Genomic DNA, 56,780 nt, shown 5'->3' with positions numbered 1-56,780 from the left:
GGGCCGCCATCCAGATGGGGCAGGGCAATCTCACCGCTTATGACGAGCCCTACAAGGGCAACTTCGGCAACCTGATGGCACTCAAACAGGCCTATCCTGACCTGAAGATTCTCCCCTCCATCGGCGGCTGGACCCTCTCCGACCCCTTCTTCTTCTTTGGTGACAAGACCAAGCGCGACACCTTCGTCGCCTCGGTGAAAGAGTACCTGCAAACCTGGAAATTCTTCGACGGGGTGGACATCGACTGGGAGTTCCCGGGTGGCCAGGGAGCCAACCCGGATCTTGGCAATGCCTCCGATGGCGAGACCTATGTGCTCTTGATGAAGGAGCTGCGCGCCATGCTCGACGAGCTGAGTGCAGAGACGGGCCGCACCTACGAGCTCACTTCCGCCATCAGCGCCGGCGATGACAAGATTGCCAAGGTGGATTACCGCGCCGCCCAGCAATACATGAATCACATCTTCCTGATGAGCTACGACTTCAACGGCGCCTGGACCAACACCGAGCTGGGGCACCAGACCGCCTTGTATGACGCTAGCTGGGATCCCGATACCCGCTACACCACGGACAAGGGGGTGAAGGCACTGCTGGGTCAGGGCGTCGAACCGGGCAAGGTGGTGGTCGGCGCGGCCATGTATGGCCGTGGCTGGACCGGCGTCAGCGGTTATCAGGGCAACAATCCCTTCACCGGCACCGCCACCGGCCCCATAGCGGGCACCGAAGCGGAAGGGATCTGGGAGAAGGGGGTCATCGACTACCGTGGCATCGCCAAGGGCAAGATGGCCGGTGACTGGCAGTACAGCTATGACGAAGTGGCCGAGGCACCCTATGTGTTCAAGGCATCCACCGGTGAGCTCATCACCTTCGATGACGACCGTTCGGTCAAGGCCAAGGGACAGTATGTGCTGGCCAACCAGCTCGGCGGCCTCTTTGCCTGGGAAATCGACGCCGACAACGGCGACATTCTCAACGCCATGCACGAGGGGCTGGGCAACGGGGAAGGCACAACGCCGCCCACCAACAAGCCGCCCGTTGCCAACGCTGGCAATGACCTCGCGGTGACGGGGCCGGCAGAGCTGGTGCTGGACGGTTCCTCCTCCCGCGATCCGGAAGGGGCAGTGCTGAACTACAGCTGGACTCAGGTATCGGGTCCCAAGGCGACCCTGAGCGATGCCAACCAGGCCAAGGCCAAGGTGAGCGTCGATGCGGTCAGCCAGGACGTGAATCTGGTGTTCGAACTGACGGTGACCGACGATCACAACCTCAGTGCCAAGGATCAGGTTGTAGTGACCAACAAGGCGCCGCAACCCAATCTGCCACCTGTGGTGACGGTGCAGGACAAGATCTCGGTACAGGCAGGCAAGTGAGCATCACTGCCAATGCCACCGATCCCAACGGTGACACCCTCAGCTATCAGTGGAGCGTCCCGGCAGGCCTGACGGCCAGCGGTCAGAACAGCAGCACTTTGGTGGTCACCGGTCCCAACGTGACAGTGGAGACCGGCTATGACCTCACAGTCACGGTGACCGACGGCGCGCTGGATGCCCAGGGCAAGACCCGTCTCACCGTGACCCCGGTCAGCGGTGGCGGCGAGTGCGGGGCGACTGATCCGGATGCGGCCAACTGGCCGGCCTGGAAAGCCGCGACCACCTACAACGGTGGCGAGAAGGTGAGTCACAACCAGCTGGTGTGGCAGGCCAAGTACTGGACCCAGGGCAATGAGCCGAGTCGCAGCGCCGATCAGTGGAAGCTGACAAGCCAGGTGCAGCTGGGCTGGGATGCGGGGGTAGCCTACAACGCCGGTGACCTGACCACCCACAAGGGCCATCAGTGGAAGGCCCAGTACTGGACCCGTGGCAATGAGCCCGGCCAGCACGACGTCTGGCAGGACCTGGGCGCCGCCATCTGTAATTAACTTTTTTGTCAACTAGCCTTTCTGTGAACCAACCGGGGGCATGCTTGGCATGCCCCTTCTTTTTCCCACAACAACAGCGAGCGTCATGATGACCATACACACTACCCGTATTGCCAGCCTGATCACCGCAGTGCTGGCAAGCGGTTCTCTGCTGGCCGCTACTCAGGCTGTCCCTGACCTGGTATTCGACGGCACAACCCCACAGAATGACTTGCAAGGATCCTTGGCGGCCAGGGTGCAGTTTGCCCAGAGCCAGATCCTGCCCGCCCATCCTCGTGAGGGGGACAATCAGCCCCGTCTCACCGCCCTGCGCAAGAGCCTGTTGCTGGTCAGGCCGATGCAAGCCGACAGCACAGCTCCCATGGTGGTGATGGCCTATGATGGGACGGGTAAGTTGCTCGGCTCAATGGGACTCAACCCACCCTCTAAACTACCCAAAACCGCTTACTACCTGGAGGGTTCCCCCGAAGAGGGGGTCGATTTCACCCCAGGCCCCGGCACCACAGGCGTCATCAACAGCAGCAGCGAACTGGCAAAGCTGGGTGATCCGGCCGGCTCCTTCCTGCTGAGCAAGTTGCGAGTCCATGCGCTTGTGTCCATCCAGACCGCAGACGGGCGCTGGGTGCGCAACGTTTATTTGCCGACGGATGCGACGCTGGAAGGCAAGATGGTGCGCCTCGCTTCCAATGCCGGCTACGACTCGACTGTCACTTTCAGTGGCCGTCAGGTGACACTCTCCCGCGGTCAGAGCCAGCAATTCAAATTTGTGCGCGGTCAGTGGATCCGTGACGGTGAGCTGGAAAATAACGGCATCACCTACGCCAGCGATGCCTGGAGCGGGGTATTGCCCTCCAAATGGATAGTACCTGGACTCAGCTTGTGGTTCAGTCATAACCAGCTCCACGGCGAGCTGACGGGCCTCAAGGTGGGGGCACCGGGGGAGCTGCTGATCCACACCATCGACATCGGCATGCTGACCACACCGCGCAACCAGTTTGCCTTTGCCAAGGATCCCGAGGCACATCGGGAGTACTTCCAGACCATACCTGCCAGCCGTCTCATCGTGAGTCAATATGCCCCCCTGTCGCTGCCAGAGGTGATGTTGCCGGATGGAACCCTGCTCACCGACTTTGATCCGAGCGAAGGGGGCTGGCACGACGGCACCATGCGCCAGCGCATCGGCAAGGAGCTCATCTCCCATGGCATCGACAATGCCAACTACGGCATCAACAGCACGGCGGGTGAAGGGGAGAGCAGCCACCCCTATGTGGTGACCCAGCTGGCTGCCCATAACAGTCGCGGCAAGTACGCCAACGGGGTGAAGGTACATGGCGGCTCCGGCGGGGGCGGCATAGTCACCCTGGACGCGTCCCTTGGCAACGAGTTCAGCCACGAGGTGGGTCACAACTACGGCCTTGGTCATTATGTGGGGGGCTTTGCCGGCTCTGTGCATCGCAGCGCCGACCAGAACAATGCCACCTGGGGCTGGGATGGCGACAAGAACCGCTTCATTCCCAACTTCTTCGCAACCCGCAGCGGCCAGAGCACCTGTCTGGATGGCCAGTGTCAGGCGCCCTTCCACAGCCGCTCCTTTGGTCTCGATGCGATGGCTGGCGGTGCGCCGCTCTCCGGTTTCAACCGTTTTACGCTCTATACCGCCAACTCGGCGGCCATCATCCAGCGCTTCCTCGAGAGCAAGGCGGTGTTTGATGCCAGTTCCACCACGGGTTTCAGCAAGTGGAACGAGAGCCGCGCCAAAATGGAGCCCTACCGTCACAAGGTCGACCTTTCCGAGCAGATCACGGCACCCGTGAGTGATCTGGGGGAGGTGAAACTGGCCGCCCTGCTGGCCGAGTACGACCTGGTCAAGGTGGCCATGTGGGATGGCAACTGGACCCGCAACATCCAGCTGCCGCTGGCCTCGGCGGTCAATCGTGGCCGCATCGTCACTGTCGATCACGACGCTGGCTACAACAGTACCCTCTTCATCAACGGTCAGCAGATCACCGTCTCCCGTGGCTTCAAGAAGAGTTACACCTCGGACGGTGCACGCTGGAACGAGGGGCCGCTGGCGGACCTGGCGGTGGAGCGAAAACCTGACGCCTTCGGGGTGCCGGTGACGACCCTGGTCGGTTACTACGATCCGCAGAGGCAGCTGCCCGGCTACCTCTATCCGGCCTTGCACGGTGCTTATGGCTTTACCTATGGCGATGACAGCGAGCGGCTCGGGACGGGGGATTGCCAATTGCAGGTGGAGACCCGTGATGGGCTGCTGCGTTTCAGATTGGCCAACCACCGCCTGAGCGCCAGCGTGATGAACAAGTTCCATGTCAACGTGCCCACTGCCAGCGAGCCGCGCAGCGCCAGTGTGCTGTGCCGCAATCAGGTGCAGAGTGACGCTCTGCTCACGCCGGCACCGGCCGGTCTCGGCTACACGGTCAACGGCATGCCGTTGACGCGCTGAGACGCTTTTTCCTCGCGCAATGCGAGGTACCACAGGCGGGGGCCAAGCCCCGCCTTTTATCTAGCAAGAGGTAAGGATGATGATAAGAAAGTCCTCTGTGGCCAGCCTGCTGGCCGGACTCTGTCTGAGCGGTCAGCTGTGGGCCGCCGCCCTGTATGACATCAATCAGGGTTACAGTGGCGGCAGCCAGGTCAGTTTCAACGGCAAGATCTATGAAGCCAAATGGTACGCCAATCCGGGCCAGAGCCCGGGGGTACAAGTGGCCAATGAATGGGACTCTCCGTGGGCCCTGATGGGGGATGGGGAAGCGACTCCGCCTGATGGTGGCACTGGCATCACGCCTCCGGTGGAGGGGGGCAGCGGCGCCACCGAAGGCACGCCCGTCTACCTGAGCCAGAGCGAGCTGGACGCCAGGGAGCAGGCCCTCACCGACTTCCCGGCCATGGCGGCAGTCAAGGCCTCCATCGCGACCCGCGACAATGCCGTGGTCGAGGCGGTGGCCCCCGGGCTTGCGCTCAACCCAGCCAACGTCAAGCGGGTCGAGGGATTGCTCAGCGAGTCCCAGTTCAACTTCCTGTTCCCGCTGCGGGCCCCGGAATACACCTATCGCGGTTTTTTGCAGGCGGTGGCCAAGTTCCCGGCTTTTTGCGGTGATTACAGCGACGGTCGCAATGCCGAGGCCATCTGCCGCAAGTCGCTGGCCACCATGTTTGCCCACTTCGCCCAGGAGACCGGCGGTCACGAGAGCTGGCGACCCGAGCCCGAGTGGCGTCAGGGGCTTGTCTGGGTGCGGGAGATGGGCTGGACCGAGCAGATGCGCGGCGGCTACAACGCCGAGTGTCGGCCGGATGTGTGGCAGGGTCAGCAGTGGCCATGCGGCAAGTTCGAGAACGGCGAGTTCAAGAGCTACTTCGGTCGTGGCGCCAAGCAGCTCTCTTACAACTACAACTACGGCCCCTTCTCCGAGGCCATGTTCGGCACAGTGCGCACCCTGCTGGACAACCCGGAGAAAGTGGCGGACACCTGGCTCAACCTCGCCAGCGCCGTCTTCTTCTTCGTCTATCCACAGCCGCCCAAGCCCTCCATGCTGCACGTGATCGACGGCACCTGGCAGCCCAATGACTACGACAGGCAGAATGGTCTGGTGCCGGGCTTCGGGGTGACCACCCAGATCATCAACGGCGGCGTGGAGTGCGGCGGTGCGGCCGAGCATGCCCAGTCCCAGAACCGCATCACCTACTACCAGGCCCAGGCCCAGTATCTGGGGGTGCCTGTGCCGGCAGACGAGGTGCTTGGTTGCAAGAGCATGAAGTACTTTGACGAGGCGGGCGCCGGCGCCCTGCCCATCTATTGGGAGAATGACTGGAGCTATGTGCCGGGCAATCCCAATGGCGGCAAGAGCTACGCCTGCAAGCTGGTGGGTTACCAGACCCGCTTCAGCGCGTTCAAGGCGCGGGACTACAGCCAGTGCGTGCAGCACTTCTTCCCCGAGGTGGTGATCGAGGACAACGGCGGCGGCACCAACCTGCCGCCGGTGGCCAACATCAGCGGCCCGAGCGAGGCGCTGGGCGGTGCGACAGTGCTGCTCTCCGGCCAGGGTTCGAGCGATCCGGAAGGCAAGCCGCTCGGCTATGCCTGGACCCTGCCCGCCGGGGCCAGCACCTCGGATCTGTCCCAGTCCACCCTGAGTGCCACCCTGCCTGCCACGCCGGTTAGCGATACTCGCTACGGTTTCGTGCTCAAGGTAACCGACGAGCAGGGGCTCAGTCGCAGTGCGACCCACGAGATCCTGATCAAGGGCAGTGGCGGTACTACGCCGCCGGATGGCAACCCCCCTTACCAAGCAGGGACGGCCAACAAGGCGGGGGACAAGGTAAGCAATCTGGGGGGCAACTACCAGTGCAAGCCCCACCCCTATACCGGTTGGTGTGCGGGCGCGGCCTGGGCCTATGAGCCTGGCAAGGGCACGGCCTGGGGAGATGCCTGGATCAAACTGTGACGTCTGTATTCGCTCAATAAAAAAGGCCCGTCAGGGCCTTTTTTCATGGGAATGAGCGCAATCAGAGCGGCTTTTGCCACAGGCTCAGCAGCAGATCCTGCTCCAGCTCATCCGGTCCCTGCTGGGTAAAGGCGTGACGCTGCTCCGCGCTGGCCCGCCAGCCGAGTCGGCTGGTTTCCAGAATGAAGCTGCGCAGGCTCTGATCCATGGTCATGGTGAACTGACAACGCTCCTGACCCACGGGGTTGAGGCCGCCGAGGACTGGCCAGCTGAGGGGGTGCTCCATGCTGACAGGGTTGAGGCTGACTCTCAGCTGCCACTGGTGGCGCGGGCCTGGCTGCAGGTAAAGCAGGTAACCACCCGGTGCCAGCCAGCTGACCAGCAGCTCTGTCTTGACCTTGAGATCATTGACCAGCAGCACCTGGGCCGTGCCCGGTTGCAGCGGGGCACGAGCCGGATCGGCGATGATGAACTGAGCTTCAGGCTGTACCTTGTTGGCGGCGAAGATGGCGTTCTTGGCCAGATCGAATCCGCCAAATTGCCATTCGGGCAGGCGCTCGGCCAGGGCACGGCAGTAGTAACCTTCGCCGCAGCCGAGGTGGATCAGCTCGCGGGGGCCGAGCGGGGCGAGCAGGGCAGCCATGGCGTCTACCAGCGGCGCCTGATGGCCCTGTTCCAGGAAGTGGCGCTTGGCGCGCATCAGGGCGCGGCTGTCGCTGTCCTTGGGATTCTTCTTGCCGGGAATGAGATCCAGATACCCTTCCGGGGCCGGATCGAAATGGTGCTTGTTGTCGCAATAGACCCCGCGGGATGCTTCATGAAGATGCAGGGGGCTGCGGCAAACGGGACATTGAAGATGCATACACACTCGCTTGATTGAGGCTGAGGAAGGGCGTTCGCGATTATAGGGGAGACGATCAGAAAAGGCTGCCGTGGCAGCCTTTTTTATCCTGAGCCGTCAGGGAACCCTGTCAGCGGGTACCAAACACCACTATGGTCTTGCCGTGGGCGGAGATCAGCTCCTGCTCTTCGAGCATCTTGAGGATCCGGCCAACGGTTTCACGGGAGCAGCCGACGATCTGGCCAATCTCCTGACGGGTGATCTTGATCTGCATGCCATCCGGGTGGGTCATGGCGTCCGGCTGTTTGGCCAGATTGAGCAGGGTCTGGGCGATCCGGCCTGTCACGTCCAGGAAGGCCAGGTTGCCGACTTTCTGACTGGTGTGCTGCAGTCGGGTCGCCATCTGGCCGGAGAGACGCATCAGTATGTCCGGGTTGACCTGGATCAGCTGACGGAACTTCTTGTAAGAGATCTCGGCTACTTCACAGGAGCCCTTGGCGCGCACCCAGGCGGAACGCTCTGGATTCTCGCTCTCCTCGAACATGCCCATCTCGCCCAGGAAGTCGCCCTGGTTCAGATAGGAGAGGATCATCTCCTTGCCTTCATCGTCCTTGATCAAGACGGCCACAGTGCCCTTGACGATGTAGTAGAGGGTCTCCGCTTTCTCACCCGCATGGATCAGGGTGCTCTTGGCGGGATACTTATGAATGTGGCAGTGCGACAAGAACCATTCCAGGGTGGGATCGCTTTGCGGTTTGCCAATGACCATGAGAATTCCTCTGTAGTGTCTTTTTATGGACTCGTGCGTCCGGGCAAGCTGCCAACCTTGCCATTCCTTGTATTAGTCGCAGTAGGATAAGAGCCTTTGTCTGTGCTGACAAGGCTTTGAGGGCTTTTGCCAGATCCCCTTGATGCCTGCTGCGCTATCTGCGCCATTTTAGGGAACTTGGGGGCATCAGATGTTGATTTTGATCTAGTTAGCACCGAAGTTCGCGAAAATGGCTCACATATGCCGATTGGGCGCCGTCTGGGGTATGCTATGTCAGTCAGATATGTCGTCATTAAGAGGAAATGTGAGATGAAAGCCAAGGTCAGTTGGGTGGAAGGCATGAAGTTTGTCGGCGAGAGTGAGTCCGGTCATCAGGTGACCCTGGACGGCGCCAACCCCGGCGAAGGTGCCAGCCCGATGGAGATGATCCTGCTGGCGGTGGGTGGCTGCAGCTCGATCGACGTTGTCTCCATTTTGGAGAAGGCACGTCAATCCGTGACCGCCTGCCATGTGGAACTGGAAGGGCAGCGGGTGGAGTCGGTGCCGCGGGTGTTCGAGAAGATCCACCTCAATTTTGTGGTCACCGGCAAGGGGCTGGCCGAGAAGCAGGTGGCCCGCGCGGTGGACCTGTCGATGGAAAAGTATTGTTCCGTCTCCCTGATGTTGGAAAAAGCGGTAGAAATTACCCATAGTTATCAAATTCTTGAAGCCTGATAGCTGTGATTTGTCCCGTCGATAACGCCATGACATAAGGAAAGTGCAATGAAAAACTTGATAGTGTTACTTCCCCTGCTGGGGCTGGCGGCCTGCAGCATGCCCCAGCCGACCCAGTACCAGTACAGCCAGTACCAGTGCGGGGAAGAGCTGTTGGCCATTACCTATGATGCTCAGGCCGACATGGTGCAGTTCCCGTACGCCGGCGTGTATCACAAGCTGGGCCGGGTTGAAGCGGAGTCTGGCGCCAAGTATTCCGATGGTGCCACCACCTTCTGGAATCAGGAGAAACAGGCCATCCTCAGTCAGAAAGATGTGACCCTGCTGACCTGTCAGCGCAAGTAATCGTCATGGTGTGATCACAACGGCCTGCTCTCGCAGGCCGTTTTGTTTCAAGGGGAAAAGACCCGTGCTAGCGGGCGGGCAGGGAGTCCAGCATCTGGCCGGCCAGTTGCTGGCTCAGCTGGCGGCGTGACTCGTCGGGGATGGCGACGTCACTGGCGAGCTGGATTGCACTGCTCCACACCGCCTGCTGGGTACGCCGGTCGAGCAGGACTATGGCCAGGGTACCCTTGCGTGCCCCCACTTTGGCTTGCAGCCCCGGGGTCATGCCGAGGCGGGCGAAGATCTCGCCATCGCTCAAGTCCTTGCTGCCTGCGACACCGATGGCGACCCAGAGATCCGCTTCATCGAGGGGCACGCTCTGCCAGCCCTTGCTGCCCAGCTCCTGATTGACCGCCTGCTGAACCGGCACCAGCCAGCCCTCGGCACTCTCACCCGCATACTGGAACTGCTCGGCCAGCGCGTAGCGCGGCGTCGCACCAAACGGCCAGCTCGCAGCCGGTCGCACCACCATGGTGCCCGACTCCAGGGTCGGAGCGGCCGGGCCGCTGCTGCAACCGCCCAGCAGGGCGGCCAATACCACAGAGATAAACGCTAACCGCATCATAAGCTCCTTGGCTTAAGTGATCTTGCCAGTTTCGAGCAGTTGCTGGATCAGCGGGCGCAGGATCAGCTCCATCGCGAAGCCCATCTTGCCACCCGGAACCACGATAGTGTTCATCCGTGAGATGAAGGAGCCATCGATCATCGACAACAGGTAAGGGAAGTCCACCTGCTTGATGCCACGAAACCGGATCACCAGCATACTCTCGTCCAGACTCGGGATCACCTTGGCACTGAAGGGGTTGGAGGTATCCACGGTCGGCACCCGCTGGAAGTTGATATGGGTGCGGGAAAACTGCGGTGTGATGAAGTTGATGTAGTCATCCATGGAGCGGACTATGGAGTCGGTGACCGCTTCGCGCGAATGCCCCCGCTCCGAGGTATCGCGGATGAGCTTCTGGATCCACTCCAGGTTGACGATGGGCACCACGCCGATGAGAAAGTCCACGTGACGCGCCACATTGTGGTCATCTGTGACCACGCCGCCGTGCAGCCCCTCGTAAAACAGCAGATCGGTCTCGCTCGGCAGATTTTGCCAGGGGGTGAAGGTACCCGGCATCTGGTTGAAGGGGACTGCCTCGTCGAAGCTGTGCAGATAGCGCCGATACTGGCCGCTGCCGTTCTGGCCGTACTCCTGGAAGAAGGATTCCAGCAGCGCGAAGTCGTTGGCCTCGGGGCCGAAATAGCTGATGTGGCGCCCCTGCTCGCGCGCCTTGCGGATCGCCACGTCCATTTCCGGTCGGGTGTAGCGATGAAAACTGTCCCCTTCCACCACGGCCGCTTTGTAACCAAGCTGATGAAACATGGAGCGAAAGGCGTTGGTGGAGGTGGAGGTGCCGGCACCGGACGAACCGGTGACTGCAATGATGGGATGCTTGGCCGACATAGAATTCTCTCTTCCTTGGGAGTTCCGTTATAAAGGCATGTTCCGAGTGCGGTCAAGTACGCCGCTTGTCAGTACCGCCGCCCGACTGGTTCACTGGCGTGACACTTGTTCCCTGACGCGCAGCGACGAAGGGGAGATGAGCCGGGTGAGCAGAGGGATCCGCATCATAAGAAAAGGGCTGACGAAGCAGCCCTTGCACAGGGAGGATAGCGAGCCAAACCGTGATGGGTTAATGGGCGTTGCGCTTCCTGCCCACCGGTTTTATCCCCACCAGCACGGCCCCCAGCAGGATGAAGATCACTCCCACCGCCTTGCCCGGCTCCAGCGGTTCGGCAAAGCTCGGTATGCTGACCGCCAGCAGGTAGACAAGCGCATAGCTGGTGCTGAGCAGGGGGTAGGCGATATTGAGCGGGGTGAAGTGCAGCGCCGCCAGCCAGCAGAGCAGTGACAGGGCATAGCAGCCCACTCCGGCTGTGATGACCAGCAGCGGCACCGGGTGAGCCAGCATGATATCGAGGCTGGCCTGCCAGGCTGGCAACTGCATGACTCCCCATTTCATGGCGAGCTGGGCCAGGGTCACCAGCAGTATGCTGCCCAGCACATAGAGATAGCCCTTGATCGCGGGCCTCTCCGTCACCGCAGGTTCTTTGCCAACCCCGGTATTGTCACCTCTCATAGCAAGCCTCCCAACAAGAGGGCGCCAATGATGATGGCGCCGGCCCCCAGCCAGTTGTGGTAGCTGATCTGCTCGTGAAAGAACAGCCGCGAGCCAATCAGCACCAGCACCAGATTGATGCTGAGCATGGGGTAAGCCATGCTCAGCGGCAGCCGTTGCAGCAGGTAGATCCAGAGCAGCATGCCGCTGCCGAGGGCCACCACGCTGGCGATGAGCCAGGGTGAAAACAGCTTCTGCCAGTGGCTGCATGGCTGGCGCTGCCAGCTGATGACTGCCTGTTTTTGCAGCATCTGGCCGCTGCAGGTCAGCAGGCACACCAGCACAAGCAGCAGCATGTCCATCAGCGGGCCCCGTGGTAGACAAGCAGGGTCAGCCGGTGGCTCACTATCGTCTCGTCGGCCGGTGGCAGAGATCCCGTGCTGCCGTCTTTATCCGTCTTCAGCAACAGGGCAACCTGGCCGTTTTTACGCGCCTCGGCCAGCCAGGCCGGGAAGTCGGACCGGGTCACGTAGCGCTCCTTGGCATCCGGGTAACTCAAGCCGTAATGCACCTCCCCCTTGCTGTCGAATAGCTGGATCTCGCTGCGTCGGGTGCCCCAGGCGAGGGAGGAGGCCAGCCCCACATCGTTGGCCAGCAGGGAGCTGGAGTCCATCAGCACTGTCTGATTGGCCTCGATGAAGCGCTCCGGCAGCTTGGAGTCGATCAGGGATTGTGGCAATGCCCAGGGCAGACCCACCGCCAGCACCATGGGGCAGAGCGCGCTCAGGGTCCAGCGGCGGCTGACATCCTTCAACTGGATGAAACCAAGCAGAGCCCAGCCGGCAAAGATGACCATGGCCACCGCCAGCGCCCCATGATCCTCTTCGCCGTAGACGGCGTGGCTGGGGGATAAGGCCAGCACGGCGAGCACCGCCAGGCAGATAAGGCCGAACAGGCCGTTCAGCCAGGCATTGACCCTGAAAGCTCGCTCTTTACCTTCCTTGAGCAGGTCGACGGCGCTGGCGGCCAGCAGCATGGCCAGCGGGGCGAAGCAGGGCAGGATATAGGTGAGCAGCTTGCCCTTGGCAACGCTGAAGAACAGCAATGGCAGTACCACCCAGGCCAGCAGATAGAGGGTCTCAGGACTTATCTTGCGATCCTGCCAGCCCTTGCGCAGTGCGCCGGGCAGCAGGCCCAGCCAGGGCAGGGTGCCGAGCAGCCCCATGGGCAGGTAGTACCAGAACGGCGCCTTGTGCTGGGCGTTATCCGCCGCGAAGCGCTGTATGTGTTCGACCCAGAAGAAGTAGTGCCAGTAATCGGGCTCCCGCAGGTGTACGGCGATGGCCCAGGGGGCGGCCAGCAGGGCGGCACTCACCATCGCCAATGGGCCGAAGCGCAGCAGTTCGGGCAGGCGGCGCTGATAAATGACGTAGGGCACTATGACGATGACAGGCACCGCCAGGGCGATGAAGCCCTTGGTGAGAAAGCCCATGCCGCAGGCCAGGCCAAACAGCAGGTAGCCGGCGACCCGGGTTCGCAGCGGACCCTCCTGCCGGATGAGATAGAAGCTGACCATGGCCGCGTTGAGCCAGAGGGTGACCATGGCATCGAGCACGCTGTAGGTGCCTATGCCATAGACGATCAACAGCGACAGGTAGATGAGCCCGGCAAGGAAGGCCTTGCGCCGGCACTGCCAAAGCTGCAGCGCGAACCAGACGATCAGCAGGGCGCTCAGGCCTGTGGCGGCGGCCGAGGCGAAGCGCACGGCGAAGTTGGTGTCACCAAACAGCTGCTGGCTGATGCTGTTGAACCAGTAACCGGCGATGGGCTTCTCGAAATAGCGCAAGCCCAGGAAGTGGGGCACGACCCAATCCCCCGTGCTCACCATCTCACGGCTTATCTCGGCGTAACGGTTCTCGTCGGGGCTCCAAAGCGGCCGCTGGTCGAGGGGCAGCAGGTAAAACAAGAGAAAGAACAGGGGCAGGGCCCACTTGGTCAACTTCATGACATCCTCTGTAGCATTGTGTGGTGAGCGCAATGGCGCATCATGACGTCCGCGATGTGAGTAAGGGTCTAGACATCGGCCTTGCAGCCAAGCCATCCCTCTCGCCCCGGCAGGGTGCCGCGCACCAGCCGTCCGGCATCCAATTGAGCGGGATCCGGGGGTAACAGACTCCCCAGCGGGACAAAGCGGATGCCGCGAGCGCTAGCCTCGGCCAGCAGCGCATCGAACTGATCCGCCATGACGATCCCTTCCACCTCGGCGTGAATGGTGTAGACGTGAGGCGCCACCTGTGGCGGCGTGCAGAGCCTGTCCAGCATGAAGGCGTTGAACTGCGCCGTCGTCACCTCTGTGCCGACCACCTCGTCGAAGGTGGGCAGGTTGACCGGGATTTGCGGCGTACCCGGTCGGCCATCCTGCAGCAAGGGTCGAAACAGGCCGCTGCCACGGCAATCGCTGTTGTAGCGAAAGCCGAACGCCTCCTTGGCCTGGGTGGTGAGCGGGTCTGCCCGCCAGCCGGCGGCGGCGGAGCAATCCACTTCCCGCCTCAGGATCTGGTTGAGGGCATCCACCCCCAGCCTTGTCTGGTGGATAAGCGTCGCTTCATCCCAGCGGCCCGTATTGGCCTGCCAGCCGTGGTGATCCCAGGCGTGCAGGCCCACCTCGTGGCGGGCGCTGTCGGTATCGCGCATCAGGGAGCCCAGCTGCTTGCCGATGGACTTGCCGGGCCAGGCGGTGCCGGCCAGCAGAATATCCAGCCCATAGAGGGATGCCGCGTTGGAGCGCAGCATCTTGAGCAGGAAGCGGGGCTTGAGCAGGCGCCACAGGTGGCGCCCCATGTTGTCGGGGCCCACGGAGAAGAAGAAGCTGGCCTTGATCTGATGCCGGTCGAGGGTTTGCAGCAAGCGGGGAACCCCGTCACGGGTCCCCCTGAAGGTATCAACGTCGATCCGCAGACCCACATCAATCATGCTCGACTCCCGTGCTGACCGCCCCTTGCAGGAAGAAGTCCAGGGTCTTGCCGATGGTCTCTTCCATTTCGATGGTCGGTTCCCAGTCGAGCAGGCGGCGGGCATTCTTGATGCTGGGACGACGGTGGGAGACATCCTGATAGCCGTCACCGTAGAAGGACTTGCTCTCCACTCGCTTGAAACCGGCAAACGGCGGGAAGTGGTGGCGCAGCGGGTGGGCCTCGAACTTGCCGAGCAGCACTTCGGCCATCTGGAGGATGCTGGCTTCGTTGTCCGGGCTGCCGATGTTGATGATCTGGCCATCACAGCGGTTGCCCTTGTTCTCTATGATGCGGAACAGGGCCTCGATGCCGTCCTCTATGTCGGTGAAGCAGCGCTTCTGGGCGCCGCCGTCCACCAGCTGGATCGGGGTGCCGTCCACCAGATTCAGAATCAGCTGGGTGATGGCGCGGGAGCTGCCGATGCGGGCTGAGTCCAGGCTGTCCAGTCGCGGTCCCATCCAGTTGAAGGGGCGGAACAGTGTGAAATTGAGCCCCTCTTTCTTGCCATAGGCCCAGATCACCCGATCCAGCAGCTGCTTGGAGACGGAGTAGATCCAGCGCTGCTTGTGGATGGGGCCGACGATGAGGCGGGACTCGTCTTCATCGAAGCTGTGATCGTCGCACATCCCGTACACCTCGGAGGTGGAGGGAAATATGATGCGCTTGTTGTACTTCACGCAGTAGCGGACGATCTTGAGGTTCTCTTCAAAATCGAGCTCGAACACGCGCAGCGGGTTGCGGGTGTATTCGATGGGGGTGGCGATGGCCACCAGCGGCAGGATCACGTCGCACTTCTTGATGTGATACTCGATCCACTCTGTGTGGATGCTGATGTCCCCTTCCACGAAATGGAAATGGGGGTGGTCGATGAAGCGTCCGAGAGCGCTGGCGCTGATATCCAGCCCATAGATCTCGTAACGGCCATCCTTGAGCAGACGCTCGGTCAGGTGGTTGCCGATGAAGCCGTTGACCCCGAGGATCAGCACCCGGGTCAATCGCTCCTTGCGCAGGGCACTGCTGGCTTTGGCGCCGAGGCGCATGCCTGCCACCAGGCCCAGTTCACGGGCGAGCTGGGCACCGCGCACATAGAGTCCCCCTTCCGCCTGACCGGCCACGATTTCCAGTACCCCTTCACCGCAGGCAATGCGCAGCGGATCCTGGCTGAGGATGGTGCCGGGTAGCATGTCGCTATCCTGGGCTATGTGGGTTGCCTTCCACACCGTCAGCTTGCGATCACCGGCGAAGCTGAAGGCGCCCGGATAGGGCTGGGTGACGGCGCGCACTAGGTTGTAGAGATCCCTGGCGGATTTATCCCAGTGCAGCTCGCCATCGGCCGGGGTGCGGCGACCATAGTAGCTGGCTCTGGACTCATCCTGCGGGGTGAGGCTGATGTCGCCCGTCCGCAGCTTGGGCAATTCGGCGTCCAGCAAGGCTTTGGCGGCGAGGCGCACCTTGCCATGCAGGGTCAGCGCTGTGTCGGCCTATTTGATGGCGACGGCCTGCTGGGCGACGATGGCACCGGCATCCGGGCGCATCGTCATCTGGTGCAGTGTGATACCCGTCAGCTGTTCACCATTGACCAGACACCAGTTGATGGGGGCACGGCCGCGATAGGCAGGCAACAGGGAGCCATGGAGGTTGAAGGCGCCGGCGGAGGGGATATCCAGGATCTCCTGCTTGAGCATGTGGCGGTAATAAAAAGAGAAGAGAGCCTGGGGCGCCAACCCCTTGATGTGCTCGACCCAGAGCGGATGGTTGACATCTTCCGGGGAGTAGACCGGCAGACCGTGTTCGGCACAGAGCTGGGCCACGGAGCCGAAGAAGCGGTTCTCACTCGGGTCGTCGGCATGGGTGAAGACGGCCTGGATCTCGTAACCTGCCTCGAGCAGGGCCTCGATACCGGTGCAGCCGATATCATGATAAGCAAAGACGACAGCTTTCATTGTTCAGTTTCCTGTTGCGAAGGGGTGGCGGTGCGCACTATCTGATGGATGAAGTAACGGGGGCGGGCGCGCACATCTGTGTACATGCGGCCTATGTATTCCCCCAGCAGCCCCATGCCCAGCAGCTGCACGCCGACGAAGGTGAAGAGAATGGCAAAGAGGGTGAAGACGCCATCAGCGGCCCAGTCGGCGCCCATGACGAGGCGCATCAGGACCAGCAGTATGGAGAAGGTGAAGCCGAGCCCCGCCACCAGGCTGCCGACGATGCTGAGCAGGCGCAGCGGTGTGGTGGTCATGCAGGTGACCAGGTCATACATCAGGTTGATGAGGTGCATCAGGCCGTATTTGGATTCACCATGAGCCCGCTCGGCATGGCCGACTTCCAGCTCTATGGTGCGCCGGGCGAAGCTGTTGGCCAGGATGGGGATGAAGGTGCTGCGCTCCTGGCAGCAGAGCATGGCGTCTATGATGTGGCGGCGGTAGGCCCGCAGCATGCAGCCGTAGTCGCTCATGTGGACGCCGGTCGCCTTTTGCATCGACTTGTTGATGAGTCGGGAGGCCGTCTTGCGAAACCAGGAGTCCTGGCGGTTGCGGCGCACTGTGCCCACCACGTCATAGCCCTGCATGGCGGCCTCCACCAGACGGGGGATCTCCTCCGGCGGGTTCTGCAGGTCCGCATCCAGGGTGATCACCAGATCTCCCTTGGCGGTTTCGAAGCCGGCCATAATGGCGGCATGCTGGCCATAGTTGCGATTGAGCAACACGCCTACCAGCTTGCTGTCACTGTTGGCGGCGGCTTCGCTGATGATCTCGGTGGAGCCGTCGTGGCTGCCGTCGTCGATCAGGATCACCTCGTAATCCTGGGGCAGGAGCTCGCAGGCGGCGGTGACCCGGCTCAGCAGCACGGGCAGACTGGCCTCCTCGTTGTAAACGGGGATGATCACCGAAACCAGCTTGATATCTGTGTTGTTCACGTGTCGTTACTCCAATATGTCGGTGAGTGCCGCGACCACACGGTCAACGTCGGCCAGCGTCATGTCCGGGAAGAGTGGCAGTGTGCACAGGCGTGATGAGTTCCACTCGGTATGAGGCAGACTGAGGGCGGGGTAGCGCTCGCGGTAATATTTCTGGGTATGGGCGGCGCGAAAGTGCAGGCCGGTGCCGATGCCGCGCTCTTGCAGCGCCTGCATCAGTTGATCCCTGTCGAGACCGCAGCGCTCGGGATCGACCCGCACCATGAAGAGGTGCCAGGCGTGCAGATGGGGATAGGTTGGGATGGCGAGTGGCGCCAGCGGCAGCCCTGCCAGTTTTTCCTGATAACGGGCGACCAGCCCGGCGCGTCTGGCATTGAGCTCGGGCAGGCGTGCCAGCTGGATCAGGGCGATGGCGGCGTTGATGTCGGTCAGGTTGTACTTGAAGCCGGGCGTTATTACCTCCGCCTGCGGTTTGCTGCCCAGCGTCATGCGATCGAAGGCATCCACCCCGAGACCATGAAACTTGAGCATGCGTACCTTGTCCGCCAGCGCCTTGTCATCGGTCACCAGCATGCCCCCTTCGGCGCAGGTCAGGTTCTTGATGGCATGGAAGGAGAAGATGGCGGTGCCGGTGGCGCCAATCCAGCGATCCCGATAGCGGGTGCCAATGGCATGGGCGGCGTCTTCGATGACGGGGATGTCGTATTGTCTGGCCAGCTTGAGAATAGGGTCCAGATCGACGGGGGCGCCGGCGTAGTGAACCGGAATGATGGCCTTGGTGTTGACTGTGATGAGCGGCGCGATAAGCTCTGCGCTGGTCATCAGTGTGTCTCTGTCCACGTCGACAAAAACGGGTTCGGCTCCGAGCAGTGTGATGAGGTTGATGGTGGACACCCAGGTCTGTGACGGGGTAATCACCTCATCCCCCGGGCCTATGCCCAGTGCCATCAGGGTGACGTGCATGCCAGCGGTGGCAGAGTTGAGCGCAACGGCATGCTGGCAGCCGTATGTGTCACAGAATTGCTGTTCCAGTTCGTGACTCTTCGGGCCCGTGGTGATCCATCCCGATTTCAGCACCTCACAGACAGCGCTTATTTCGGCGTCGCCGATGGCTGGCTTCGAAAATGGCAGAAAGTCTTGCATAAGAGATCCAACAATGAATATTAATCAGTGCCCATCAGAACAGGCGGCCTTAAACATTAATTTCAACATAGCGTATATAAAAATGGCCCCGCAATGGCTCAGCAACATCTGGTAACAATTCACTGTCAAAATCCATATAAAAGCGGGGTGGCAAGTGGGCAGAAACAGTTGGTAACAATTAAACGCTGCGACCATTTATAGGGGTGTGGTAAATATTTAAAATCCGAAAAATGCTCATTTTTCAACACTGCATCATCTCTGACATTCTGGTTGTATCAATATGAACATTACTGTATTTGGAAGTGGTTACGTGGGGCTGGTGTTGGCCACTGTACTGGCCGATATTGGTCATCAGGTTATCTGTGTCGATGTCGATGAACAGAAGGTGGCTGACTTGATGGCTGGTCAGGTTCCCATCTATGAACCCGGATTGGAGGCGCTGCTCCAGCGCAATATCAAGAGTGGTGCCCTGGTGTGTACCACGGATGCAATCCTGGCCGTCAAGCACGGTGAGGTGCAGTTTTTGGCGGTGGGCACCCCGCCGGGAGAAGATGGCTCTGCCGATCTTTGCCACGTGCTGGAGGTGGCTGACACCATAGCTCGTCATCGTGATGAGCCCGTCATCATAGTCAACAAGTCGACCGTGCCGGTGGGCACAGCCGACAAGGTGACAGCCAGGGTGACGCTGGTTCAGCAGCAACTGGACAAGTCATTTGCCTTCGATGTGGTTTCCAACCCCGAATTTCTGAAGGAGGGCTCCGCCATCCAGGACTGTCTGCGGCCGGATCGCATCGTGGTCGGCACTCGCAACGAGGCGTCCCGCCAGCTGATGCGCGAGCTTTACGAGCCGTTCAATCGCAACCATGACCGCATCCTGTTCATGGATGTGCGCAGTGCCGAGCTGACCAAGTACGCCGCCAACTGCATGCTGGCCACCAAGATAAGTTTCATCAACGAGATGGCTGGCCTGGCCGAGCGGGTCGGGGCCGACATCGAGATGGTGCGTCAGGGGATAGGGTCGGATCAGCGCATCGGTTATCAGTTCATCTACCCTGGCTGTGGCTACGGCGGCTCCTGTTTCCCCAAGGATGTCAAAGCCTTGCTGGCAACAGCCCAGGAACTGCAATATGACACGCCGCTGATCCGAGCGGTGGAGCGCATCAACGAGCAGCAAAAATCGCGACTCTACGAGATACTGTCAGACTTCTTCAGCGCCCAGGGGGAATCCCTGGCGGGCAAGACGATCGCTCTGTGGGGGCTGGCATTCAAACCCAATACCGACGACATGCGCGAGGCCCCGAGTCGTGCCCTGATGGAGGCCCTCTGGCGTGCTGGCGCCACAGTGCAGGCCTATGATCCGGAAGCCATGCAGGAGACCCAGCAGCTCTATGGCTATTGTGACAACCTGAGGCTGATGGGGACCAAGGAGGCCGCCGTGTTTGGGGCCGATGCCCTGGTGATCTGCACCGAGTGGAATCATTTCAAAGCACCCAATTTTGCCACCATCAAGCAGGCATTGAAGCAACCGCTGATCGTGGATGGCCGCAACCTGTTTGATCCGGGTCGCATGCGGGATCATGGCTTTCATTACTATGGTATTGGGCGGGGCGAGTCGGTAAATAGATAATGGAGGCGGGCGTTGAATGAAAATTTATCGCTCATCTCACCCATGTCTTTTTACCAACCAGCAGAGTCGGTTTTACCGTCAAAAATAAACAGAGACGCACCTTGAGCTGACCTGGCTGAATAATGCTATGAGCGTGAAATTCTATGAGGTGATGGCATGCTCACATCTTGTAAATAGGGTGATGTGAACGCCTTCTTTATACTCATGTAATTGCTATGGATTATCCCCTGACCGGAAAATATGAGGGCGGATTTATATCGGGATGACCGGCATCTTATTTATCTGACTTTCATCAGTGCGAATTTATTTATTCGGAAGGTGTGATTCGCTTAATTACATGCTTATAAAGGTACTCATTCTTGCCCCAAATGGCCTGTCGATGATTCGGCGGGCCATTTTTATGTCCGGTAGAAAGGCCTGACCCCGGGCGGGAACTGTCAGGTTTGTTGCACCATCATGCCAGTTGCGCTGGCAAGGCCCAGATTGGGATGGCAATCACCTGGCTATTCAGGTATATCGTCCACCGGTGCGCTGCTGAAGGTCGCTTTTGACACTATGTTGATGCTCTCGTGCAGTTCGCTGTAGACGATCACGGCCAGACCTTGCTTCAGCTGCTGTCTGACCTCGTCGACCTTGTCAGCCAGGCTGACGTCATGCTCACCGTACTCGGTGCCTTCCCGCAGGACGAAGTGTTCGAGCAGGTTGTTGAGGGTATCGGAGTCCAAGTCTTGCCAGGGGATAATCATGGGGTCATCTTCAGTTACGAACGTGTGGATATTGTCTATTGGTTGTCAGCGAGCGCAAGGAGTTTATCGGGCTGCAAGCGGGTGTGATCATGCTGACTGATGAACAACGTCGCCTCTCCACTCGCTTTGATCACCATCTGTGCGAATCGCGCCGCCACGCCCTGAGCAAGGGGCTGTTCTGGTTCTGGGCCGTCAACCAGCTGGCACTCCTGTTCCTGCTTACCCGTTTCTATGTCTATCAGGATGCCCATCTGGTGGTTGCCCGCATACTGCCCTGGCGTTATGAGATGCAGCTTACCCTGATGACCCTGGCCTGCCTGCTGTTTCCCTTGTGCTGGCGCTGGTTGTCGAGGCAGCCGCTGGCGCTCTGGCGGCCCTGCTTGTGCACCGGGGCGCTGTTGTGGGGCCTTGCCTGGGCACTGTTTGGCTATGCCATCGCCCTGGTTGAGTTGAGGGGGGGCTTCAGTCTGGCGTTTGACCTTATCAGCTTGCTGCTGATGACGGCGCTGATCGCCCTCTATTGCGAGGCGCGGCTGTTTTACTGTTTCAGCGTTCCACCCTTGCTCTTTCTGTTGCTGGAAGCCCTGTTTGTCAGGGTGCCGTTTCCCATTGTGCACGGACTGGCGGTGGGCTGCCTCGTCATACTGCTGGAGACAGGGCGGCGCATGCTGAACGGCTGGTTCGTGCTGGCGGTCTCTCGGGAACACGAGAATCTGGCGCTGGCCCGTCAGCTCGATGGCATGGCCAAACAGGATCCCTTGACCGGCTTGGCCAATCGGCGCCATTTTACCCGGGTCAGCGAGCAGATCCTGGCCGAGGTGCGCCAGCAGCATGGTGACTTTGCCATCCTGCTGCTGGATGTGGATTTCTTCAAACGCTTCAATGACCACTACGGTCACCTGCAAGGGGATAACTGCCTGATTGCGGTGGCGGATTGCCTGCGTGAGGCGGTGCGACAGCCAGCCGATGTCGTGGCTCGCTATGGTGGGGAGGAGTTCGTGATCCTACTGCCCGGCGCCGATGCCCTGCTCGCCGCAGACATTGCCAGGCGGATCGCCGCCGCCCTGGCGGCCCACGCCATTCCCCATGCGCAGTCAGAGGTCTCCCCCAATGTGACTGTGAGTCAGGGCATTGCCTTGTGGCGTGAAGATGAGTCGGTTGCCGACATGCTGGCACGGGCTGACGAGGCGCTCTATCGGGTCAAGGAAACGGGCCGCAACGGCTACCTGATGGCCCCCTGAGTCTGCTCCTGCAACCATTGGCTGATGCGCTCCTCCAGCCAGAAGCGGGGCCGCCAGGGCGTGCCGTGCAGGAAGCCCACATGGCCTCCCCGCCGACTCAACTCGTAACGCACCATGGGTGAGAGTTGCTCCGGCCGCGGGATCACAGCATCCGTCATGAAGGGATCGTCGGCAGCGTGGATCACCAGGGTAGGAATGGGGATGCGTGCCAGTAGCCCCAGACCCGAGCAGCTCTGGTAATAGTGGTCCGCACTGGCAAAGCCGTGCAGGGGTGCCGTGACCTGCTCGTCGAAGTCGCGCAGGGTAGCAATCGCTTGTACCTGCTGCGGCTGCCAGCGTTTGCCCGCCTCGGCCTGGCGACGGATCTTGCTTTGCAGGTTATGGCGCATGGTGCGCAGCAGATAGTTTTGGTACACCCGCGAGAATCCCTGATTGACCCGATCGGCGCAGCTGTCGAGCTGTAGCGGTGCCGAGATCACCACGGCTGCCTTCAATTCCTTCGGGCAGGCCCGCGCCAGCAGATTGACCAGCATGTTGCCCCCCAGTGAATAGCCGATGGCGATCATCGGCTTGCCGGGAAAGCGCCGTCCTAGCTCGGCGATCAGCGCCTGTGCATCCTCAATGGCACCGGAGTGATAGGCCTGCAGCAGGCGGTTGGGCTCGCCGCTGCAGCCGCGAAAATGCATCAGTACCGCCTCGTCTCCCTGGCGCTGCAGATGGGCAAACAACCCTTTGGCATAGTGGGAGTGGATGCTCCCCTCCAGGCCGTGAAACAGCACTATCAGTGGCCGCTCCCCCTGGCTGATGTCACCGCTCCAGGCGAGATCGACGAAGTCCCCGTCTGCCAGTTCAAAACGTTCAGGCACGAAACGGGCGGGGGCTCGTCGCAACCACTTTGGCAATATGGTTTGCAGATGGGGATTGCGCGCCCACCAGGGGGCATGGAAGTGACTCTCTATGAGCATGATGGGTATCCGAAGCAGGCATCAGGGCAATGAAAAGCACGGCGAGAAGGGACGCTTCTCGCCGATTTTGGTCAGGCCAGCAGGCTGTCGTGGTGCTCGGCACCGCGCAACATGGCCTGGACCATTTCGTTGGCCTCAAACTTGGTCAGCGCCTCGTGGGCACCCACCTGATGGGCACGTTCCACGCTGATCTCGCTGGAGAGCGAGGTGTGCAGGATGATGTAGGCACCCGCCAGCGTCGCATCGCTTTGCACCTCGAAGGCCAGTTCATAGCCGTCGAGTCCCGGCATCTCTATGTCGCTCACCAGGATATCTATGGGAGTCTTCTGGCTGGCGCGAGCCTGCATCAGGGCCAGTGCATCCTTGCCGTTGGTGCAGACTTCGTAGGGAATATTGATGTAGTCGAGGGCGGCCATCAGCTGGCGGCGGGCGACGGAGGAGTCATCCACCAGCAGGATCCGCATCGGCTTGATCCGCTCCCGCTGCACATCGGTCAGCACCGGATAGAGGTGGCTGGGGTCGTCCGGGTAGACCCGTGACAGTATCAGTTCCACATCCAGCAACTGGATCAGCTGGTCGTTGACCCGGGTCACCCCGGTCACGAACACGTTATGGCCGAGAGCCGCGGGAGGGGACTCGATATCGCGCCAGTTACACTCGGTGATCTTGTCGATGCCGCGCACCAGAAAGCCCACCAGGGTGCGGCGACAGTCGGTGATGATGATGAAGCAGCTCGGCATTTCCTCCTTGCTGATAGGGCGATAACCCACCGCCATGGCCATGTCGATCACCGGGATTGTGGTGCCCCGCATGCTGGCGGCGCCGAGCACGGTCGGGTGCGAGTGCGGCATGGCCGTGAGCTGGGTGTAAGGCACTATCTCCTTCACCTTGAGGGTGCCGATGGCAAAGGATTGTTTGGCCGAGAGATGAAACAGCAACATGCCCTGGGATTGGTTGGCCTTGCTTTTCATGGCAGATGTCCTGTGAGTCAAAACGGTATCAGTCAATTCAGGCCCCTAGCATAAAGGATTATAGGCGAAATGGCCCTCCCGTTATTAGCGACCGTGCGCCGTAAAACTGGACTCATTTCACCCATTTATTCACCTTGCTGATCCTATGGCGTGTCTGTGCGGGTCATGGCAATCAGGGGAGATCAGGCGGGTACTTGCTGGTCCAGGCTGGCGCCAAGCCAGTGCTGACACGCTTGGGCGAGAGCCTCTTCGTCCCGGTAGCCGAGCTTGGCTATCACCAGTTCCCGTTTGCTGCCGCTCTTGAGCAGGCGCACAGCTTGCAGCAGCTGCCACTGGGCGCTCAGGGCATCGGCCGCTAGGCCCGGATCTGTCATGCCTCGCTGGGAGAGGCACGCCTGCCAGGCGGCGTCACTGCCTATTTGCTGGCCTGCCAGTGCCCGCCAAGCGCCTTGCAGCATCTGGTCACCATGTTGCGCGAGAGGACAGGCCTGAAGCTCGTCAAGCATCACCTGCAGGCGATAACCATAGGCCCCTTGCCAGTCGCGTGGGCGTTGCCACTGAGTCAGGCTGTCGAACAGGGCATCAAGTAGTGGTGTCGGGTGCAACCAGCCTGCCTGTGCAGGTTGGGCAACCCGCGGGGAACAAGTCAGCAAATCATAATGGCAGCCTGCCAGCGGGCTGAAGGCAGCGAGGGCATCGGCGCAGAGCCAGAAACTGTTGCCCGCTGTCAGCAGCAATTCATGCTGGCCAAGTCGCAGCAGCGCCCCGCCCCGGGTTATTCGCAGCAACTGGCCCAGCGGCGCGCGTTTGCGGCCGCCGACCTGCAGGTGAGGGGAGGAAAAATGCTGACATTCGATGGCGTGATGCATGTAAAAACCCTGATATGATGCTGCCTGGAGGTAACAAAAATGGAAACCAGACGTAAAAAACGCTTCATTGCCGGCGCTGTGTGCCCAGCATGCGGCAAAATGGACACCATGATGCTGTATATGGAGCATGGAGTCGAGAAGGTGACCTGTGTCGACTGCGGGGATACCCAGGTGCAGACTCAGGCCGAGGTGAACAAGCTAACCCGTGAGACCGAACAGGTCATAGGAGTGTTTCGTCCCGAGTGAGGTCATCAGCAGTACCAGAAAGGGGGCGTAAGTAAGGCTCATCCCGTTTCGCAGTGATGACTTTTTCATCATGACGGAGGGGGCCCGACCATATGCTTGGCCACCTTTTTGAGGTATTCTGAGCCCGTTTTTTTCTATCCGCAGGATCCCTGACATGAAAGTAGCTCCCCTGAGCGTGGTTACGCTGGAATACACAGTCACTGACGAACATGGTGAAGTCATCGACACCACTGTCGGTAAAGAGCCTCTGGTGTATCTGCACGGTACCCGTTATCTGGTCTCCGGCCTCGAAGCCGAGCTGGAAGGCCGTAGCGTGGGCGAGGCGTTCGACCTTACTCTGGCACCGAGCCAGGCATATGGCGAATACGACGAAACCCTGGTGCAAGAAGTACCTGGCGAGTTGTTTGACGGCATGGAAGTGTCTGAAGGGGATACTTTTGTGGCCGAGACTGACGATGGTCACCGCCCGGTTACCGTCATTGAAGTGTCCGAAGCGTTCGTCAAGGTAGATGGCAACCATCCGTTGGCTGGCGTGACCCTGGGCTTCAAGGTCGAGATCAAGGACGTCCGTGCCGCCACTGCCGAAGAGCTGGCTCACGGCCACGTTCACGGTGCCGGTGGTTGCGGTCACGATCATGGTCACGACCATGACCACGATCACGATCACGATCATGACCATGGCGATGAGCAGGGTCATGGCGGTTGCTGCGGTGGCGGCGGCTGCGGTGGCAAGGGTCACCAGCACTGATCTGTGCCCCGGGCCTGGCCCGATAAAAAAACCCGCGTTTATCGCGGGTTTTTTTATGGTGCAGAGACAACCGCTCAGTAGTGAGGGGGCGGCGTCTCTTCGGCCATGCTGGCAATCTGGCTAGGTTGTACGCTTTGCAGTTTATCTACCAGCAGCTGGATCTGGTGCTTGAGTCGATCCAGCTCACGGCCCTGGGTGGTGACCTCGTCGTTGAGCTGTTCCACCGTGTATTCGGCGAAGGCGAGACGGCTTTCCAGAGTTTCGATGCGATCGTTAAGTTGCTGACTCATGGGCCTTTAGGTCCTTACTTGATAGTCCAGATTTCGGCCAGACCACTGGAGCTGGCGCTGACAAGGTGACTATTGTCGCGCAAAGCCACGCCGTAGACCACTGCACTCGGCGGTTTCACCTTGGGATGGGGTGAGACGAGCCAGCTTTGCAGTTGGGTGCCATCGCTCACCTGCCACAGGGAGAGCTGGCGGGAGGGGGCACCCGTGATGAGCCATTTGCCGTCGTTGACGAAGCGGGCACTGGTGTAGACCTCGAAGCGGTGCGCGAACTGCAACCGGCTCACCTCCTTGCCTGTCTTGAGATCCCAGATGCTGGCCTGGCGGCTGTCCGCTGTGAAGGCGAAACGGCCCTGGGGATCGAGCCTTGCCATCACCACCCGACCAGCGTGGTTGAAACGCCATACCACCTGACCTGAGCGGGTATCCCACAGATAGGCGCTGTAGTCGTTGCCGCCGGTGAGGGCGTAGCGACCATTGGCGGAGAGATCCACCGTATTGACCTGCTCGGTGTGGCCGAGAAATTGCAGCCGGCGGCCGCTCTGGGTATCGACCACCTCCGCCTTGCCATCTTCACGCCCGATCAGCACCTGGCGGCCATTGGCCGACAGCGCTATGTCCCTCAGTTTGGATTCAGGTAGCGAGTAGTAGCCTTGGGACTGACCATCTTGCAGGCGCCAGATGGCGAAGGTATCCAGGGTGGCGGTCACCGCATGGCTGTTGTCTGCCGAGAAGCGGGTAACGATGACGAAGTTGTCCTGATTGTCTGACTGGCGCCAGCGCCAGCGCTCCTTTCCCTGTTCCAGATCCCACACGACAGTGCCCTGTCCCAGGCTGGAGACGATGGCCTGCTTGCCATCGCTGGCAAGGTCTGCACTCAGCAGACCCTGATTGGCGAGTGTGACTTGTTGGCCCGGCCGGGAGCTCTGCTCGCAACCGGTCAGTGTCAGACAAATACCGATGAGATAAATGGCACTTTTTATCATTTTTCCTGTCTCATGCTTTCGTTACCTGCGATCACGGCGTTAGTATAAGGCGCTTATCACGATAAACCTCTCATTTCACGAAGGAACCGAGAGCGGTATTTAGAGTTTTGGAGAAACTGATGAACAATTTTCTGAAGGTGTCCCTGTTGGCTGCGGCGGTTGCCGTGAGTCTGACTGCTTGCCAAAAAGATGAGAAGCCGGCTGCGAACAACGCAGAGGTCAAGGCAGAAGCCAGCAAGCCGGCAGAGGCCCCCAAGGCTGATGCCAAGAGCTTTGAAGAGCAATCCGGCTATGCAATTGGCCTCTCCATGGGTCGTTATATCGCCAATACCCTGGAACGTCAGCAGGAACTCGGCATCAAACTGGACAACAGTGTCATCCTCAAGGGTGTGACCGACGGTCTGGGTAAAGAAGCCAGCATGACTGACGAGGAGATCCAGAAGGTTCTGCAGCAGTACGATGCCAAGATCAACGAGTTGACCAAGGCCAAGGCTGACAAGGATGCCGTGGATAACCAGAAGAAGGGTGAAGAGTACCTGACTGCCAACGCCAAGAAAGAAGGTGTGAAGAGCACCGAATCTGGTCTGCAGTATCTGGTCGAGAAGATGGGTGACGGCGCCAAGCCGAAAGCCACTGACATCGTCAAGGTTCACTATACCGGTACCCTGACCGACGGCACCAAGTTCGACAGCTCCGTCGATCGCGGTGAGCCGGCTACCTTCCCGCTCAACCAGGTTATCCCTGGCTGGACCGAAGGCGTGCAGCTGATGCCGGTCGGTTCCAAGTTCAAGTTCTTCCTGCCGTCCAAGCTGGCTTATGGCGAGCACGGTGCAGGTTCCATCCCGGCCAATGCCGTGCTGGTGTTCGATGTTGAGCTGCTGGCTATCGAGAAGCCGGCTGCTGATGGCGACAACGCCAAGAAGTAAGCGCCCATCGTTGAAAAAACGGCTCCTTAGGGAGCCGTTTTTACTTGTATCTCCCTGCGAATGGCGGGATAAAAGAGAGGCCGCGCCAGCTGTGGTAACATGGCGGGCAAGACCTGAAATAGACAACGAAATCAATCGCAAGGATGGCTCCCGTGGCTGAAAGCAAACCTCGAGTCCTGTTGGTGGAAGATACCCGCAGTCTGGCGGTGGTTTATGAACAGTATCTGGCCCAGGATGGCTATGAGGTGCTGTTGGCCGATTGTGGTCAGCAGGCGTTGGCGCAGCTGCTGACCAGCCCGCCACCTGTGGTACTGCTCGACCTTGAACTGCCCGACATGTCCGGCATGGACATTTTGCAGCAGATCACCGAACAGCAGTTGCCCTGTTCCGTGGTGGTGATCACAGCTCACGGCTCCGTGGATGTGGCGGTGGAGGCGATGCACCTCGGTGCCTTCGACTTTCTGACCAAACCGTTTGACGGCAAGCGGCTCTGTGCTACTGCCCGTAATGCCCTGAAACATCAGCAACTCAGTTCGCTGGTGGCCCAGTATCGGGAAAATTTCGAACGCAGCTCGTTCGCCGGCTTTATCGGTGCCTCCATGCCGATGCAGGCCGTCTATCGCATCATAGAGAGCGCGGCGCCGAGCAAGGCGACCGTCTTCATCACGGGGGAGAGCGGCACCGGCAAGGAGGTGTGCGCAGAGGCCATTCACCAGTGCAGCCCCCGCAGCGAGCAACCCTTCATAGCGCTCAACTGCGCCGCCATTCCCCATGACCTGATGGAGAGCGAGATCTTCGGTCACGTCAAGGGCTCCTTTACCGGCGCCCAGGGGGATCGCAAGGGGGCGGCCAGTCTGGCTGATGGCGGTACCCTGTTCTTGGACGAGATCTGCGAGATGGATCTCGACCTGCAGAGCAAGCTGCTGCGCTTCATCCAGACCGGTACCCTGCAACGGGTCGGCAGCGGCAAGCTGGAGACGGTGGATGTGCGCTTCGTCTGCGCCACCAACCGGGATCCGCTGGTGGAGGTGAAGGCGGGACGTTTTCGTGAAGATCTTTACTACCGCCTGCACGTGATCCCGCTGAGCCTGCCACCGCTGCGCGAGCGCGGCGAGGATATACTGCTGCTGGCGCGTAACCTGTTGCAGAGCTACGCAAAGGAAGAGAACAAGCGCTTCAAGGATTTCGATGTGGAGGCGGCGCGGGTACTGCTCGATTACCCCTGGCCTGGCAACGTGCGCGAGCTGCAAAACGTGGTGCGCAACATAGTGGTGCTAAATGACAGAGAGCTGGTGAGTCCTGACATCTTGCCACCGCCGCTGAATGGCAGTCGGGGTAGCATGCTGGCCGCGACAGCGCCGCTGGCCACGGCTGGCAGTGCCACCTTGCCTTCTTTCAACGCGCCGATACGCCCGCTCTGGCTGGTGGAAAAAGAGACCATAGAGCAGGCTATCGCCAGCTGTGACGGCAACATCCCCAAGGCAGCGGCACTGCTGGAGATCAGTCCCTCCACCATCTATCGCAAAAAGCAGGGCTGGGAAGAGACGAGTCTGGTCTGAGCAGGGGACTGAGGCCGCGCCTGTTTAGAGCTTGGCCAGCTGCTTGAGTCTGGCCAGTCGCTCCGCCTCGTTGGCCTTGAACCAGCGATCCTGTGACAGCAGAAACCAGGCGCGGGAGAAGTATTCGGGCGCAGCCGGATCGTCCAGCACCAATGCATTTTCCCCCAGCTCCTCGAACAGATAGCCATCCTCCGGCTCGCCGGCCTCTGTCATCTCCAGCTGCAGCTGCTTCAGCTCGGCCAGCGCCTGCTCGTGCAACCCCTGTGCCCGGGTCAGTCGCGCCAGACTCCAGCGGGCGATGAAGGCCTTGGCCGTATTGTTATGTTGTTCGTGCCAGGCCAGACACTTTTGCTGGAATACTCTGGCTTCATCAAAGCGTCCCAGCTCGAACAGGGTCCAGCCCTGATTGTTGTAGAGGCTGGCGAGCCAACCGCGCACCTTTTCATCCTGGCTGCGTTCCGCCAGCTCCATGGCCAGCTGATGCCAGCGGCTCTGCTCCTCCAGTGGCGCGGCTATGGCTATCATGTGTGCCGCATCGATGGCCAGATAGAGCTCCTTGCTCTTGAGCCCCAACTGCCAGGCTTGTTCGAACAGGGTTCTGGCAGTGGCTTTGTCGCCGGCGGAGTTGAAGGTGCGGCCGCGTTCCAGCAGGGCGCGCAGGCGGGCCCGCGGGGTGGCCTCGGTGAGGCGGAGTTCGATGTCGTCGAGCAGCTGGTGTGCTTCGGCAAACTGGCGCTGCAGGGAATAGGTGCGGGCGATCTGGGTCAGCAACTCCAGCTCGAGTTGCAGGTTGGCTGCCGTACGCGCCTCGGGAAGAAGTGCATGAAAACGCAGGGCACTGGCGGCGGGATCCTGATAATTCCACTGCGCCATGAAATCGGGTGACTTGTCCATCTGGCCTCCTTGCCGGTGATATTGTCACCAATATGCCTACGGGCCATTGTTTGTACAAGGGACGCCCGTCACAGAGCGCCCCTTGAGTTATGTCAACGCCAGCGGCCAGCCGATCAGTAAATCATGGCGAGGCTCATCAGCATCAGGCCGAGGGCGGCGAAGGCACCCTCCTTGATGGCCAGACGCGGCACCAGCGCCTTGGGCAGGGCCGGAAACAGGGTCAGGGCAAAACCAAGCCCGGGCATCAGCCAGTGAAAGGCCGGGCTGCGCAGGGCGGGATCGGCGGCGCCGTTGATCACTATGAGCAGGATGAACAGAGTGAAGGCGGGCAGGATAAACCAGCGGGCACTGCCGGCGGCGACGGCTCGCAGCGGAGAGATGCGATAGAGCACCAGGGTCACGATAAACAGCACCAGGGGTGCCAGCAGATAGAAGGGGGCCGGGTTCATGGCAAGTCTCCAGACGACAAGAGGCGGGATTTAATCAGTCGGAAGGGAAGATGACCAGCATGCTGCCCCCAGCCTGTGAAGAGGATCCCAGGTAAAGGTTTGCGCGCTCAGTGCAACCCGAACCAGGCAGCGGCAAAGCCAACCCAGCTCAGCAGCAACAGGATCCAGGGCAGAGGATGCTGGCGGGAGACCTCGACAAGCTCAATGTCGCCCTCCTCCTCATGTCCGGCTTGCGGCTGCTGTTTTGCCTTGGTTTGCAACTTCTTCTGGCGACTGGCCTCGCGAGCCCGCGCCTTCATCTGCTTCTTGTATTCGTCTATGCCTTTCTGGATCCCCTGGGCGATCAGCTGGGTCTGTTCTTTGGTCTGTCCCGGCTTCTGGTTGGCGCGAGCAATTTTCTGCGCCTCTTGCTGGGTCTCGGGGGAAATCTTGTCGTATTTGGCCATCAAACATTCTCCTCGGCATCGATGGGCGGGGAGTATGCCATAAAAACGGCGCCCTCAGGCGCCGTTGCAATAGCGTGTGAGCCTGATCAGGGCTTGAAGTAGGTCACGGTCGCATAGGGCAGTGGATTGAGGGTGCCCTGGGACTCGGCATACTCCATGAACATCTCGTTCTCACCGACGCCAGAGTCGACGTAGTCACCCTTGTTGGGCAGCTCTTCGCGCTTGAGCAGGCCGTTGTAGCCATCCTTGCCGGAGGCGATATAGGTGTTGGCACCGACACGGTACACCTTGTCGTCGTCCAGCGGCTGCCACTGGCCGTTGGCGTCCAGCAGCTCCAGCTTGGTGATGCGGGAACCCTTGGCCAGTTTGCCATCATAGGTGTAGCTCAGGTGGCCGACGTAAGGGAAAGCACCGCTGGAGGCGCTGATCCCGGTCTCGTGGCCGATGGAATAGTCAACGGCGTACTCCAGAGTGGCGCGCACGTCCTTGCCCTTGAGGTTGAAGGCGGCGATCTTGTTGCCAAACGGCAGCAAGGTGCCCATCACGTAACCGACGGAGAGCGGGCCCGCGTTCACATCGGCGCGCACACCACCGGCGTTCTGGATGGTGAAGTCCACCTTGGTATTGAGTTTGTTGAGCTTCCAGTAGAGGGATTCGGCCACCAGGGGATCGATCAGACCCGCGCCATCCGGGGTGGCCGGCACGCGCACATGGGGCAACTTGGTCGGCACGTCGGCGATGATCTTGGCCTCGAGCTCGGCCACGGCCGGTTTGTACTCTGTGTCGATCACATCGCGCATGGCGGTGTTCTCCGGCACGATTTCGATGACGGGTGACTTGGTGATGAAGTCGACCACATTGGTCTGCTCGCTGCCACTCAGGGGCTCTTTCTTCTTGGCCACGTCCTTGGTGAAATCGTCGCCCGTCATCAGGGTATTGCGCCCCTCACACTTGGTGATCTGGCCTTCCTTGCTCAGGGAGACGTTGACCAGGCCATAGCCTTTGGCCCATTCACCGGCCTGCACGATACAGGTCTTGCCACCGTCCGGATTGCCGACCAGCTGGGCATAGGTGTTGTCGTCGTCCGGATTCTGGTTGTGGGCCGTGTAGCCTATGGTGTTGATCTCGTTGATGTCGCCGAGGAAGGTCTGGGAGTGACCGCCTACAATCAGGTCGATACCGTTGACCGCCTTGGCGACGGCCTGGTCATTTTGCAGACCGATATGAGTGACCATGATGATCTTGTTGGCGCCTTTTGACTTGAGGGTGTCGACCATTTTCTGGGCGGTTTCAATCATCGGCAGGAATTGGGTATCGGTATCCGGTGAAGAGATATCATGCATATTTTCCAGCACCAGCCCGAAAATACCCACGCTCTCGCCATTTATTTCTTTAATGACATATTCATGAATATTTTCACTGTCTTTCAGGGTGGCGCTACTGGATTTCACCATGTTGGAAGCCAATACAGGGAAATTCACCCGTGAGACGAAATCTTTAATGGCCTGATTGCCCAAATCAAATTCGTGGTTGCCCAGCACCATGGCATCGATACCCATGTCGGAGAGCAGGCGAGACTCCTCTTCCCCCTTGAACTGGGTGAAGTAGAGGGTGCCCTGGAAGGCATCACCACCGTTGAGCACCATGAAGTTGCGGCCTTCGTTGGCGGCCTGGCTGCGCAGCTCGTCCAGCTTGAACTTCAGACGGGGATAGCCGCCCAGTTTGGCGTAGAACTTGAACAGTTCCTGGCCGGTGGGCTGGATGGCCAGCGCATTTTCGGTCGGGTCGAGGTGGGCGTGGGTATCATTGATATGGGCAATGGTCAGATCCAGCGGAATATGCTCCTTGCTGCTGTTTTCTGAATTGCAGGCGGTCAGCCCGAGCAGAGTAATAGAGACGGTGACGGCCAGTAACGTCTTCTTCATTGGTAATAATCCTCTTGTTGTTATTGTCCTGTATATCGTTCCTGTATGACAGGAGTGTGGCGATTCTAGGCAAAAAGCAGTAATTGGAAATAAAGAGAGCTGATTCCTTTGAGCTACTGCACATTAATAAAGCAAACAAACCTTTGCTAGATTGTTTAACGCCATCACCACAGACTAATGACAAGTTTCACATTGCTGTATCGGCACCCGAGCGTCGCTGAGGGCTCATGCCGCTTGATGGGGGTCTGTCTGCTCCGGCACCGGGGCGGGCAGCAGTCGCAGGAACTGGGCCGGGGTGAGCGGACGGCCATAGAGGTAGTCTTGCAGGTAGTTGACGTTGCGCTCTGTCAGGAAGTCAGCCTGCTCCTGGGTTTCGACCCCTTCGGCGACGGTTTCCAGTCCCAGCCGGGTGGCCAGACTGATGGTGCTGTCAAGAATATGACGAGAGAGGGCATTGGTGCCTATCATGGCGACGAAGCTCTGGTCGATCTTGAGGTAGTCCACGTGAAACTGTTGCAGATAGGTGAGGCTGGAGTGGCCTGTGCCAAAGTCGTCCAGACCTATCTTGACTCCCATCTGGCGCAGCTCGCCGAACAGCTGGTCGGTCAGTTGGCAGGGGGTGATCAGCTCCCGCTCGGTCAGCTCCAGCACCAGCGTGACCGGATTGCTGGCGAAGGCGGCCAGGAATCGGCGGCAGTCGTCGATCAGGCTCATCTCCTGGCAGTGCTGGGCACAGATGTTGAAACCGAAGTGAAAGCGGGGCGGCAGTTGCGCCACATGGGGGGCAAACTCCAGACGAACCTGCTGCATCAGGGTCTGGGTCATCAGTATGATGAGGCCGCTCTCCTCCGCCAGCGGGATGAATAGATCCGGCCGGATCAAACCCTGACGATGGTGCTGCCAGCGCATCAGTACCTCGCAGCCATGGAGCTGACCACTCTTGCTGTAAACGATGGGCTGCAGGTAGGGAATGAACTCCTGCTTGATGATGGCGCGCTTGAGCTCCTGGGTCGGGGTGGAGATATGGCTCCACCAGCGATAGGTGGCAAGGCCTGCCAGGCCGCCCAGAGTCAGGATCAAGATGATGACGGTGCTCTGTTTTTTCAGCGTGAGCAGCAACACGGCTTCCAGCGGGAATCCCTGATTGAGGCTGTAGCCGAATGCCGTCGAACTGAGCGGGTAGTTGAACCCCCGAAACACAGGGGCGACACCGTCGTGGATCCGGCCCTTGATATCGAGCCACTGCTCACCTATCTGCACCCAGCTGTTGGGCCCGCCTAGTCGCCATTGCAGCGGTTTGCTCAGGTGGTAGGGGTTGATGGCAACCACTACCCCATGATCGCCTTCGCTCAGGCGATAGAACAGCAGCGAGGGCTTGAGTCCGAGCCGGGTGACGGCTTTGAGCTTGAGCCGCTGGTGCTGGCCGTTTTGCAGCTCATCCTTCAGGTTGATCTCGTCGAAGATGGAAGAGCAGTAGAGGCGACCATGGCGTGAGAGGTTGACCGAGCGTACATAGATAGGGGGAGGTGGCAACCAGTACTCTCAGCTCGCGGGCAACCTCGTGACAGGGGCGGCCCACCAGCGGCAGTGCGGCCCGGGCTGCCTGGGTAGAGTGGTAGAGGGCGCTGTCTATCTGCACCATGGCACGCTCGGCGGCATTTTGCGCCTGCTGGCGGGTCATGGACCAGGTCTGCCAATAGAGAGTGGCGAGGGAAACCAGGATCAGGGTTGCGCAGCACAGCAGGCTGGCCAGCAAACGAGGCATGTTGCCGCTACGCAGAAAAGAGAGAGCCATGAACCACGCCTCGGTGAACGGAAATTGAACAAAAAAAGGGCGGTCATACTACACAATCACGAACCATTCTCATAGCGACCATATTGAGGGGCTGTGGCTGGACTTGCAGGGGAGGGGGTTGGAGAGGGCACGCAGGGAGTCAAAAATAACAGAGGCGGCCTTGGGCCGCCTCTGTTGTCTTCGCAGGATAAAGAGCGTTTACAGCTGCTCGATACCGACAATGTGCCAGGGTGCATTGTCCTTGGCCAGGTTACGCTCGAGGTGCCACACCTCTTTGATGTCTTCCTCGACCTGCTCCTGACGGTCCATGTAGCGGCCGCTGAAGCGTACGCTGACCTGGGCCCAGTCGCTGCCGTAGTCGGCACGTACCAGCTGGGTATCCACATACATGACTTCGGTATGCTGTTCGCCGGTCAGCTCTGCGCGTTCGGCTTTGAGCTGTTCGAACAACTCAGGGCTCACATACTCACGCACTTTTTCGAGATCGTTTGTGTTCCAGGCTTCTTGCAGGGTGCGATAGTGATCGCGGGCGCCGGACAGGAAACTGTTCATGTCAAAACCTGGCGGCAAACGGAACGGCACGTCGCTGTCGGCAAAGCCGGTCGCTTGCGACGCACTGCTGCTCTGTTCGAACTGCTGCGGCGTAGCCGATGGCGGCTGATAGCCGGCGTAGGCCGTCTGTGGTTGAGGCGAGGGTGCCTTGCTCTTGCGCATGGCGCGGAACAGGAAGACGGCGCCCAGCGCCAGCAGCGCGATCAGCAGCATGTCCATGCCTTGCAGACCTTCGAAGGCGCCGCTACCCAGCAGGTAAGCGAACAGACCACCGGCCAGCAGGCCGCCGAGCAGGCCGCCCATCATGCCACCTTTCTTCGGTGCGGCCTGAGCCCCGACCGCCGGGTTCTTGGTGTCGACGGGTTTGGCCGGAGCTGTTTTGTAGCTCTTGCCAAAGGATTTACCGCCGCCAAATTTCTTGGCCTCGGCAATGGGTGCCCCCAGGCCAATGGCCAGGATCACGGCAAACAGGGTCAGCATCTTTTTCATTTTGACTCTTTTCACTCTCATCAGTGGATGGGGACATGGTCTGCTTTAGCAAGCTCAGCCAGGTGCATGACAGGCTGCCTGTCCCTCGTTGTAGTGCAGCTTGCGGCTATGATTAACATCGTTGGCATGAATTATTCATGAACAGATTACACTCCATTCCGGGGCAATCAGAGGAGAGAATGGCAATGAAAAATCGACGACCAAGCCGCAAGGAGCGCAAGCTGCGCAACAAAACGAGAGCCAAGCAGCAGGATCAGACCCTGGTCTGGCCCTTCATCATGGTATGAGACTGCGGCATATTTCATCAGCAAGCGGCGCCATTGACCATCAGGAGGGCGCTTGTGTCAGACAGAAGTGAATAGCGTGCATTAGCACTCGCGATGGCGGGGTTTCTTTTGTAAAATTCCCGTCCCCTTCCCGCTGCGGTTTTTATGTGTATGGCAGAGCAAGTGACGGCGAAAAAAGACGCCAAGACACAACAGCTGAAAGTTCCTCCCCACTCTTTTGAGGCCGAACAGTCCGTACTGGGCGGCCTGATGCTGGATAACGAGGCCTGGGATCGGGTTGCCGAACGGGTGATCGACAAGGATTTCTACAGCCGCCCTCACCGGCTAATCTTCCAGGCCATGACCCGCCTCTCCAACGCGGGCAATCCCATCGATCTCATCACGCTGCAGGAGGAGCTGGAGCGCTCGGAGCAGCTGGAGGAGTCCGGTGGTTTCGCCTATCTGGTGGAGATCGCCAAGAACACCCCGAGTGCCGCCAACATCAATGCCTACGCCGAGATAGTGCGTGAGCGGGCGGTCGTGCGTGAGATGATCTCGGTCGCCAACGAGATAGTCGAAGCAGGCTACGAGCCGCAGGGGCGCACCTCGGGCGATCTGCTGGATCTGGCCGAGAGCAAGGTGTTCCAGATCGCCGAACAGCGTACCAGCGCCAACGAGGGGCCGCAGCCGCTCAAGCTGATCCTCGAGCAGACGGTCGACAAGATTGAAGAGCTGTTCAAGACCCCTCACAACGGCGTGACCGGGGTGTCCAGCGGTTATGGGGATCTGGACAAGATGACCGCCGGTCTGCAGCGCTCGGATCTGATTATCGTGGCGGCCCGTCCCTCCATGGGCAAGACCACCTTTGCCATGAACCTGTGCGAGCACGCGGCCCTCACCGCCGAGAAACCGGTACTCATCTTCTCGCTGGAGATGCCCTCCGAGCAGATCATCATGCGTATGCTCGCCTCGGTGGGGCGCATCGACCAGACCAAGGTGCGTACCGGTCAGCTTGACGACGAGGATTGGGCACGCCTCTCCTCCACCATGGGATTGCTGCTCGAGAAGGGCAAGATGTATATCGATGACGCCTCCGGCCTCACCCCGACCGATGTGCGCTCCCGCGCGCGCCGTATTGCCCGTGAGCACGGCGGCCTCTCCATGATCATGATCGACTACCTGCAGCTGATGCGGGTGCCCGCGATCTCCGATAACCGGACCCTGGAGATAGGTGAAATCTCCCGCTCCCTCAAGGCGCTGGCAAAAGAGTTGCAGTGCCCGGTGGTGGCGCTCTCCCAGCTAAACCGAAGCCTGGAACAGCGTGCGGACAAGCGCCCTGTCAACTCGGATCTGCGGGAATCCGGCTCCATCGAGCAGGATGCGGATTTGATCATGTTTATCTACCGTGATGAGGTGTATCACGATGACAGCCCCGACAAGGGGATTGCCGAGATCATCATCGGCAAGCAGCGTAACGGCCCCATAGGCAGTGTGCGCCTTACCTTCCAGGGGCAGTTCTCCCGGTTCGATAATTACGCCGGTCCGGCGTTTGATGACGACTATTGATGAAAACCCGTGGTGATGGCGGATTAGATACCACCACGAAAGCCCTGAAAGGTAGCCGAGTTCTCATCGGTCAACCGCGTAACGGTGCCAATAGGGCCGGGTGCGACTCACCTTCCAGGGTCAGTTCTCCCGGTTCGATAATTACGCCGGTCCGGCGTTTGATGACGATGACTAAGTAGGGAGCGGTCTGCGCACCCATATCGGTGCCTGGGTCACCCCAGATCCAGGACACAGTTTTCCCGGTTCGACAATTATGCCGGTCCGGCCTTCGATGATGACAATTAAGGGCTGACACCACACGGTGCCTGGTGCATTCACGCGCCATCATGCCCTCGTAAGGGAAAACAGATGAAAGCGGCTATTGCCCAAATCAATACAGCGGCCCTGCGCCACAACCTCGCCGTGGTCAAACGGCATGCCCCCGATTGCAAGATCATTGCCGTGGTCAAGGCCAATGCCTATGGCCATGGCCTGCTGCCGGTCGCCCGTACCCTGGTGGATGCGGATGCCTACGCAGTGGCCCGTATCGAAGAGGCGCTGATGTTGCGCTCCTGCGCCGTGGTCAAGCCCATCGTGCTGCTGGAAGGCTTCTTCTCGAGCGCCGATCTGCCGGTGTTGGCGGCCAACAATTTGCAAACGGCGGTGCACACCTGGGAGCAGCTCGAAGCGCTGGAGCAGGCCGAACTGCCGGCTCCAGTGGTGGCCTGGCTCAAGCTCGACACCGGCATGCACCGGCTCGGAGTGCGCGCCGATGAGATGCCCGCCTTTATCGCGCGTCTGGCCAAGTGCAAGAACGTGGTGCAGCCGTTCAACATCATGACCCACTTCAGCCGCTCCGATGAACTTGAACAATCGACCACCCGCGAACAGATCGACTTGTTTAGTCGCCTCACGGCGCCGCTCCTGGGTGAGCGGGCCATGGCGAACTCGGCGGGCATTCTGGCCTGGCCGGATTCCCACTGCGACTGGGTGCGCCCCGGCGTCATCCTGTACGGCGTATCTCCCTTCCCCAATACGGTGGCGGCGGATTATGACCTGCAGCCTGTGATGACCCTCAAGACCCAGCTCATTGCGGTGCGGGATCACAAGGCGGGCGAGCCTGTGGGATACGGCGCCAATTGGGTGTCTGACCGGGATACCCGGCTCGGCGTCATCGCCATCGGCTACGGTGATGGCTATCCGCGCATGGCGCCCAACGGCACCTCTGTGCTGGTCAATGGCCGCATAGTGCCGCTGGTGGGTCGTGTCTCCATGGACATGACCACAGTGGATCTGGGACCGGGCGCCACCGACAAGGCCGGTGACGAAGCCGTGCTCTGGGGTGAGGGGCTGCCGGTGGAGCGGGTCGCCGACGAGATTGGCACCATCCCCTACGAGCTCATCACCAAGCTTACCTCCCGGGTCTTTATGGAATACGTCTAGGCACGGCCAGCACCAAACGTAAAAAAGCCCCGCATGCGGGGCTTTTTTACGACTGTCTGCAGGAGTTTTACTGCCTGTGCATCCGCACAAACTTCTCCAGCAACTGATCTTCGGTTTCCACGTGGGCGGGATCCCAGATGATGCAATCGATGGGGCAGACGCTGATGCAGGTCGGCTTCTCATAGTGACCGACGCACTCGGTGCAGCGATTGGGGTCTATCTCGTAGATCTCCTCCCCCAGGCTGATTGCCTGGTTCGGACACTCGGGATCGCACATGTCGCAGTTGATGCACTTGTCGGTGATGAGCAGGGACATATCAGGCCGCCGAGTGCGGCTGACGGGTGTCCTGGCGATCGCCGAGGTTGCGCAGCAATATGCCGTAGTTGATGTCGATCTCTTTGGGAACGGGCACATAGACAACGTGGCCGTTGCCCGGCGCCGTGTCGATGAGCTCGCCCTTGCGGTTCTGCATCTGCTCCAGATTGAAGCTGACGTTGCCCTGCGGCGTCATCAGCTCCAGGCTGTTGCCCACCAGGAACTTGTTCTTCACTTCCACTTCCACCATGTCGCCTTGGCGACCGGTGATCTCGCCGACGAACTGCTGGGTGTCGGAGACCGAGTAGCCGTAATCGTAGTTCTGGTACTCGCTGTGGTTGTGACGGCGCAGGAAGCCCTCGGTGTAGCCACGGTGGGCCAGATTTTCGAGGGTGCCCATCAGGGTCGGATCGAACGGACGGCCGGCGACTGCATCGTCGATGGCCTTGCGATAGACCTGGGCGGTGCGGGCGCAGTAGTAGAAGGACTTGGTACGGCCTTCAATTTTGAGCGAATGCACCCCCATCTTGGTCAGGCGCTCCACGTGCTCGACGGCGCGCAAGTCCTTGGAGTTCATGATGTAGGTGCCGTGCTCATCCTCGAACGCCGTCATGTATTCACCGGGACGGTTGGACTCTTCCAGCAGCACCAGCGCATCGCTCGGTTTGCCAAGGCCCAAAGTGTTGTCCGGACGCACGGCGATGGGCTCCTGGCGATGGACTATCTGGCCCACGTCATCTTCCTTGCCTTCGTGCACCTTGTACTCCCAGCGACAGGAGTTAGTGCAGGTACCCTGGTTGGGGTCGCGCTTGTTGATGTAACCGGACAGCAGGCAGCGGCCCGAGTAGGCCATGCACAGGGCGCCGTGGACGAAGACTTCCAGCTCCATCTCCGGCACCTGCATGCGGATCTCTTCGATCTCGTCAAGTGACAGCTCGCGCGACAGGATGGCGCGGGTCAGGCCCATCTGATGCCAAAACTTCACCGTCGCCCAGTTGACCGCGTTGGCCTGCACCGAGAGGTGAATGGGCATGTCCGGGAAGGCTTCGCGCATCATCATGATAAGGCCCGGGTCTGACATGATCAGCGCATCCGGCTTCATCTCCACCACGGGACGCATGTCGCGGATAAAGGTCTTGAGCTTGGAGTTGTGGGGCTGGATGTTGGCCACCACATAGAACTGCTTGCCCAACGCGTGGGCCTCGTTGATGCCGAGCTGCAGATTCTCGTGATCGAATTCGTTGTTACGCACCCGCAGGCTGTAGCGTGGCTGACCCGCATAGACGGCGTCGGCGCCATAGGCATAGGCGTAACGCATATTCTTGAGGGTCCCGGCGGGGGAGAGCAATTCTGGTCTGAACATGTTGGACTCTTAGTATCTGATTGCAAATCAGGACGACGCCACCTGATGGCGCCGGATTGGTTGAGCCGTGGTGCGAGACGGCGCTCGCGTCACAACTACCCGATGGCGTACATCATTATGCAGGATCACAGGGGATGCACCTGATATACGGGGTGCGAGATTGTACTCGCCCCCACGCCATCATGCAATTTGGCAGGTAGCTGATGCCAGTGCGAGTCGCAATGAATGTGTGAGCCCTATCAGGCCCAGCGGGAGAGGGGGGAGGGCATGGCGTAGGCGTAGCCCTGCTGATAATCGCAGCCGAGTCGGTTGGCGACCTCGATATGGGTCAGGGTTTCCACCCCTTCACACACCACTTTCATGCCGAGTCGCTGCAGGTATTCCACCAGACCGGTCAACATCTTGAGGGCATGGGGCGTGCGCGCCGCCTGCAGCAGCAGGGAGCGATCCAGCTTGATGATTTCGTAAGGCAACGCCATCACCCGCTGGAAGTTGCATTCCAGAGTGCCGAAATCATCGCAGGCGATATGGGCGCCATGATCCCGCAGCACTTCGATCAAGGCTCTGTGCTGACTGTGCAGTGGCGCGTGTTCCAGCACCTCGAACCAGATCTCGATCCCTGCCTTGCTCGCCTGGAGCAGCACCAGCAGCAAGAGATTCTGATAGGTCGGGCTGCACAGCATGGGGTTGAGGTTGATGGAGAGGGCACAGGGGCCATCCTTCGCCAAGGTTGGCAGATCGCGCATGATGGCCCTGAGCATGACAATATCCACATGCAGGGACTCATCCTGGCTGAGGGAGAGAAAGTCGATGCCCTGATAGCTCTGACGTTGTGGATCCCAGCGTCGGGCCAGAACTTCATAACCCTTGACCTGACAGTCGCGACCTATGATCGGCTGATAAAAGGGCACGGCCACCTCGGCCACCGCCACGGTTGCCATGTCACTCGTCGGATACTCTTCTTTGAACGCAAACATGGCACTCACCTGATAGACGCATATGGCTGCGCATAATACAGGAGGGAAAGATCAAAACACCGTAGGAATAGTCTGATAATTGGCGTGATTTTTCGTAGTCAATATAGGACTATTCTGATTAACTTCCCCCGTCATTCTACCTAGACTGGCTCCAGCGATATGCAACTGACTCCTTTTTTAATAAATGGCATTTATTAAATGAACGTCGGCATGTGAAAACCAGTCTGGAATAAAAATGAAAAGAATATATCTCATCCTGCTGCTGATGTTCAGCGGTAACCTGTTTGCATCGGCTGAGATCAGCATAGGGACGCTTTATGACTATATGTCAGGCCAGCAAAGCACCTATTTAAAACGCATTCGAAATCAGGGTAACGCTACCGCCTTTGTCAAGGTGGCGATTCACGAAATAACTTATGACGAAGCCGGTCAACCTCATGAGTCGCCGGAGCTGACAGAGGGGCGCCGGGCGCTGATCGCCAGCCCTTCCCGCATGATTATTCCGGCCAACGGGGTGCAGGCAACACGGCTGTTGTATATGGGGGAACGGGACAATGAGCGTTATTTCAGAGTCCGTTTTATTCCTGTGTTGCCAAAACAGGAGGACGGGTTCGATCTGGATGCCAATATGGCTCAAGAGAATCAACAGCAAGTCTCGGCCGGGGTAAATATATTGACCGGCTTTGGTGCCATTATTTTCGTGATGCCAAAAGAGATCCGATTTGATACCCGGTTGATAAAGACAGACATCATGACGACTGTCGTGAATAAAGGCAATGCCACCATAGTGCTGGATTTTTTTGAGGAGTGTGATGGACGGGGAAAACACTGTTCAACACCCGGGAAAATTCATCTCTTGCCGAATATGAAAAAGCAATTGATGAAAAAGAGCGATCACCTTTATCGGTTCGAACTGATCGAAGGTGACAAGAGCAGAAACATTGTGATTGGTCACTGATGTTTCGTATATCCGAGAGAGGAGAGAGTGATGAAAGTATGGATAGCTGCGCCTCTGGCAATGCTGGTGTCGGCCAACTTGATGGCGGCGGAACGGGTTGAACATCAGGTCACTGTGACCGCCCAGATCCCGACCGAGGCTTTCTATGTGCAGCCGACTGGCGGGGACAACTGGATGAGCACGCCGCAGAAGCTGGCTTACAACCCTTATACCAAGAAGCTGGACAAGCTGAGCAAGCAGCTGGATGCCAAGAGCACCATAGGCGCGATTAAAGGTTATCTGACCAACCCGGCGGCGATGACCAGCGGCAATGACTACATTCCCCTGACCGTCAAGATTGATGGCGTTACCTTGGGCACCACCTCGGCAGAAGTAATGAAGGCCGATGATGCCAAAACCGGCAAGTTGCTGGGGCTGGAAGTGATCCCGGCGGATGCCCCTGACGCCGGCTACAAGCTAGGCAACTACCAGGGGGTGGTGAGCATGATATTTGAATCGGAAGCGCCACCAAAAGGTCCGTAAATAAATGACGGTCATTAAAATTGGCTCCCTGTATCGGGGGAGCCTTTTCGTCTGCGTTTAGAAGAGTGAGATAGGTCGTGCCGTATTTCTCTTTCCTGCTGATCCTGGTTGTGTTGTGCGTACCTGCCTGGGCCACGGGAGGGCGCGTTGCACAACCCCTTGATCTGCTGCAACAAGCAGAAGATTTGCCTGATGGCTTTGCCGATCACTTCTTCGGCGTCCCGCTGGCGGTGCGTATCCTGGTGGATGGGCAGCTGTTGGGGGAAGGCGAGATAGTGCTGGGCAAAGACACCAGCGTGCAACTGCTGGCCCTGACCAGCAGTCACGAGAGCGAGCTGGAAGAGCGGGACCGCCAGCGCTGGAGCAAGGTGTTGAGTGAGCCTCACTTGCTGGGCCCTTGCCAGAATCGGTGCGCTGACCAAGTGTTGGCGCTGGAGTACAGTCTGGAAAACTCCCAGTTGTCCGTGCTGACGGCGGGTGCCGAAAAGGGGCTGCATGCTAGCCGCTATTACAGTCTGCCCACAACCGGCAGCTATGGCGCCCTGCTGCGCCACCAGTTGAACCTGACCCAGGGGGAAGGGGAGCAGCGCAGTGGCCGTTACAACCTGATGGCCCAGGGCAGCATAGGCCAGTGGACCCCGCTGCTGGAGGCGGAAGTGAGCCAGTCCGGCAACGGGCAGGCGGCGCAGCACCATGTGCAGCAACTTTATGCCGAGCGTGAGGGAGAGGGGCGCTTCTACCGGCTGGGCTACTTCTCGCCCTATGCCCAGGGTCTGGTGCGTCAGCCCACCCTGTTTGGCGGCGGAACCCCGACCGTGCTGGGGGTCATGCTGGGGGACTCTGACACCCTGTTGATAGAGCAAGGCCAGGCCAGTACGACGCCGCTCTATGTCACCCCAAGCCGGCCCGGTATGGTGGAGATCTATCGGGATGGGCAGCTCATCAACTCGCAGCAGGTGATCTCGGGCTTGCAAGCGCTGGATACCAAGGTGCTACCCGCCGGCATCTACGAGGTGGAGCTGCGGGTGCTGGAAGATGGTCAGGTGACCGAGCGGCGCAGAGAGATGATCTACAAGCCGATGAACTGGCAAAACCCGGATGAAAGCTGGCGCTTCAACCTGTTTGTGGGCCAGCAGACCCGCCTGTTCAGCAACTGGGAAGAGGAGACGGCCCGGCCTCTGAGCAGCGGCTCATGCTCAACCATCTGCTCACCCCCTCGGTGATCGTCGGGGCCTCCAGCCAGTATATCGACCAGCGCTGGCAGCATGGCCTCTCGGCCGACTGGAGTCTGGATAGCCAGTGGCGACTGTTTGGCAACCTGATGGCAACGCAAGGCCTGGGCAGCGGTTTCGATCTGCAGGCCTTGTATCACTATGGCGAGGGCAGTCTGGTGCTGAGCCATCAGCAGCAGCGCCAGCAGGGGCAAGTCGACGGGGAGAGCCGCGACCTCAAGCAGAGCAACCTGTCGTTGCAGCAGCGGCTCGATGAGCGCCACTCCGCCAACCTCTATCTGGCCCATCAGGTGGGTCGCGGGCTGGGGGCCGATCTGGGCTGGCGCTACAACGGCGATCTACTTGGTCAGACGGTGAGCTGGAACCTGACGGTGTTTGACCGCCCGGGCAGCATCAGTACCGATAATGCGAGGGACAGGGGGGGCATGCTCTCCCTGAGCATGAACCTGGGGGGAGATCGCAGCCTGCTGGCCATCGGCATCGGCAGCCGGACCTCCCGCTCCGGCGGGCAGGAGCGCAACGCCTCCCTCAGCTACCAGCAGTTGCTGGAGTGGGGCGCCCTGCAGAGCGTGGGGGCCAACCTGACCACCGACAGCTATGGTGTCGGCACGGCAGGCTATGCCAGGTTTCAGGGGGCCTTGGTCAGCGGTGATGCTCACCTGCAGTCGTCTTCCTATAACCGGGCCCTGAGCGGGGGGATCAACCTTGACAGTACCCTGGCGTTTGGCGATGAGGGCCGCCTGATCATGACAGGCCAGTCGCAAGGGCACGAGGCGGGCATGATAGTGGATGTGGAGTCCGATATACCCGAGTTGACCCTGCGCGCCGATGACGATCAGGGGGGCAATATCAGGTTGCGGCCAGGTCGAAATCTGGTGCCCGTCACCGCCTATCGCAGTGGCGCCGTGCAGCTGGATATGGCCGGGCAGAATGCCCCTTCCATGACCATTCGTCCCAACGTCTTGCCCTATCACCTCAACAAGGGCGGCGTGGCCTATCACCAGGTCCGGGTGATGAAGACGGTGACAGTGATAGGCCGCCTGCTGGATGGGCAGGGGATGCCATTGAAAGGGGTCATGGTGGTCAACCATGCGGGCCGCACCGTCAGTGAGGCCGATGGCTTCTTTGCGGTGGAGATGAGCGAGCACAATCCCAGCCTGCAGGTGGAGTATCAGGGGTCGCAGCAGTGTGATCTGGCGCTGGATACGGCCCGAGCCGAACGCCAGCAGGAAGTGTTGTTGCTGGGCGATCTGGTCTGTAGTGCCCAGGCCTGGGCCAGTCAATAAGTGCTTAAGTAGGAAGAGATAATGAGAGCCGGTGTGATGCATTATGGTTTGTGGCTGTTCGTGCTGCTTGGGTTGCCCGTGCAGGCAGCATCTATCAATGTGACCGCAGAATATAAGCCAGCGGCTTATGAAGTTGGTAGGGCAAAATTTATAAACACAACACCTTGTAATAGTGAGTCTTGGTCAGGGTTTTGGTGTAGTGGCACTTCGACAGTAGACCAGTCGCAACCATTGTTTATATCAATAACAATAGAGCGTGTAGTAAAAAATAATAATAACTTGATAGATGCACTTACTTACCTATCATTTGTTGGTGCTCGTGATGTTTCTCTTGTTCATCAAAACAGCGGAAAATCATATCCATTAAAATTCATTTTTACCAAGATTGGCGCCGGAATGAGCCCAAACCTTGCAAAGGAAGCGCTTGTAAAAAATTCAGACTGGTTGGAGCACATTGATGGAGATTGTCACGCCACTCTAAATTCTTGGGCTAGCCCATCTCAGGTTCATTATCTCTATGATATAAAGCCCGAGAATCAGCTGGCGGGTGGGAAATGCTATCATAATAATTTCAAACCTACATTCTCAAGCAATAACACCGCTTTATCAAAGATATACCTTGGCTATAAATTAAATGCGCCTGATCCTCTGAAAATGGAAAATGGAGTGTATAAAGGAAGCTTGGTCTTGTCGATTGGCCGGAACAAGGATCTGGATTTTGGTAATGGCACTTATTCAGATAATCAGTTAACGATTAATTTTACCATGACAGTTCGTCATCAAATAAAAATGGAGTTTCCCCCTGGCAGTGATAAAGTTGTATTACAACCACCTGGTGGATGGCATGACTGGATCTATCGTGGTAAATCACACCAACCACCTCACTTGATTGCAGAGTTACCATATCGACTATGGAGTAGCTCAACTTATAATGTTTGGTTGAATTGTCAATATCCTGATGGCGAATACTGCATGCTAAGTAATACCCGCACTGGCCATAAAGCTCGATTTGATGTTATTTATCAAAATGGAGCAAAAGAAGAGTTTGTTTTAAGAGCTATCACAAAAAAACCATTCATAGGTGTGTCAATAAATGCAGCACGTATTCTTATATTCAAGGTAGATAAACCAGCCTTGACCGAGATGATGAAGTCTCCTGGGAGCACTTATAAGGGCAACGTTACTATTATTTATGATGCGGCAATTTAAATTGACTTCAACATTTTCCGGTCAAGGATCAGGCCAGCCCTTGTTCTTTGGCATAGTGAAACAGGGCGCTATCGCTTTGCAGGCCGAGCCGCAGCATGGCGCTCTTTTTCTGGGTGCTGATGGTCTTGACGCTGCGATGCAGGTACTCGGCCACCTGGGTGACGGACATGCCACTGGCCAATAAACGCACAACTTCGCTCTCCTTGGGGGTGAGTTGAATCGAGGTGGTGTGATGATCCAGCCCGGCTTCGGCCAGCAGGGTTTTCACCGAACTGCCGATATAGCTGTGGCCGGATAATATCTGGCGGATGGCATCGGACAATTCACTGATCACCGCTTTTTTTGAGCAGGATGCCGCTCACTCCCAGCTGAAGCAGTGACTGCAAGATACCGGCATTGTGGATCTGGGTCAGCACCAGAATAGGCAGGGTGGGATAATCCCGTTTCAATTGCTGGATCATGGTCAAGCCATCGCTGCGCTCATCCCCTGGCATGCTGAAATCGGTGATCAACAGATCGCAGCTATGTTGCTGCAATGTGTTTAATAGTTCTGAGACTTGATGCGCCTCGGCAACAACCTCGCAACCAGGTTGGTTGTGTGCAATAAGGCTGCGGATCCCGGTCAGTATGAGTGGATGGTCGTCGGCAAGAATGATCTTGAAAGACATAGGTGAGCCCCATATAAAACAGCGAATAATATTTAAACTATCAAACATCTCATTTCTATACTACTTTGCGCACCGCATTTTTTCGAGCGTTTATATGATGTCATTTCCTTCAGGATTGGCACGATGAGGTGTCCTCTCGTGGCGATATTTCGATGCATGGTCGTCATATCTGTATTTAATATATGTATATTCTGCCAGCCACTCCTCGCTGCAAATAAATCCTCCATACCGGTAATAAGAGTCGGGTTATTGGTGGGCGGCTGGGGGCCGTATCAACAGTGGGATGGCCATAATGGCAGCGGCTTTAGCGCCGAATTGATGACCATCTTGGCCAAGAATCTTGACTACCAGATTGAGTGGAAAGCATACCCCGACTGGAACCGATTATATGCGGCCAGTTGCAAAGGTGAGGTTGATATTTTGCTGGATGCCTTTCGCTCGGAAGAACGGGAATGTATTTCATACACGCGCCCGTATTATTCGTCACCGACAGTGGTCGTGGTGCGCCATGATTCTCCTTTCTTTCAGGATGTCAGTGCCTTAAGTCAATCCAGGATCGCCATTGAAGCTGGAGTCCTTACCGAAAAACTGGTTAAGCTTCATTACCCCGATGTCTCCCGTATCCTGTTTCAGGACTCCAGTTCTGCCTTGCAGGCTGTGCTCGACAAGCAGGCCGATGCCTATATCGGCAATCTGCATGTCAGCAATCAATTTATTGCCCTGCACCCTGAATTGGCCGTGGTGGCCCAGTCTCCCTTTTTGATGGAGAGTCTGCATCTGGGTATCAGCAAGCGGAAGTCCAGGCTGGTGGTCCGCTTTGATACTGCCATTCAGGCGCTGACGGTGGAGCAGCGCTGGCTGGGTGACAACAGTCTAAGTTTTCAAGGCCACAGTGCCTTTCTCTTGAGGCCTGATGAACGGGAGTGGCTTTCTCATTTACCACCGTTGAGATTGGGCTTTATTCAGGGCTGGATGCCTTTTTCCTATACGGACAGCCAAGGCAAGGTGGCAGGTTTTATCGGTGACTATCTTACGTTGTTCAAGGATAAGCTGGGGTTGGCCTATCGCTACCGCTCCGATCAAAGCTGGCCCGAGCTGTTGCAGGCGTTGCTGTATCAGGAGGTGGACCTGACCATCATTCCTACCCGTATCAGTCAACAGCTGGTGGGTTGGCAGCTGAGCCAGCCCATAGCCTCTTTCCCTGTGGTTATGGCCATGGCTCGTGGCAGTAGCACTGTGGCTGGTTTTGCCGAGCTGGCTGGCAAGCATCTGATCGTGACCGACAGTATGTTGATTGCCAAGCTCAAGGATCGCATTCCCGATATCAGGGTTAGTGTGGTATCAGGTCCACAAGCAGGTTTAGAGATGATCGCGTCGGGTCGAGGGGATGCTTATATGGGCAATCTGGCCGTGGTATCGCGGCTTATCAATGAGCGGTTCGATGACTGCCTGCATATAGTGGCGCCCACCCCCTTCAAGGATGAACTGGCTGTTGCAGTGCGTGACACCTATGCTCCCCTGCTGCCGCTAATCAATCGGGTGCTGGCCAGCATGAGTGACAAGGAGAAGCAGCAGATCCGCAATACCTGGCTGGCGGTGAACTACAGCGAAGGGATCCCGTGGCAAAAGCTGATGCTAACCCTGATCCCCGTTGGTACGGGGGTCACCTTGTTTATCCTCGTGCTCTCCATCGCCTATTGGCGTTTGCGCCAGGAGATCTTACGACGCCGTCAGGTGGAGGAGGCCCTAGCTCGGGCTAAGGAGAGTGCCGAGCATGCGGCCGGCAAGAAGGCTGAATTTCTGGCCACCATGAGCCATGAGATCCGTACCCCCATGAACAGCATCGTCGGTATGGCGGAGCAGCTAAGTTTTACGTCGCTCGACCTGGAGCAGCGGCAGATGGTTGCCATCATCAACCAGGGGGCCGAGGGACTGTTGCAACTGATCGGCAATGTGCTGGATTACTCCAAGCTGGATGTGGGCAAGATGGCGCTGGTGCCGAGCTCTTTTTTGCTGCGCGAACTCATCGACAGCGTGTTGACCATGATCAGCAGTGAGGTACAACGCAAGGGGCTGCAGTGTTACCTGCGTGTCGATGATGAGGTGGGCGCCCGCTTCACTGGGGATGTGCTGCGACTCAAGCAGGTGTTGTTTAACCTGGTCAGCAATGCCATCAAGTTCACCGAGCGCGGCTTTATCGAACTCTCCATCAAGCTGGATGTGCAAACAGACGGGGAGCAGCGGTTGCTGATCGGGGTACAGGATACCGGCATCGGTATGAGTACCGAGGCGCAGGCCCGTATTTTCAACGCCTTTGAGCAGGCAGATGGCGCCACCACCCGCAGTTATGGCGGGACCGGGCTTGGTCTTAGCATCAGTCATACTCTGGCCGAATTGATGGGGGGAGAACTCAGGCTGGAAAGCGCCCCCGGGCTTGGGACTTTCATCGGGCTCTCGGTCACCTTGCCCTTTGAGCTGCGTCGTGAATATGACCCCATTCTCATGGGGTTGTGTGCCTTTATGGCACTGGAGGATGGCAAGCTGCGCCATACCTTGCGTCTGCACCTGTTGTCGTTGGGCGTGCAGATAAGCGCTGAACGGCAGGGGGCCGACTTGCTATTTGTCGATGGGGTGGATCTCTCGGAGCCCTGCATCTCTGTTGCCCCACTGGGCAATGCGCTGGGTTATCAGTTGCGTGAAGGGCGTTACTGGCTCAACAGCAATCCCTTGACCTGGCAGGCGGTGCGGGAGGTGTGCTATCGCCAGTTGGGCCAGGGTGAGCAACTGCTGCCCGACCCTATTCCCGTGGAGCCAACTTCCCGGCCTTTGCCATACCGGCTGCTGGTGGTCGAGGATCATCATCTTAATCAGGTATTGGTGCAGCGCCAGCTCAAGCAGCTCAATCTGGTGTGCGATCTGGCCGAGAATGGCCAGCAGGCGCTCGCCATGCTGGCACAGCACAGTTACGACCTGATCCTGTGTGATTGCCAGATGCCGGTGATGGATGGCTACGACTTTACCTGCCAGGTGCGTACTGTCGAGGGACTGGCGCGGCTCCCCATCATCGCCATGACCGCCAACGTGATGCCGGAACAGGCGCAGCGCTGCCTGGCGGCAGGCATGAATGATGTGCTGGGCAAACCCGTGCTGCTGGACGGGCTTCGCCAGATATTGATGAAGTGGCGCATATTGCCCGCCCCCAAACGGCTTGATGTGACATCCCTGCAGACGTTTTTCGGAGTTGGAGAACCTTTTGAGCAGATGATGACGCTGTTTCGTCAGGAGCTGGAACAATCCCTTGCTTTGGTACATGACGACGACAAGGGGCTGGCTAACTGGGTGCACCGTCAGGCTGGCACCATCTCCATGATGATGGTAGATGACTTGGCGCAGCAGGCCTGGCATCTGGAGGAGAAGATCCGCAAGGAGGGGGCAGAGCTGTGTGGGGCCGAATTGGCCGGATTCAGAGCTGTGTTGCAGCAGATAGTCGATGAGTTGACTCTGCTGCTTGCCAGTCCCCGGGAAGAGGGATCAGGAAGAGACTGCGCTTAGATAGGAGAACCTGGGCTCATGGATGACATCCGGGTGCACGGCTTGCGCCAGCCACGACCAGTCAAGCAGGGGGATATCCGCCTTGAAGCGCTGGTAGGCCTGACCCTTGGCTATGGTCAGGAACAGCGTGGTCGGCAGGCCGATGCGGTTGGTGTAGCGCACCATGACGTCGCCCTGATAGCTGACCAGCCGCTGTTGCAGCTGTGGCAAGGTCAAGCCGCTTGCTTGTCCTGTTTCATCCCAAATCTCAAACATGGCGTGCTATGTCCCTGAAAGGTATGAAGGCTACTGTTTCTAAAAGTAGCGGATGATGCAATTGTCAGATCTGACAGTGTCAAATGGATGCAATTTTAAAAAGCAAAAACCCGGCACCAAGCCGGGTCTTCTAAATGATGGTGGAGGGAGAAGGATTCGAACCTTCGAAGGCAGAGCCGTCAGATTTACAGTCTGATCCCTTTGGCCGCTCGGGAACCCCTCCACAGGGGTAAAGCATAGGTTATTCAGCCATTGCAATCGGGAAAATGGTGGAGGGAGAAGGATTCGAACCTTCGAAGGCAGAGCCGTCAGATTTACAGTCTGATCCCTTTGGCCGCTCGGGAACCCCTCCACGGGGTATTTCCTGATTGTCACTACATTTGCACTTGAATGGTGGAGGGAGAAGGATTCGAACCTTCGAAGGCAGAGCCGTCAGATTTACAGTCTGATCCCTTTGGCCGCTCGGGAACCCCTCCCCAAGTGCGAGGCGCATACTATCAGATCCGGCAGCTTTGTGAACCCCTTCTGGTGATATCTGGCGACAAAAAAATGCGAGTCGGTCATTTTTTGATATATTTCGCTCATTTTTCATCCTTATCAACGACTTCTACGCTGATTACCGGCATGAAAGCGGCGAGTCGCCCGCGCGTCCCAGCCTTGATGGAGAAGCATGCCATGGAGAGCTTGCCAGCATTTTATACTGAAAATATGGCCTCATCATGTAACTGTGATGGCTGACCGGTTCACGGATGGACATTGCTGCTGCGCCATTTTACTCTCACCATGTTATTCAACTGTTAACATGGACTGTGGACTCTTCTATGCAGCCTCTCGATATTGCCGTGTTGCGCGGCCAGTTTCCCGCCCTCAATCAACTGGTTGATGGCAAGACCCCCATCTTCTTCGACGGCCCGGGCGGCGCCCAGGTGCCTCACTCTGTGCTCAGCGCCATGACTGACTATCTCGGCCGCTTCAACGCCAATCTAGGGGGGCCTTTTTTCTCGGCCCGAGCCACGGAGCAGCAGGCACAGCGAGCCAGAGAGGCAGTGGCGACCCTGCTTGGGGCGGACAGAGCCGAGGAGATCGTCTTTGGCGCCAACTTCACCACCCTGACGTTTGCGGTCAGCCGCGCTCTGTCACGGGAGTGGCAGGCGGGGGACGAAATCATCGTCAGCGGGCTGGATCACTACTCCAATGTGTCGAGCTGGCAGCAGGCGGCGGCTGATCGCGGCGTTGTGGTGCATCAGGTGCGGGTGGATGTGGCGAACGGCGGGCTCGACTACGGGCATCTGTTCAGCCTGCTGGGCCCCAAGACCCGGCTGGTCGCGGTGACGGCGGCTTCCAATACGACTGGCACTCTGGTCGATATCCCTCGCATCGCCGATGCCGTGCACGGGGTCGGGGCGCTGCTCTATGTGGACGCTGTTCATTTTGCCCCTCACGAGCGCATCGACGTGCAGGCCTGGGATTGTGACTTTCTCGGCTGCTCCGCCTACAAGTTCTTCGGTCCGCACCTTGGTATCCTGTATGGCAAGCACCGCCATCTGGAGCATTTCACCCCTTACAAGGTGGAGCCTGCGAAGAATGTGGCACCCGGCAAGTGGGAAACCGGCACCCAGAGCTGGGAAGCGCTGGCCGGAGTCGAGGCCACCATAGGGTATCTGGCCTCCCTCTCCGGGCTGGATGCGGCCGAACATGATCTGGAGGCCCGTCTCGATCTGGCATTTGCCCGCAGCCACGCCCATGAGCAACAGCTCAGCGCCCATCTGTTGGCCAAGCTGGCCGAGCGCCCCTGGTTTACCCTGCATGGCATCAACGACAGCAAGGGGCGCACCCCCACCTTCGCCCTCACCTCGAACCGCCATACGCCGGTCGAGATGGCGGAATTTCTCGGTCAGCATCAGGTCTGTAGCTGGGCCGGCCACTTCTATGCGCTGGCCCTGGTCGAGCAGTTGGGGGTGAGCGAGGGGGTCTTGCGGATAGGTTGCATGCACTACAACACATCGGCCGAGATCGACCGGCTGTTCGCCCTGCTCGACGACATGCCCGCCTGAAACAGCTGTGCCCGGCAGGCCGGGCACATTTCGCCAGTGGCTGAACGCGCGTTTTATCGACCCACTATGGCGTGGTGAATATCCTGCAGCGGCAGTATGTGGCGGGCAGCCCCGAGCTTGATAGCCTCCTTGGGCATGCCGAACACCACGCAGGACGCCTCATCCTGGGCGAAGGTGTTGGCCCCCGCCTCCAGCATTTCCCGTAACCCGCGAGCGCCGTCATCTCCCATGCCCGTCATTATGATGCCGGTGGCATTGCCGCCGGCAAACTTGGCGACCGAGCGAAACAGCACATCCACCGAGGGGCGATGGCGGTTGATGAGGGGGCCATCCATGACATCGACGTGATAATAGGCGCCGCTGCGCTTGAGCAGCATGTGCTTGCCGCCGGGGGCTATGAGTGCCAGACCCGGAATGACCCTGTCGTTGCTTTTGGCCTCTCTCACCTCGATCTGGCACAGGTTGTTGAGCCGCTCGGCAAAGGAGGCAGTGAACTTCTCCGGCATGTGCTGCACTATGACGATGCCGGGACAGACCCGTGGCAGGTTCGTCAGCACGGCTTCCAGTGCCTGGGTACCGCCGGTGGAGGTACCGATCGCCACGATCCGCTCCGTGGTCTGGGCCATGGCATGCTGGCTTGCTGGCGGCATGATGGCATCGGCGCTGAGTTTGGCCGCCACGATCAACGGGGGCGCCTTGCCCAGCCGTTTGACATTGGCCTGGGCGGCTGCGCGCACCGCCATGGCCAAGGCTTGTGCCGACTCCTGCAAGAAGCTTTTGAGGCCGACCGTGGGCTTGGTGATGATGTCCACCGCTCCGGCGGCCATGGCCTGCAGCGTTGTTTCCGCGCCTTTCTCTGTCAGGGACGAGCAGATGACTACCGGGGTAGGGTGTTCGGCCATGATCTTGGTGAGGAAGGTGATGCCATCCATGCGTGGCATCTCCACGTCCAGCACTATCACGTCGGGCCACTCTTTTTTCAGTTTTTCCAGTGCAAACAGCGGATCCGAGGCGGTGGCTATCACCTTGATGTCCGGCTCCTGTTCGAGAATGGCCTGTAATACCTGCCTGACCACGGCGGAGTCGTCCACCAGCATGACCTTGATCTGTTTCATTCCCGTTCCCTTAACGATGTGGCAGCCGATGATGACGAACCCAGACATTGCCGCTGGCCAGTTCAAAGATCAGGCTTCTGTGTCCTGCATGTCCGAGATGATGGGCCTTGATGGTCAGGCCCAGGTGCTGCGTCAGTTGCCAGGCTGCCTTGATGTTCTTGATGGCCACATTCATGGTGGTGAGTGTCTGCTGTTCTATAAACATGTTGCCGCCGCCGAACAGTTTGACCTCATAGTCGTGAATGGGGGCGGGGTACTTGCTTATTTCATTGATAAATAACTGGATTGCTTCATCGGCATAGCGGCCATCCAGTGGGTCATCGCTGCGAGCCCGGCTTGGCAGCATGTAGTGACACATGCCACCCCGTTTCTGCTCCGGATGCCACATGGTAATGGCGACACAGGAGCCCAGATGGGTGCGAATGATGGTGTCATCCTGGCCAAAAAAGAACTCTCCCGGTTGCAGCATGATCTCTTTCATTCTGAAACCCTTATGGTTTCAGATAGATGGACGGCGACACCAGTTGCAAGCCGTGGGGCAGGCCGTTCAGGCTTTCCGCATGGCTGACGATGAGGTAGCCCCCCTTCTTCAAGCGCGGCACCAGACGCTGCAGCACTTGTCCCTTGGTATCCCGGTTGAAATAGATCATCACATTGCGGATCAGAATAATGTCGAACATGCCGATGTCGGGCAGTTCCTGATTCAGATTGATGTGACGAAACTGTACCTTGTCCCTGAGCTTGCGATCGATGATGAAGGTTCCCTCCTGAAACCCCACGCCCTTCAGGCAGTACTTCATCAGGAAGGAGAGCGGAATATTGTGGGCTCGCTCCATGGGATATTGCCCCGCTCTCGCCTGTTCCAGCACCCTGGTCGAAATATCCGAGGCGATTACTTCCCAATTGCCCTGGCTCAATGTCTCGGCCAGGGTCATGGCCAGGCTGTAAGGCTCTTCGCCCGATGAGCTGGCCGCGATCCAGACTCTCACTCCCCTCTCTTTTGGCAGTCGTGCCAGTACCTTCTCACTGAGAAACTCGAAGTGCTTTGGCTCCCGGAAAAAGTAGGTCTCATTGGTGGTGAGCAGATCCAGCGCGACCTGCAGCTCTGCCCCCCTCTGGTTCATGATCAGGCTGAAATAGTCACCATAGCTCTCCAGCTCATAGTGGCAGAGCCGTTTTGACAGCCGGCTGGCGACCAGAGCTTTCTTGGCCGGTGACAGATCAATGCCCGCCGTCTGGTGGATCCAGCGTTGAAACTGCGCAAATTCATCATCATGCAACTGGGTCTGATACACGGTCGGACTCCCTGTGGCGATAGGGTTGGGGCGGGGGAGCCATGCTCACCCGGCCCCTCGATTAAAACCGGACAAAATCCCCATCGTTGCGGGGGCGAGGGGAGGCGCCGAAGCCATCCTGCCCATTGCCGTCAGTCACGAATCGTCCTCGCGTAGCAGCACGGGGGGGCGCGGCTTTCTGACTCGCGCCGCTTTTGTGTTGCTCCAGGGTGAAGAACTCCATGGCTAGTTGCAGTTGCTCGGCCTGGCTGCTCATCTCCTCTGCGGTGGCGGCCAGCTCCTCGCTGCAGGAAGCATTTTGCTGGGTCACCTGGCTTAACTGATTCATGGCGATGTTGATCTGGCTGACGCCGGTGGATTGTTCAGCGGAGGCGGCGCTGATCTCCTGCACCAGATCCGAGGTCTTATTGATGGAGGGCACCATCTGGTCGAGCAGGCGACCTGCCTTTTCCGCCATGTCGACGCTGCTGGAAGCCAGCTCGCCTATCTCCTGGGCGGCCACCTGACTGCGCTCCGCCAGCTTTCGTACCTCGGCGGCAACCACCGCAAAGCCTTTGCCATGATCTCCCGCCCGCGCCGCCTCTATGGCGGCGTTCAGGGCCAGCAGATTGGTCTGGTACGCGATGTCATCTATGATGCCGATCCGCTTGGCGATCTGCTTCATGGCATCGACCGTGAGCTTGACTGCTTCACCCCCTTCCATCGCCTCTTTGGCGGCCTTGCTGGCCATGCCATCCGTGA

General features: G+C 58.9%; 50 protein-coding genes, 3 tRNA genes and 4 pseudogenes (2 of these 57 only partly in view). 21 read left to right on the top strand and 36 right to left on the bottom strand.

The window, feature by feature from the left end:
• From AXW79_RS04570 to AXW79_RS04560, 3 genes and pseudogenes are all read left to right on the top strand, one after another.
• A pseudogene (locus tag AXW79_RS04570) lies at positions 1-1,915 on the top strand (glycosyl hydrolase family 18 protein) (it extends 694 nt beyond the left edge of the window).
• Positions 1,916-2,003: 88 nt separating this feature from the next.
• Positions 2,004-4,379, top strand: a complete 2,376-nt coding sequence (locus tag AXW79_RS04565) for a M66 family metalloprotease (protein ID WP_043143664.1) — start codon at positions 2,004-2,006, stop codon at positions 4,377-4,379.
• A 76-nt stretch (positions 4,380-4,455) separates the two neighbouring features.
• Positions 4,456-6,378 (top strand): glycoside hydrolase family 19 protein, encoded by a 1,923-nt coding sequence (locus AXW79_RS04560; RefSeq protein ID WP_011899033.1) that lies wholly within the window; start codon positions 4,456-4,458, stop codon positions 6,376-6,378.
• Positions 6,379-6,439: 61 nt separating this feature from the next.
• Here AXW79_RS04560 and AXW79_RS04555 read toward each other — a convergent pair whose 3' ends face one another.
• On the bottom strand, positions 6,440-7,240 hold the full coding sequence (locus tag AXW79_RS04555) for a putative RNA methyltransferase (protein ID WP_005311760.1): 801 nt from the start codon (positions 7,238-7,240) through the stop codon (positions 6,440-6,442).
• 109 nt (positions 7,241-7,349) lie between these two features.
• Positions 7,350-7,988 carry a cAMP-activated global transcriptional regulator CRP gene (crp, locus tag AXW79_RS04550; protein ID WP_005311762.1) on the bottom strand — a complete coding sequence of 213 codons (639 nt, stop codon included), beginning with the start codon at positions 7,986-7,988 and terminating at the stop codon, positions 7,350-7,352.
• 309 nt (positions 7,989-8,297) lie between these two features.
• On the opposite strand from crp, the gene AXW79_RS04545 reads away from it, so the two are divergent.
• Positions 8,298-8,702, top strand: coding sequence for an OsmC family protein (locus AXW79_RS04545; RefSeq protein ID WP_005311765.1), 405 nt, complete (start codon positions 8,298-8,300; stop codon positions 8,700-8,702).
• A gap of 48 nt (positions 8,703-8,750) precedes the next feature.
• Complete coding sequence (locus tag AXW79_RS04540; RefSeq protein WP_005311767.1) at positions 8,751-9,047, top strand: MliC family protein; 297 nt, start codon at positions 8,751-8,753, stop codon at positions 9,045-9,047.
• Positions 9,048-9,114: 67 nt separating this feature from the next.
• On the opposite strand, the gene AXW79_RS04535 is transcribed toward AXW79_RS04540, so the two are convergent.
• The 9 genes and pseudogenes from AXW79_RS04535 to arnB form a co-directional block, all read right to left on the bottom strand.
• The gene (locus AXW79_RS04535) at positions 9,115-9,648 is read right to left on the bottom strand and encodes a DUF4136 domain-containing protein (RefSeq protein ID WP_021138329.1); all 534 of its coding nucleotides are present in this window, start codon (positions 9,646-9,648) and stop codon (positions 9,115-9,117) included.
• Between the two features lie 15 nt (positions 9,649-9,663).
• Positions 9,664-10,533, bottom strand: coding sequence for a phosphoribulokinase (locus tag AXW79_RS04530; RefSeq protein ID WP_005311770.1), 870 nt, complete (start codon positions 10,531-10,533; stop codon positions 9,664-9,666).
• Between the two features lie 229 nt (positions 10,534-10,762).
• Complete coding sequence (gene arnF / locus AXW79_RS04525; protein ID WP_005311772.1) at positions 10,763-11,209, bottom strand: 4-amino-4-deoxy-L-arabinose-phosphoundecaprenol flippase subunit ArnF; 447 nt, start codon at positions 11,207-11,209, stop codon at positions 10,763-10,765.
• Positions 11,206-11,550, bottom strand: a complete 345-nt coding sequence (locus AXW79_RS04520) for an EamA family transporter (protein ID WP_005311774.1) — start codon at positions 11,548-11,550, stop codon at positions 11,206-11,208. Before AXW79_RS04520 ends, arnF begins: the two co-directional genes overlap by 4 nt.
• Positions 11,550-13,193 carry a lipid IV(A) 4-amino-4-deoxy-L-arabinosyltransferase gene (arnT, locus tag AXW79_RS04515; protein ID WP_005311776.1) on the bottom strand — a complete coding sequence of 548 codons (1,644 nt, stop codon included), beginning with the start codon at positions 13,191-13,193 and terminating at the stop codon, positions 11,550-11,552. Before arnT ends, AXW79_RS04520 begins: the two co-directional genes overlap by 1 nt.
• A 68-nt stretch (positions 13,194-13,261) precedes the next feature.
• Positions 13,262-14,161, bottom strand: a complete 900-nt coding sequence (gene arnD, locus AXW79_RS04510; protein WP_005311778.1) for a 4-deoxy-4-formamido-L-arabinose-phosphoundecaprenol deformylase — start codon at positions 14,159-14,161, stop codon at positions 13,262-13,264.
• Positions 14,154-16,145 (bottom strand): annotated as a pseudogene (arnA, locus tag AXW79_RS04505) (bifunctional UDP-4-amino-4-deoxy-L-arabinose formyltransferase/UDP-glucuronic acid oxidase ArnA). The gene arnD and the pseudogene arnA overlap by 8 nt, the downstream one beginning before the upstream one ends.
• Complete coding sequence (gene arnC, locus AXW79_RS04500) at positions 16,142-17,119, bottom strand: undecaprenyl-phosphate 4-deoxy-4-formamido-L-arabinose transferase (RefSeq protein WP_005311780.1); 978 nt, start codon at positions 17,117-17,119, stop codon at positions 16,142-16,144. Before arnC ends, arnA begins: the two are co-directional and overlap by 4 nt.
• A gap of 6 nt (positions 17,120-17,125) precedes the next feature.
• Positions 17,126-18,262 carry a UDP-4-amino-4-deoxy-L-arabinose aminotransferase gene (gene arnB / locus AXW79_RS04495; RefSeq protein ID WP_005311782.1) on the bottom strand — a complete coding sequence of 379 codons (1,137 nt, stop codon included), beginning with the start codon at positions 18,260-18,262 and terminating at the stop codon, positions 17,126-17,128.
• Positions 18,263-18,542: 280 nt separating this feature from the next.
• Here arnB and AXW79_RS04490 point away from each other — a divergent pair, with 280 nt between their 5' ends.
• The gene (locus tag AXW79_RS04490) at positions 18,543-19,889 is read left to right on the top strand and encodes a UDP-glucose dehydrogenase family protein (protein ID WP_005311784.1); all 1,347 of its coding nucleotides are present in this window, start codon (positions 18,543-18,545) and stop codon (positions 19,887-19,889) included.
• Positions 19,890-20,392: 503 nt separating this feature from the next.
• Here AXW79_RS04490 and AXW79_RS04485 read toward each other — a convergent pair.
• Positions 20,393-20,635 carry a YheU family protein gene (locus tag AXW79_RS04485; RefSeq protein ID WP_005311785.1) on the bottom strand — a complete coding sequence of 81 codons (243 nt, stop codon included), beginning with the start codon at positions 20,633-20,635 and terminating at the stop codon, positions 20,393-20,395.
• Between the two features lie 89 nt (positions 20,636-20,724).
• Here AXW79_RS04485 and AXW79_RS04480 point away from each other — a divergent pair, with 89 nt between their 5' ends.
• Positions 20,725-21,876, top strand: coding sequence for a sensor domain-containing diguanylate cyclase (locus AXW79_RS04480; protein ID WP_011899031.1), 1,152 nt, complete (start codon positions 20,725-20,727; stop codon positions 21,874-21,876).
• Here the strand turns inward: AXW79_RS04480 and AXW79_RS04475 are convergent.
• The 3 genes from AXW79_RS04475 to AXW79_RS04465 form a co-directional block, all read right to left on the bottom strand.
• Positions 21,858-22,841, bottom strand: coding sequence for a hydrolase (locus tag AXW79_RS04475; RefSeq protein ID WP_005311789.1), 984 nt, complete (start codon positions 22,839-22,841; stop codon positions 21,858-21,860). The two genes, AXW79_RS04480 and AXW79_RS04475, sit on opposite strands and share 19 nt — an antisense overlap.
• A gap of 71 nt (positions 22,842-22,912) precedes the next feature.
• Entirely contained in the window at positions 22,913-23,812 is a 900-nt protein-coding gene (locus AXW79_RS04470; protein WP_005311791.1) for a chemotaxis protein, read from the bottom strand.
• Positions 23,813-23,994: 182 nt separating this feature from the next.
• Positions 23,995-24,681: a hypothetical protein gene (locus AXW79_RS04465; protein ID WP_005311793.1), complete on the bottom strand. Its 687-nt coding sequence runs from the start codon at positions 24,679-24,681 to the stop codon at positions 23,995-23,997.
• A 39-nt stretch (positions 24,682-24,720) separates the two neighbouring features.
• Here AXW79_RS04465 and AXW79_RS04460 point away from each other — a divergent pair, with 39 nt between their 5' ends.
• Together AXW79_RS04460 and slyD are read left to right on the top strand one after the other, a co-directional pair.
• On the top strand, positions 24,721-24,927 hold the full coding sequence (locus AXW79_RS04460) for a YheV family putative zinc ribbon protein (RefSeq protein ID WP_011899030.1): 207 nt from the start codon (positions 24,721-24,723) through the stop codon (positions 24,925-24,927).
• 154 nt (positions 24,928-25,081) lie between these two features.
• Positions 25,082-25,675, top strand: coding sequence for a peptidylprolyl isomerase (gene slyD / locus AXW79_RS04455; protein ID WP_005311798.1), 594 nt, complete (start codon positions 25,082-25,084; stop codon positions 25,673-25,675).
• Positions 25,676-25,749: 74 nt separating this feature from the next.
• On the opposite strand, the gene AXW79_RS04450 is transcribed toward slyD, so the two are convergent.
• Positions 25,750-25,965 (bottom strand): SlyX family protein, encoded by a 216-nt coding sequence (locus AXW79_RS04450; RefSeq protein ID WP_005311800.1) that lies wholly within the window; start codon positions 25,963-25,965, stop codon positions 25,750-25,752.
• A 14-nt stretch (positions 25,966-25,979) separates the two neighbouring features.
• Positions 25,980-26,948 (bottom strand): WD40 repeat domain-containing protein, encoded by a 969-nt coding sequence (locus AXW79_RS04445; RefSeq protein WP_005311802.1) that lies wholly within the window; start codon positions 26,946-26,948, stop codon positions 25,980-25,982.
• Positions 26,949-27,067: 119 nt separating this feature from the next.
• Here AXW79_RS04445 and fkpA point away from each other — a divergent pair, with 119 nt between their 5' ends.
• Together fkpA and AXW79_RS04435 are read left to right on the top strand one after the other, a co-directional pair.
• A complete protein-coding gene (gene fkpA, locus AXW79_RS04440; protein WP_011899028.1) occupies positions 27,068-27,874 on the top strand; it encodes an FKBP-type peptidyl-prolyl cis-trans isomerase in 807 nt (268 codons plus the stop codon).
• Positions 27,875-28,026: 152 nt separating this feature from the next.
• Positions 28,027-29,433 carry a sigma-54-dependent transcriptional regulator gene (locus AXW79_RS04435; RefSeq protein WP_005311805.1) on the top strand — a complete coding sequence of 469 codons (1,407 nt, stop codon included), beginning with the start codon at positions 28,027-28,029 and terminating at the stop codon, positions 29,431-29,433.
• 24 nt (positions 29,434-29,457) lie between these two features.
• On the opposite strand, the gene AXW79_RS04430 is transcribed toward AXW79_RS04435, so the two are convergent.
• From AXW79_RS04430 to AXW79_RS04405, 6 genes and pseudogenes are all read right to left on the bottom strand, one after another.
• A complete protein-coding gene (locus tag AXW79_RS04430; protein WP_005311807.1) occupies positions 29,458-30,327 on the bottom strand; it encodes a tetratricopeptide repeat protein in 870 nt (289 codons plus the stop codon).
• A 113-nt stretch (positions 30,328-30,440) separates the two neighbouring features.
• A complete protein-coding gene (locus AXW79_RS04425) occupies positions 30,441-30,776 on the bottom strand; it encodes a hypothetical protein (RefSeq protein WP_005311809.1) in 336 nt (111 codons plus the stop codon).
• Between the two features lie 107 nt (positions 30,777-30,883).
• On the bottom strand, positions 30,884-31,222 hold the full coding sequence (locus AXW79_RS04420) for a DUF2956 domain-containing protein (RefSeq protein ID WP_005311811.1): 339 nt from the start codon (positions 31,220-31,222) through the stop codon (positions 30,884-30,886).
• 86 nt (positions 31,223-31,308) lie between these two features.
• Positions 31,309-33,147 (bottom strand): bifunctional metallophosphatase/5'-nucleotidase, encoded by a 1,839-nt coding sequence (locus tag AXW79_RS04415; RefSeq protein ID WP_005311813.1) that lies wholly within the window; start codon positions 33,145-33,147, stop codon positions 31,309-31,311.
• Between the two features lie 225 nt (positions 33,148-33,372).
• Positions 33,373-34,942: pseudogene (locus AXW79_RS23600) on the bottom strand (EAL domain-containing protein).
• A 198-nt stretch (positions 34,943-35,140) separates the two neighbouring features.
• Entirely contained in the window at positions 35,141-35,983 is an 843-nt protein-coding gene (locus tag AXW79_RS04405; protein ID WP_005311819.1) for a Tim44 domain-containing protein, read from the bottom strand.
• A gap of 437 nt (positions 35,984-36,420) precedes the next feature.
• On the opposite strand from AXW79_RS04405, the gene dnaB reads away from it, so the two are divergent.
• From dnaB to alr, 3 genes and pseudogenes are all read left to right on the top strand, one after another.
• Entirely contained in the window at positions 36,421-37,815 is a 1,395-nt protein-coding gene (dnaB, locus tag AXW79_RS04400) for a replicative DNA helicase (RefSeq protein ID WP_005311821.1), read from the top strand.
• Positions 37,816-37,843: 28 nt separating this feature from the next.
• Positions 37,844-37,990: pseudogene (locus AXW79_RS24195) on the top strand (replicative DNA helicase); the annotation flags it as partial.
• 173 nt (positions 37,991-38,163) lie between these two features.
• Positions 38,164-39,237: an alanine racemase gene (alr, locus tag AXW79_RS04395; RefSeq protein ID WP_005311825.1), complete on the top strand. Its 1,074-nt coding sequence runs from the start codon at positions 38,164-38,166 to the stop codon at positions 39,235-39,237.
• A gap of 67 nt (positions 39,238-39,304) precedes the next feature.
• Here the strand turns inward: alr and AXW79_RS04390 are convergent, their stop codons facing one another.
• The 3 genes from AXW79_RS04390 to AXW79_RS04380 all read right to left on the bottom strand — a co-directional run bounded on the left by AXW79_RS04390 (position 39,305) and on the right by AXW79_RS04380 (position 41,893).
• Positions 39,305-39,553, bottom strand: a complete 249-nt coding sequence (locus AXW79_RS04390) for a YfhL family 4Fe-4S dicluster ferredoxin (protein WP_005311827.1) — start codon at positions 39,551-39,553, stop codon at positions 39,305-39,307.
• Between the two features lies 1 nt (position 39,554).
• Positions 39,555-40,916 carry a prephenate-dependent tRNA uridine(34) hydroxylase TrhP gene (gene trhP / locus AXW79_RS04385; RefSeq protein ID WP_005311829.1) on the bottom strand — a complete coding sequence of 454 codons (1,362 nt, stop codon included), beginning with the start codon at positions 40,914-40,916 and terminating at the stop codon, positions 39,555-39,557.
• A gap of 239 nt (positions 40,917-41,155) precedes the next feature.
• Positions 41,156-41,893 (bottom strand): EAL domain-containing protein, encoded by a 738-nt coding sequence (locus AXW79_RS04380; RefSeq protein ID WP_005311832.1) that lies wholly within the window; start codon positions 41,891-41,893, stop codon positions 41,156-41,158.
• Between the two features lie 235 nt (positions 41,894-42,128).
• On the opposite strand from AXW79_RS04380, the gene AXW79_RS04375 reads away from it, so the two are divergent.
• From AXW79_RS04375 to AXW79_RS22750, 5 genes are all read left to right on the top strand, one after another.
• Positions 42,129-42,851 (top strand): fimbrial biogenesis chaperone, encoded by a 723-nt coding sequence (locus tag AXW79_RS04375; protein ID WP_005311834.1) that lies wholly within the window; start codon positions 42,129-42,131, stop codon positions 42,849-42,851.
• Positions 42,852-42,881: 30 nt separating this feature from the next.
• The gene (locus tag AXW79_RS04370) at positions 42,882-43,373 is read left to right on the top strand and encodes a CS1 type fimbrial major subunit (protein WP_005311836.1); all 492 of its coding nucleotides are present in this window, start codon (positions 42,882-42,884) and stop codon (positions 43,371-43,373) included.
• A gap of 77 nt (positions 43,374-43,450) precedes the next feature.
• Positions 43,451-44,596, top strand: coding sequence for a TcfC E-set like domain-containing protein (locus AXW79_RS23590; RefSeq protein WP_227534450.1), 1,146 nt, complete (start codon positions 43,451-43,453; stop codon positions 44,594-44,596).
• The gene (locus AXW79_RS23585) at positions 44,566-45,891 is read left to right on the top strand and encodes a CS1-pili formation C-terminal domain-containing protein (RefSeq protein ID WP_227534449.1); all 1,326 of its coding nucleotides are present in this window, start codon (positions 44,566-44,568) and stop codon (positions 45,889-45,891) included. Before AXW79_RS23590 ends, AXW79_RS23585 begins: the two co-directional genes overlap by 31 nt.
• Positions 45,892-45,912: 21 nt before the next feature.
• Positions 45,913-47,100 (top strand): hypothetical protein, encoded by a 1,188-nt coding sequence (locus tag AXW79_RS22750; RefSeq protein ID WP_011899026.1) that lies wholly within the window; start codon positions 45,913-45,915, stop codon positions 47,098-47,100.
• 28 nt (positions 47,101-47,128) lie between these two features.
• Here AXW79_RS22750 and AXW79_RS23580 read toward each other — a convergent pair whose 3' ends face one another.
• Complete coding sequence (locus AXW79_RS23580; RefSeq protein WP_227534448.1) at positions 47,129-47,434, bottom strand: LuxR C-terminal-related transcriptional regulator; 306 nt, start codon at positions 47,432-47,434, stop codon at positions 47,129-47,131.
• Positions 47,424-47,816, bottom strand: a complete 393-nt coding sequence (locus AXW79_RS23575; protein WP_231109916.1) for a response regulator — start codon at positions 47,814-47,816, stop codon at positions 47,424-47,426. Before AXW79_RS23575 ends, AXW79_RS23580 begins: the two co-directional genes overlap by 11 nt.
• 75 nt (positions 47,817-47,891) lie before the next feature.
• Between AXW79_RS23575 and AXW79_RS04355 the strand changes: the two genes are divergently transcribed.
• Entirely contained in the window at positions 47,892-51,320 is a 3,429-nt protein-coding gene (locus AXW79_RS04355) for an ATP-binding protein (RefSeq protein WP_011899025.1), read from the top strand.
• Here AXW79_RS04355 and AXW79_RS04350 read toward each other — a convergent pair.
• The 4 genes from AXW79_RS04350 to AXW79_RS04335 form a co-directional block, all read right to left on the bottom strand.
• The gene (locus tag AXW79_RS04350; protein WP_005311841.1) at positions 51,300-51,575 is read right to left on the bottom strand and encodes a hypothetical protein; all 276 of its coding nucleotides are present in this window, start codon (positions 51,573-51,575) and stop codon (positions 51,300-51,302) included. The genes AXW79_RS04355 and AXW79_RS04350 overlap by 21 nt on opposite strands.
• Before the next feature lie 138 nt (positions 51,576-51,713).
• A tRNA-Tyr gene (locus AXW79_RS04345) sits at positions 51,714-51,798 on the bottom strand.
• A 44-nt stretch (positions 51,799-51,842) separates the two neighbouring features.
• A tRNA-Tyr gene (locus AXW79_RS04340) sits at positions 51,843-51,927 on the bottom strand.
• Positions 51,928-51,966: 39 nt separating this feature from the next.
• Positions 51,967-52,051: transfer RNA gene (locus AXW79_RS04335), tRNA-Tyr, on the bottom strand.
• Between the two features lie 345 nt (positions 52,052-52,396).
• Between AXW79_RS04335 and AXW79_RS04330 the strand changes: the two genes are divergently transcribed.
• A complete protein-coding gene (locus AXW79_RS04330) occupies positions 52,397-53,629 on the top strand; it encodes a cysteine desulfurase-like protein (RefSeq protein WP_005311843.1) in 1,233 nt (410 codons plus the stop codon).
• Positions 53,630-53,682: 53 nt separating this feature from the next.
• Here the strand turns inward: AXW79_RS04330 and AXW79_RS04325 are convergent, their stop codons facing one another.
• The 4 genes from AXW79_RS04325 to AXW79_RS04310 all read right to left on the bottom strand — a co-directional run.
• Entirely contained in the window at positions 53,683-54,744 is a 1,062-nt protein-coding gene (locus AXW79_RS04325; RefSeq protein WP_005311844.1) for a protein-glutamate methylesterase/protein-glutamine glutaminase, read from the bottom strand.
• 10 nt (positions 54,745-54,754) lie between these two features.
• Positions 54,755-55,225 carry a chemoreceptor glutamine deamidase CheD gene (gene cheD, locus AXW79_RS04320; RefSeq protein ID WP_005311846.1) on the bottom strand — a complete coding sequence of 157 codons (471 nt, stop codon included), beginning with the start codon at positions 55,223-55,225 and terminating at the stop codon, positions 54,755-54,757.
• A gap of 10 nt (positions 55,226-55,235) precedes the next feature.
• Positions 55,236-56,039: a CheR family methyltransferase gene (locus AXW79_RS04315; protein WP_011899024.1), complete on the bottom strand. Its 804-nt coding sequence runs from the start codon at positions 56,037-56,039 to the stop codon at positions 55,236-55,238.
• Between the two features lie 61 nt (positions 56,040-56,100).
• Positions 56,101-56,780: the 3' end of a methyl-accepting chemotaxis protein gene (locus AXW79_RS04310; protein WP_005311849.1), read on the bottom strand. 1,492 nt of this gene lie beyond the right edge of the window; the window shows 680 of its 2,172 coding nt (coding positions 1,493-2,172); its start codon lies beyond the right edge, outside the window; the stop codon is at positions 56,101-56,103.

This window comes from Aeromonas salmonicida subsp. salmonicida (genome assembly GCF_001643305.1).
Taxonomy (GTDB): Bacteria; Pseudomonadota; Gammaproteobacteria; order Enterobacterales; family Aeromonadaceae; genus Aeromonas; species Aeromonas salmonicida.
Note: the sequence above shows the minus strand (reverse complement) of the source record. Positions and strands in the feature narration are given on the sequence as shown.

Bases quoted from the DNA above. Each gene is read 5' to 3' on its own strand.
- AXW79_RS04565 (WP_043143664.1), top strand. From the start codon at position 2,004: ATGACCATACACACTACCCGTATTGCCAGCCTGATCACCGCAGTGCTG.
- AXW79_RS04560 (WP_011899033.1), top strand. From the start codon at position 4,456: ATGATGATAAGAAAGTCCTCTGTGGCCAGCCTGCTGGCCGGACTCTGT.
- AXW79_RS04555 (WP_005311760.1), bottom strand. From the start codon at position 7,240: ATGCATCTTCAATGTCCCGTTTGCCGCAGCCCCCTGCATCTTCATGAA.
- crp (WP_005311762.1), bottom strand. From the start codon at position 7,988: ATGGTCATTGGCAAACCGCAAAGCGATCCCACCCTGGAATGGTTCTTG.
- AXW79_RS04545 (WP_005311765.1), top strand. From the start codon at position 8,298: ATGAAAGCCAAGGTCAGTTGGGTGGAAGGCATGAAGTTTGTCGGCGAG.
- AXW79_RS04540 (WP_005311767.1), top strand. From the start codon at position 8,751: ATGAAAAACTTGATAGTGTTACTTCCCCTGCTGGGGCTGGCGGCCTGC.
- AXW79_RS04535 (WP_021138329.1), bottom strand. From the start codon at position 9,648: ATGCGGTTAGCGTTTATCTCTGTGGTATTGGCCGCCCTGCTGGGCGGT.
- AXW79_RS04530 (WP_005311770.1), bottom strand. From the start codon at position 10,533: ATGTCGGCCAAGCATCCCATCATTGCAGTCACCGGTTCGTCCGGTGCC.
- arnF (WP_005311772.1), bottom strand. From the start codon at position 11,209: ATGAGAGGTGACAATACCGGGGTTGGCAAAGAACCTGCGGTGACGGAG.
- AXW79_RS04520 (WP_005311774.1), bottom strand. From the start codon at position 11,550: ATGGACATGCTGCTGCTTGTGCTGGTGTGCCTGCTGACCTGCAGCGGC.
- arnT (WP_005311776.1), bottom strand. From the start codon at position 13,193: ATGAAGTTGACCAAGTGGGCCCTGCCCCTGTTCTTTCTCTTGTTTTAC.
- arnD (WP_005311778.1), bottom strand. From the start codon at position 14,161: ATGATTGATGTGGGTCTGCGGATCGACGTTGATACCTTCAGGGGGACC.
- arnB (WP_005311782.1), bottom strand. From the start codon at position 18,262: ATGCAAGACTTTCTGCCATTTTCGAAGCCAGCCATCGGCGACGCCGAA.
- AXW79_RS04490 (WP_005311784.1), top strand. From the start codon at position 18,543: ATGAACATTACTGTATTTGGAAGTGGTTACGTGGGGCTGGTGTTGGCC.
- AXW79_RS04485 (WP_005311785.1), bottom strand. From the start codon at position 20,635: ATGATTATCCCCTGGCAAGACTTGGACTCCGATACCCTCAACAACCTG.
- AXW79_RS04480 (WP_011899031.1), top strand. From the start codon at position 20,725: ATGCTGACTGATGAACAACGTCGCCTCTCCACTCGCTTTGATCACCAT.
- AXW79_RS04475 (WP_005311789.1), bottom strand. From the start codon at position 22,841: ATGCTCATAGAGAGTCACTTCCATGCCCCCTGGTGGGCGCGCAATCCC.
- AXW79_RS04470 (WP_005311791.1), bottom strand. From the start codon at position 23,812: ATGAAAAGCAAGGCCAACCAATCCCAGGGCATGTTGCTGTTTCATCTC.
- AXW79_RS04465 (WP_005311793.1), bottom strand. From the start codon at position 24,681: ATGCATCACGCCATCGAATGTCAGCATTTTTCCTCCCCTCACCTGCAG.
- AXW79_RS04460 (WP_011899030.1), top strand. From the start codon at position 24,721: ATGGAAACCAGACGTAAAAAACGCTTCATTGCCGGCGCTGTGTGCCCA.
- slyD (WP_005311798.1), top strand. From the start codon at position 25,082: ATGAAAGTAGCTCCCCTGAGCGTGGTTACGCTGGAATACACAGTCACT.
- AXW79_RS04450 (WP_005311800.1), bottom strand. From the start codon at position 25,965: ATGAGTCAGCAACTTAACGATCGCATCGAAACTCTGGAAAGCCGTCTC.
- AXW79_RS04445 (WP_005311802.1), bottom strand. From the start codon at position 26,948: ATGATAAAAAGTGCCATTTATCTCATCGGTATTTGTCTGACACTGACC.
- fkpA (WP_011899028.1), top strand. From the start codon at position 27,068: ATGAACAATTTTCTGAAGGTGTCCCTGTTGGCTGCGGCGGTTGCCGTG.
- AXW79_RS04430 (WP_005311807.1), bottom strand. From the start codon at position 30,327: ATGGACAAGTCACCCGATTTCATGGCGCAGTGGAATTATCAGGATCCC.
- AXW79_RS04425 (WP_005311809.1), bottom strand. From the start codon at position 30,776: ATGAACCCGGCCCCCTTCTATCTGCTGGCACCCCTGGTGCTGTTTATC.
- AXW79_RS04420 (WP_005311811.1), bottom strand. From the start codon at position 31,222: ATGGCCAAATACGACAAGATTTCCCCCGAGACCCAGCAAGAGGCGCAG.
- AXW79_RS04415 (WP_005311813.1), bottom strand. From the start codon at position 33,147: ATGAAGAAGACGTTACTGGCCGTCACCGTCTCTATTACTCTGCTCGGG.
- AXW79_RS04405 (WP_005311819.1), bottom strand. From the start codon at position 35,983: ATGAAAAAGATGCTGACCCTGTTTGCCGTGATCCTGGCCATTGGCCTG.
- dnaB (WP_005311821.1), top strand. From the start codon at position 36,421: ATGGCAGAGCAAGTGACGGCGAAAAAAGACGCCAAGACACAACAGCTG.
- alr (WP_005311825.1), top strand. From the start codon at position 38,164: ATGAAAGCGGCTATTGCCCAAATCAATACAGCGGCCCTGCGCCACAAC.
- AXW79_RS04390 (WP_005311827.1), bottom strand. From the start codon at position 39,553: ATGTCCCTGCTCATCACCGACAAGTGCATCAACTGCGACATGTGCGAT.
- trhP (WP_005311829.1), bottom strand. From the start codon at position 40,916: ATGTTCAGACCAGAATTGCTCTCCCCCGCCGGGACCCTCAAGAATATG.
- AXW79_RS04380 (WP_005311832.1), bottom strand. From the start codon at position 41,893: ATGTTTGCGTTCAAAGAAGAGTATCCGACGAGTGACATGGCAACCGTG.
- AXW79_RS04375 (WP_005311834.1), top strand. From the start codon at position 42,129: ATGAAAAGAATATATCTCATCCTGCTGCTGATGTTCAGCGGTAACCTG.
- AXW79_RS04370 (WP_005311836.1), top strand. From the start codon at position 42,882: ATGAAAGTATGGATAGCTGCGCCTCTGGCAATGCTGGTGTCGGCCAAC.
- AXW79_RS23585 (WP_227534449.1), top strand. From the start codon at position 44,566: ATGCTCAACCATCTGCTCACCCCCTCGGTGATCGTCGGGGCCTCCAGC.
- AXW79_RS22750 (WP_011899026.1), top strand. From the start codon at position 45,913: ATGAGAGCCGGTGTGATGCATTATGGTTTGTGGCTGTTCGTGCTGCTT.
- AXW79_RS23575 (WP_231109916.1), bottom strand. From the start codon at position 47,816: ATGTTTGATAGTTTAAATATTATTCGCTGTTTTATATGGGGCTCACCT.
- AXW79_RS04355 (WP_011899025.1), top strand. From the start codon at position 47,892: ATGAGGTGTCCTCTCGTGGCGATATTTCGATGCATGGTCGTCATATCT.
- AXW79_RS04350 (WP_005311841.1), bottom strand. From the start codon at position 51,575: ATGTTTGAGATTTGGGATGAAACAGGACAAGCAAGCGGCTTGACCTTG.
- AXW79_RS04330 (WP_005311843.1), top strand. From the start codon at position 52,397: ATGCAGCCTCTCGATATTGCCGTGTTGCGCGGCCAGTTTCCCGCCCTC.
- AXW79_RS04325 (WP_005311844.1), bottom strand. From the start codon at position 54,744: ATGAAACAGATCAAGGTCATGCTGGTGGACGACTCCGCCGTGGTCAGG.
- cheD (WP_005311846.1), bottom strand. From the start codon at position 55,225: ATGAAAGAGATCATGCTGCAACCGGGAGAGTTCTTTTTTGGCCAGGAT.